The organism is Thermohalobaculum xanthum, from assembly GCF_016623495.1.
In the GTDB taxonomy this organism is placed as follows: Bacteria; Pseudomonadota; Alphaproteobacteria; order Rhodobacterales; family Rhodobacteraceae; genus Thermohalobaculum; species Thermohalobaculum xanthum.
Map to the genome: position 1 here is coordinate 55150 of NZ_JAEHHL010000004.1, position 56776 is coordinate 111925.

The following is a 56776-nucleotide window of genomic DNA, read 5'->3' on the forward strand; positions in this document are numbered from 1 at the left end:
CGACGCGCTGGACAAGGGCGAGGAGTTCTCCCGCACGATCCAGACCGGCTTCGACGAGACGACCGGCGAGCCGGTCTACGAGACCGAGTTCTTCGAGCCCGAGGAGATGCCCTACATCGTGGTCATCGTTGACGAGATGGCCGACCTGATGATGGTGGCGGGCAAGGAGATCGAGGCCTGCATCCAGCGGCTTGCGCAGATGGCGCGCGCCAGTGGCATCCACCTCATCATGGCGACGCAGCGCCCCTCGGTCGATGTCATCACCGGCACGATCAAGGCGAACTTCCCGACCCGCATCTCGTTCCAGGTGACGTCGAAGATCGACAGCCGCACGATCCTTGGAGAGCAGGGGGCCGAGCAGCTCCTGGGCCAGGGCGACATGCTCTACATGGCTGGCGGCGGGCGCATCCGCCGCGTCCACGGACCCTTCGTCTCGGACGAGGAGGTCGAGGAAATCGTGAGCCATCTGAAGGCGCAGGGCCTGCCGGACTATGTCGGGGCGGTGACCGAGGGCGCCGATGACGAGGTGCAGGCGATCGTCGACGAGAAGCTCGGCCTCGCCCAGCCCGGGGATTCGGACGACGAGCTCTACGACCGGGCGGTCGCCATCGTCGCACGCGACCGGAAGTGCTCGACTAGCTACATCCAGCGCAAGCTCGCCATCGGCTACAACAAGGCGGCCCGGCTCGTGGAACAGATGGAGTCGCAGGGCGTCGTGAGCCCGGCGAACGCCGTCGGCAAGCGCGACATCCTGATCGAGGAGCGGTGACGCCGGGCCGCTCGGCCCTTGACTCGGCGCGCCCCGGCACCGACAAGCGGCCATGACGGCGCGATGCGCGCGGCGCGCGCAACGGAAGTCGTGCCCGGGCCGTTGAAGATGCGAACGGGCAGGCAAGAGACAGGTGGCATGAACCGACGCGATTTCATCCTTGGCGCCATGACCGGGGCCGCGGCGCTTGCCGTGGGCGGGCTCGGGGCGGCGGTGGCGCAGGGCATCGACCCGCGCGACCTGGCGCGGATCTCGAACTACCTGAACGGCACCACGACGCTGATGGGCGAGTTCGTGCAGGTCGGGCCGGATGGCGACCTGTCGACCGGCACGTTCTGGATGCGCCGGCCGGGGCGGATGCGCTTCGAATACGATCTGCCGAACCCGGCGCTGATCATCGCGGATGGAACCTGGGTGGGGATCTACGACCGCGCGCTAAACACGCTCGATCGCGTGCCGCTGGGCCAGACGCCGCTCGATATCCTGCTGCGCGACCGCGTCGATCTGCGCCGCGAGGGCGTGGTGACCGAGATGGAGCGCTCGGACGGCCAGATCCGCGTCAAGGCGATCGACCCGGACGCGCCCGATCAGGGCTCGATCACGATGATCTTCAGCGACAATCCGTTGGAGCTGAGACAGTGGGTGGTGGTCGACGCGCAGGGCCTGACCACGACCATCGCGCTCTCCGAGCTACGCTCGAACGTGAGCATCGACGGCGACAAGTTCTTCATCGCCGAACCCAAGCGCAACTGACTTCGCTTCGACAGACGGGGCGGATCGAATTGTTTGGTGGCGCGTTCCGGGGCGGCCTGGAACAGCCGCCCCAACGGTCTTTTGTCCGGGGCTCAGAACGACCGGATCAAATTGGCGAGGTCGGTGGCCGCGTTGAACAATGCAGGCTGCAGGTAGACGAACACGCCGAGTGCCAGCAGCATCGCGCCCGCCGAGATGGCGACCCAGTCCAAAGTTGCGATTCCCGACTCGTCGCGCATGAACTTTGAAATATAACTCATTGTACTCTCTACTGTTTCGCGGTGGTTCGGTTGTCGTTGGCGAAGTCACTTCGAGGAGTTGACCCTGAAAGCTTTAATACAATCATAACGCGAAATGAACCAGCTTCACTGTCTCATATCGGGAATCGGTGGTCCCGAATCTGGATCGGTCCCTTCTGCCCGCCACGCATCCGCGTCGGGGCGTACCGCCACCTTGGCGAATGATCAGTTAAAAGCCGGCCTGCAACCTCAAATTGAGAAACTCTTATTAAGCACCCTTTAAAGATGATAATTTTTGAGGCATGATGGATCTACCTTCTGTGTTTGGAGGAAGTCATGCGTCCGTATCCAGTTCTCCCGCTCATGTTCCCGGGCGATCTTGAAACTCTCGATGGCCCATCGGGCACGCTGCCCCCACAAGACATCGTCGCTACCATAGGCTCGCAGTTCGGTTTGAAACTGCGGGCGCTCAGAGCGCCCGATGACCTTGACTTGCAAGAGGATCAGTTCGTCTTCACGGCGCCCGACGCCGTGCCAGAGTTTTCCGGCAAGCCTGCGCCGGGAAGCGTCCCGCCGGACGAGCCGCCCGGACCACGGGACGTTGCCTCGCACCCGGAATCAGGCGCCAGAGCTCCGGCGTCCGTGCCAGACGGCCCGCCAGAATTCGCCGGAAAGCCGGCGCCTGGCAGCGTCCCGCCAGACGGGCCTCTCGGGCCGCGAGGTCTTGGCGGCGATCGCGAGGCCAGCCGGGTGGCTCCGGGCTCCGAGCACGACGGGCCGCCGATCTTTGCCGGCAAGCCGGCACCCGGCAGCGTCCCGCCCGACGGCCCGCCAGGGCCGCCGGACTTCGGCGGAACTTCCGAGCCGGAAGGTGCGTGGCTCGATCTTCTGGCGCTCTGAGAATGCCGCGCCGCTCTGGCTTGAGGCCCGGGCGGCGCAAGGCGCGCGTCAGATGTCGAAGCTCGCCATGACCGGCACGTGGTCCGAAGGTTTCTCGGCGCCCCGCCAGTCGCGAAGGATGCGACTTGAGCCCGGCACCGCCGGCACGTCGCCGCGCGACCAGATGTGATCGAGCCGGCGGCCACGGTCGGCCGCCTCCCAGTCCCGCGCACGGTAGGACCACCAGGAATAAAGCTTCTCGGGCGCGGGGATATGGGCACGCGTGACGTCGGTCCAGCCGCCTTCGCCCTGAGCGCGTGCCAGGCGCTCCACCTCGATCGGGGTGTGGCTCACGACCTTGAGAAGCTGCTTGTGCGACCAGACGTCGTCTTCGAGCGGGGCGATGTTGAGATCGCCCACCAGGATCGCGGGATCGCGCAGCCCCTCGCCCCATCGTGCGAGTTCGTCCAGAAAGTCGAGCTTGTGGGCGAACTTCGGGTTCACCGCGGGGTCGGCCTCGTCGCCGCCCGCCGGGATGTAGAGGTTGTGCAGCAGCACCCCGCCCGGCAGCCGGGCGGCGACGTGCCGAGCATCGCCCTTGCCACACCAGTCGATCGATCCCGCGTCCTCGATGGGCAGGCGCGAGAACACGGCCACGCCGTTATACCCCTTCTGCCCGCGCGCGACCGCATGCGTGTAGCCAAGCTCGGCGAAGATCTCGAAAGGGATCTTGTCGACCGGCGACTTGGTTTCCTGCAGGCACAGAACGTCCGGGCTTTCCTCGGCGAGAAAACGCGCGACGAGCTCGGCCCGCAGGCGCACCGAGTTGATGTTCCAGGTCGCGATGGTGATCGGCATGATGGCTCCTCGGATGTCGACGCCTCGGGTGCGGAGGGGGCGGTGCGGCTTGAGGTGGCAGGGCGGCGGAGATGCGCCAGCGACGGCGCGGGATTTCATAGCGAGGATCGCGCGTCAGGGCAAACCGATCCGGACCGCACTGTCGTGCCGGAAAAGAAAGCGCCCGATGCGGGGGGAGCATCGGGCGCCGCCCTTATGGGGCATGCGGGCGGGTTGAGGGGGGATCCGCCCGCCGGCAGCAGGTACGTTGGGGGGGAGCCGCTGCCTTGACCGTGAGATGGTCGTCGCGCCCGTTTCCTTCAAGTCCCCCGGGATCACATTCCCAGCCGGTAGCCGCCGCTTTCCGTGATCAGGATGCGCGCGTTCTGGGGGTCGGGCTCGATCTTCTGCCGTAGCCGGTAGACATGCGTCTCGAGCGTGTGTGTCGTCACCCCGGCATTGTAGCCCCAGACCTCGCGCAGCAGCGTGTCGCGGTCCACCGCCCGGCCGCCGGCGCGGTAGAGGAACTTGAGGATGTTGGTCTCCTTCTCGGTCAGGCGGATCTTCTTTTCCGCCTCGTCCACCAGCATCTTCGCGCCCGGTCGGAAGCTGTAGGGACCGATGGGGAAGACCGCGTCCTCGGACTGCTCGTGCTGGCGCAACTGGGCACGGATGCGCGCCAGAAGCACCGGGAACTTGAACGGCTTGGCGACGTAGTCGTTGGCGCCGGCGTCGAGCCCGAGGATCTGATCCGAGTCCGAGCCATGCCCGGTGAGCATAAGGATGGGGCAGCGGATCCCCTCGCGCCGCATGCGGCGGCACACTTCCCGCCCGTCGATGTCGGGCAGGCCGACATCGAGGATCACGAGATCGTGCAGCTCGGATTTCGCCCGGTCCAGCCCCTCTGCGCCGCTTGCGGCCTCGAACACGTCGAACTCGTCGATCATCATCAGCTGCTCGGCCAGGGCCTCGCGCAGGTCGCCGTCGTCGTCGACCAGGAGAATCTTTTTCGACACCGCCATCACATCCTCCCTGCTTCCGGCGCTTTGAACGAACGTTCAATGCCGGAGATGGGTGGCACCCTGCCCGGCGCCTACGGGTTACGTCAAATCCTCACCAATCCGTGTAGTCGCTGCAAGCCGGCGCGAGCTTTGTTACAACGCCGCGCGCGCCCATCTGGGAATCGCGCCGCGGGTGTCCCTATATTGCCCATGAAGGACAGAGGATCGGCGGACATGACGCTCTCGCTCAGCGGGGAGGAACTGGTTTCGCGCGCCCGCGCAGACCTGCGTATCGGGGCGCCCATTGCGCTGGTCGGCGCGGGGGACGGTGCCGCCGGCGCGCTGGTGATGGCCGCCGAGACCGCGTCGGATGCACGCCTCGCCGATTTCCGGGCCTTGGCGCCCGACGCGTTCGATCTTGCCATCACGCATCACAGGGCGACGACGCTCAAGGCCCGTGCATATGACGGCACGCTGGCGCGCATCGCGCTGCCCGCCGACGCTGACGCTGCCTGGGTGATGGCGACAGCCGATCCGAGCCTCGACCTCGCGACACCGCTGAAGGGCCCCTATGCGACGCGGCGCGAGGGCGGCGCGGAGCTACATGCCCTCGCGCTGGTGCTGACCAAGCAGGCACGGCTCCTGCCCGCCGCGGTCGTCGCCGCCTGGGCAGACGCCGAGACGGTGCGCCGACTCGCCGCCGGGGCGGGGCTCACGCTCCTCAGCGCCGACATCGTCGAGGACGCGGCCGCCGCGACGATCCGGCTGCGCGAGATCTCGGGCGCGCGCGTGCCCACCCGTTTCTCCGAGGCGGGCCGCGTCCATGTCTTCCGCCCCGACGACGGGGCCGAGGAGCATTACGCCATCGAGATCGGCCAGCCTGCGCGCGACGAGCCGGTGCTCGCCCGCCTCCACTCGGCCTGCTTCACCGGCGATGTAATCGGCTCGCTCAAATGCGACTGCGGCCCGCAGCTCGCCGCGGCGATGGACGAGATCGCGACGGCGGGCGCAGGCGTGCTGCTCTACATGAACCAGGAGGGCCGGGGGATCGGGCTTGCCAACAAGATGCGCGCCTACTCGCTGCAGGACCAGGGCTATGACACGGTCGAGGCCAACCACCGCCTCGGCTTCGAGGATGACGAGCGCGACTTCCGCCTCGGGGCCGCGATCCTCAAGGAGATGGGCTTCACCGCGGTGCGGCTGATGACCAACAATCCCGGCAAGATCGCGATGATGGAAGCCTCGGGCGTGCATGTCGCCGAGCGCGTGCCGCTCAGGGTCGGCCGCAACCGCCACAACGCCGACTATCTCGCGACCAAGGCGGCGAAGAGCGGGCACCTGCTGTGATCCCTGTGCGGCGCGGCGATCTGGTCGTCGGCCCCTGGGGCGCGCGGTTCATGGGGCGGCGCGTTCCCTGCTCGGTCGGGCGCGGCGGTATCCTGCCTGCGGCCTGGAAGCGCGAGGGGGATCTCACGTCGCCCGAAGGCGCCTGGCGCATCACCGGGCTCTATTGGCGCGCCGACCGGATGGTCTGCCCGCGCACCATGCTCGCCGCATTTCCGCTCGGCCCCCGGCAGGGCTGGGCCGAGGACCCGCGCGACCCGGCCTACAACCGCCCGATCCGGCACCCGCATGGCTTTCCCGCCGACCGCATGGCGCGGGGCGACCCGCTCTACGACATCTGCGCGATCACCGACCACAACAGCGCGCCGGTGGTGCCCGGGGCGGGCTCGGCGATCTTCGTTCATCTGTGGCGCAAGCCGCGCCATCCAACGGCCGGGTGCATCGCGTTCCGACGCGCCGATCTGGAATGGATCCTGCGCCGCTGGGGACCCGGTTCGCGCCTCGTCATCCGCCCGCGCGGCGGGCTCTGACAGCGGCCGTTCGTCAGAACCCGTTCCGGGCCATCAGCGCCGCGAGATCGGTCTCGGGCCGCGCGCCGTAGTGGCTGATGATCTCGGCCGCGGCGATGCAGCCCATATGCGCGGACTTGCGGTCGTCGTGACCGCGGATCAGCCCGGGGCCATGAAGCCTGCGGCGAAGAGGTCGCCGGCGCCGGTGCTGTCAACCACGTCGACCGCCTGGGCCGGCACTTCGGTCCGCGTCTTGCCGCGCAGGATCACCGCGCCGTCGCCTGACAGGGTGACCGCCGCGATCGCCACCTCGCGCGACAGCATGCCAAGCGCGATCTCGAGGCTGTCGGTCTCGATCAGCGACAGTGCCTCGTCGCGGTTCGCGAACAGGAGGTCCACCTCGTCGGCGATCAGTCGGCGGAAATCGGCGCGGTGGCGGTCGATGCAGAAGGGGTCCGAGCAGGTGAGGGCGACCTTGCCCCCGCCGCGGCGGACGGCGGCGATGGCACGGGCATAGGCTTCCTTCGCCTCGGGCGTGTCGAAGAGGTAACCCTCGAGATAGAGCCAGTCGGCGCGTTCGAGCAGCGCCTCGTCGATGTCGCCGGCATGCAGTGCCGTCGAGATGCCAAGATAGGTGTTCATCGACCGCTCGCCGTCGGGGCTCACGAGGATCAGTGAGCGCGCGGTCTCCTCGTCGGCGTCCTCGGGCGCGAAGGGGCCCGCATAGGTGACCCCGCCCGCGCGGATGTCATGGGCGAAGATCCGGCCCAGCTGGTCGTCGCGCACCTTGCCGATGAAGCCGGTGCGGCAGTTCAGAGCCGCCGCCCCGGCGATGGTGTTCGCGCCCGAGCCGCCCGAGATCTCGCGCGCCGCCGGCATCGCGGCGTAAAGCTCGGTCGCGCGAGCGCGGTCGATCAAGGTCATCACGCCCTTGGCGACGCCGTTCTCGGCCAGGAAGCCGTCGTTCACCGGCGCGATCACGTCGACGATCGCGTTGCCGATGCCGACAATGTCGAGACGTTCGGTCATGTGGTCTTGTCCTCGTAGCGGCACAGATCGCGGATGACGCAGGTGCCGCAGGCGGGCTTGCGCGCCATGCAGGTGTAGCGTCCGTGCAGGATCAGCCAGTGGTGCGCGTGCAGCGCGAAATCGGCGGGGATGTTGTCCTCGAGCGCGCGCTCAACCGCCAGCACGTCACGTCCCGGTGCGATCCCGGTGCGGTTGGCGACGCGGAACACATGCGTGTCGACCGCCATCGCCGGCTGGCGCCACCACATGTTCAGCACGACGTTCGCAGTCTTGCGTCCGACCCCGGGCAGCGACGACAGAGCCGCGCGCGAGGAGGGCACCTCGCCGCCATAGTCGTCGACCAGGATGCGGCTCAGCTTGATGACGTTCCTGGCCTTGTTGCGGTAGAGCCCGATCGTGCGGATGTGCTCGACCAGACCGTCCTCGCCCAGCGCCAGCATCTTCTGTGGCGAGTCGGCGATGCTGAACAGTTCGCGCGTCGCCTTGTTGACGCCCTTGTCGGTTGCCTGCGCGCTCAGCGCCACGGCAACCAGCAGCGTATAGGCGTTGACATGCTCGAGCTCGCCCTTCGGCTCGGGGCGCTCGGCCCGGAACCGCTCGAAACATGTCCGGATGGCGTGGTAGTCGAGTTGCGCGCTCATGGCGCGACTGGGTTGCACAGAACAGTAATTTACACAAGGTTTTCGGTTACGTCGTTCTCGTTGTGCTAGGCTTCGAGGATTGAAGCAAAAACGGGGAGAGCGCATTGCATCTTGGATCGCTTGTCGCCGCAGTGGCGATCGCGCTGACGCCCTTCGCCGCCGCCGCGCAAACGGTGCCCGAGCAGGCGTCTGACGCCGGCCGCATCGATCAGGGCGCGGTCGAGCTTGCACGCGCGTCGGCCGAGTTCCTCGCCCGCCAGCCCGCGATGTCCTTCGACTGGTTCGTCAGCTACGACGAGGTGATCGACGGGCGCGAGAAGGTGACGTTCACGCGTGCCGGGACGAACCTGCTCGTGCGCGATCTGGGCTTTCTTTCGCGGACCGATCGTGGCGACGCGCTGCGCGACTACTACTATGACGGCGAGGTATTCACCATCGCCGCCCCCGATCAGAACTTCTACGCCTCGACGGGCTTCGCCGAAGGGTTCGAGCAGCTGGTGCAGGACGTGTCCGAGAAGCTCGAGACGCCCATCCCGTTATGGGTGCTGATGACGGCTTCGCTGCCCGACGACATCCTCGAAGGTGTGGACGGAGCCGCGCATCTCGGGGTTACCCGCGTCGGCGGGCGCGAGGCGCACCACCTGGCCTTCTCGGACTACGACGAGGACTGGCAGGTCTGGATATCGACGGATCCCGACCGGCCGCTGCCGCTGATGATCGTGCGCACCGATCCCTACCAGCAGGGCTGGCCGCAATACCGGGCCTACCTCATGAACTGGAATCTCCAACCGTCGTACGAGCCGGGCGATTTCTCCTACGAGCCGCCGGAGGACAGCGTGCGGATCAGCTTCCCGAGCCTGCTGGAACGGGCGCGGGACGACGGTGCAGCGGGCACGACCGCCGCCCCGTCGGGCAATTGAGGAGGGGAAGATGAAGCGCGTGTTTCTGACCCTTCTGATCGCGGCGGTGGCCATCGGAACCTCGCCCGAGAGCATCGTTCGCTTCGATCCCGCGGTCGACGAGGCCGAAGCCGGCTTCCGCGGCGGTGGCGGTCGCGGCGGTGGCGGCCGTGGCGGCGGCGGTTTCCGCGGTGGCGGTGGCGGGCGCAGCTTTGGAGGCGGTGGCGGCGGCGGCTTTGGCGCGCGTCCCTACCAGCCACCGCGAGGTGCGAAGATCGGCTCGCCCCGGCCGTCAAGGCCCGCTGCGGGAACGCGGCCATCGCGCCCGGAGGTCGGGACACTTCCCACGCAGCCGTCCGGAAGACCCGATCGTCCAGGGATCAACCCGCCCGGCGGTGTCTCCACGCTTCCGGCAAGACCGGGTACCGGCGACAGGCCGGTGCGCCCGAGCCATCCGATCGCCCGACCGCCCGGCGGACGCCCGCCGGGCGGTCGGCCGCCGGGGTGGAAACCGCCCGGCTCGCGGCCGCCCGGCTGGCGACCGCCGCCCTACGATCCGCCATATTACCGTCCGCCGCATTGGCACTGGGGTGACTACTACTGGTGGCCGGCCTGGGGCTGGTACTTCACGGGTGCCATCGCGGGCGCGACGCTCGTCTATGTCGCCAGCCTTCCATCCGAATGCGAGAAGGTGCTCTACGAAGGCGAGACCCTCTATCTGTGCGATGGCGTGCTCTACCGGGCGACCTATTACAAGGACGAGATGGTCTACGAGATCGTGTCGGACGAGACGGTTCAGGCGGTCGCGGCGCCGGCAGGTGGCGGCGGCACCGGGGGCCTCGCTCTCACCTCGCCGATGATGGTGGGCGAGGCAGTCCGAGCGCTGCAACGCGCGCTTACCGATGCCGGCTATGACGTGGGCGCGATCGACGGCACCTTCGGTCCCGGCACCGACCGCGCCGTGCGGGCCTTCCAGTCGGACCAGGGCCTGCCGGTCACCGGCGTGGTCGACGCAGCAACCGCGGCGGCGCTGGGGCTCTGAGCCCCGGGAAGACAAAGGGCCGGCCCCGTGGGGCCGGCCCTTGCTACCTGGACGGCGCGTGCCCGTGCCGGCGGATCGCGTCAGATGCAGACCACGTCCAGCGGCGGGAAGCCGTTGAACCCGACGCTGGAATAGCTCGACGTGTAGGCGCCGCAGCACAGGATGCGGATCCGGTCGCCCGCCTTCAGTGCCAGCGGAAGCTGCACGGGGCGCTTCTCGTAGAGCACGTCGGCCGAGTCACAGCTCGGGCCTGCAAGGACGCAGGGACCGGTCTCGGCGCCATCCGCCGTGGTCTCGAACTGGTAGCGGATCGCCTCGTCCATCGTTTCGGCGAGGCCCGAGAATTTGCCGATGTCGAGATACACCCAGCGGGCAATGTCCGAGGGGCGCTTCTTCGAGACCAGCAGGACCTCGGCCGCGATCACGCCCGCCTCGGCCACCATGCCGCGGCCGGGCTCGGCCATCACGTAGCCGGGCATCTGCGGAAAGCGCGCGCGGATCTCGTCGATCACGCCGCGGGCATAGGCCTCGGGACCCTCGACAGGGTCGCCGTAGAAGGCAGGAAAGCCGCCGCCGATGTTGAGCACGTCGAGCGTGAAGCCCGCCTCGGACGCCTCGGCCCAGATCTCGGCCACCATGTCGAGCGTCGGGCCCCACATCGTCGCGGCGCGGGTCTGGCTGCCGACGTGGAACGACAGGCCCGCCGGCCGCAGCCCGGCCTCGCGCGCCACGCCCATCAGGCGCACGGCCTCCTCGGGCGCGCAGCCGAACTTGCGGCTCAGCGGCCAGTCTGCCTGCGAATGCTCGACGAGGAGGCGGATGAACACCCGCGCGCCGGGGGCGAGGGCGGCGATCTTCGCCAGTTCCTCGTCCGAGTCGGCGGCGAAGAGATCGACGCCCACGGCATGCGCCCAGGCGATGTCGCCGGGCTTCTTCACCGTGTTGCCGAAGCTGACGTGATGCGCCGGCGCACCGGCTTCCAGGCACAGCGCGATCTCGGCCCGGCTGGCCGCGTCAAAGCGGCAGCCCAGCGACGCGAGCCGCGCCAGCACTGCCGGGTGCGGGTTCGCCTTGACCGCGTAATGGATATGCGCGTCACCAAGACCGGCCGAGAGCGCGCGGAACTGCGCCTCGACCCGGTCGAGGTCGATCACCAGTGTCGGGCGGTCGAACTCGGCCGCGTCGAGCAGGGCTTCGACCTTGTCGCCATAGGGCGCCGGGACATCGGAGTCGGAGAGTCGTCGGAGGAACGCCCCACGGGCGCCCCCCTGAGAGAGTGCAAGCATGATCGTTCCCCATGCAGTCCCGGATTTTCGCCCGGACGGACCATACAGAGACGCGACCGTCGCTGCTTAAACTCATGCTGAAAGGGGCATGGCCAGAGGCGCGTGCGTTGGCGTCGCCGCGACATATGCGGCCGGCGGACTCAAACCGCAAGGGGTAATATGTTGAGTGTTCGTGCAAATTTCGGATCCGTGCGGAGTGTTGCATTGCCGCATGATCCGGGTGGCGCGAGCCGGGCGACCGGGGCATGATCGCGGCGTCTCTCAGACCAAGCCGGGATGACCCAGATGACCGAGACCCACCCCCGCGAGCCCTACCAGCTGATGGCAGACGCCATCGCCTATATCGAGGCCAACCGCCTCGATCAGCCCTCGCTCGAGCAGGTGGCCGCGGCGGTCGGTCTCTCGCCCCAGCACTTCCAGCGCGAGTTCTCGAAATGGGTCGGCGTCAGCCCCAAGCGCTATCTGCAATACCTCACGCTCGACCATGCGCGCCGCCTGCTGGCCGAGCGGTTCAGCGTGCTCGACGCCGCCCTTGAGACCGGGCTTTCGGGCCCCTCGCGGCTGCATGACCTGTTCCTGCGCTGGGAGGCGATGACCCCGGGCGACTATGCCCAGAAGGGCGCGGGCCAGGTGATCCGCTGGACGTGGTTCGACAGCCCCTTCGGCGAGGCGCTGGTAATGGCGACCGATCGCGGCATTTGCGGGCTCGCCTTCGCCGCCGAGCAGGGCCGCGCGGCGGTGATGGCCGACATGCGTGCACGCTGGCCCGAGGCGTCGTTCCGCGAGGACACCGCCGGCCTCGAGCCCTTGGTTCGCGCGCTGTCGGGAGGCAAGGGCGAGGTGCCGCTCGCGCTGTTCGGCGCGCCCTTCCAGATCAAGGTCTGGGAGGCGCTGCTGTCGATCCCCTCGGGCCATGTCACGACCTATTCCGAGATCGCCAAGGCGATCGGCCATCCCCGTGCGGTGCGTGCGGTCGGCACCGCGGTCGGGCGCAACCCGATCAGCTGGCTCATCCCCTGCCACCGCGCGCTGCGGCGCGACGGCGCGCTGGGCGGTTACCATTGGGGCCTGCCGGTCAAGCGCGCGCTGCTGGCCTGGGAGGCGGCGCGGGCCGACGCGCGCGAGGGCGAGGCGGCCTGAGCCCGTGTCTTGACGGCTCCGTTGCACGGCACCACGCTTCCCGCAGCTTCATTCGTTGCGGTGATTGCCAGTGAACCCTTTCGACCTCGAGCGATGCTCTCCCCTCAGGCTCGCCACTGCCCTGTTCCGCGCGCATTACGGGCTCTGCGCCACGGCGGTCCTGCTGCTGACCGGCCTCGACACGCTTGTCGAAGCCGGCGTCCTGCGCCGGGCCGCAGGGCCCGGTGAGATGATCGTCGAGATCGCCGCCCTGGTGGCCGCTCACCGGACGCTGCTCACCCGGAACGGCTTCGCGGGGGGCGGTCACGGGGAGGACCAGCCCGATTTTCGGATCGTCTGGCGGATCCTCTGGCGACTTCTGGCGGTTGCCATCGGCATCGGGCTGCTGGCTTTGCTGGTCGTGATGCCGGTCCTGCCGGGCGGGATGCCGGACGCTGCCAAGGCGGTCGCGGCAATCGCGATTGGGCTCCTGGGCTATGGGGCATTTCTCGCGTTCTTCGGCACATTCGTGCCCGACCTCGTGCTTGGCGGCACCGGGAGTTTTGCCGCGGCTCTCGCGCGCGGGCGGCAGCAGGCGCGCCGCACCTTCCGCGCACTCCTCGTCTATTCGTTCGGCGTGACCGTGCTCGTGCAGGTCGCCGCGAACCTCCCGCAGTTCGCCGGCATCCCATTAAGCCCCTATGACGCGGCGAGCCGGAGCGTGCACTGGTTGGGAATCATTCCCGCGATGCTGAGGTCCGCCTCCATCATCCTTGCGGTATTGATGACCGCCGCGATCCTGTCGCGCGCCTATGCGCAGGCCGAGGTGCAAGCGCGCATGTCCTGACGCGGAGGGAGGGAACTCGTCAGACCTAGTTGCTGGCTGCCGAAGGCGTCTTCCATCGCTTTATGAACCGGCGCGCGGCCGCAGATGCCGGCCCGCGAGGCCAAAGGGGCGTCAAGAGTGCGTCGCTGCCCGAATAGTCATCTGCCGCGATGATTGCCTCATCGCAGGTTAAGGTGGTCGTCGCGAGGCCCGGACCTCCCAGGTCAGGAGTCGTCGTCCGAGGTGTCGGGTCGCGTGGCAGCCTTGTCGGAATCGCGGTCTTTCGATGCCGGCGCCTCGCCAGGTTTGGCGCGGCGTGCGGACGAGGATCTGAACAGATGCGGTCGTTTCCTGCGCTTCTCGGGAGGCGGTTCGAAAGTTTGCGGCGGAGGCGGCCAGAACGACCGCCTTCGGCGCTTCTTCGGCTTCGTGCCGGATGGGTCGTCCGGCTCGTCTTCGGCCTGATCGCGTGCGATCGCGCGAACCGCGCGCAGCCCCGCGTAAATGACCATCAGCAGGACAAGGGCGCTGATCACGTGGACCAGCATGGTCGCGGGTTCGGGCAGGAAGTCCGGCCATTCGGGCACGACGACCCCTACGGCGGATCCGTCGTCCCGTTCCGTCGGGGCCTTCTTGAAATCGGCCATGCCCCGTACTCCTCTCGAATACGCGCGCACCAAAGGGCGCCCCGGCGACGAGAGGGACATGCGGACATGGGCGCCACGCTTAACCCATCAAAGAATATCCATTTCTTTCAGTTTGACGAACCTTCTTTCGAACAGTCCGTCCGGGTCGGACGGGCGCCGAGGCGCCCTCAGTCCAGCAGCTTCGCGACATAGCCGGGCAAGGCGAATGCCGCCTTGTGGACCGCGGGAGTGTAATAGCGGGTCTCGATCCCGGCAGCGGCATAGCGGCGCTCGAGCTCGTCGAGCGCGACGTGGCGGCCCTCGCCCATCGCGCCCCAGCCAAAGGCCATCGGCCCCCCCGCATAGGTCGGCACGGTGGCGAGATAGCAGGTCGCGTCCCGGAACAGCGCCTTGAAGGCCCGCATCGTGCCCCGCAGCTCCTCGGGCTGCATGAAGGGCACCCCGTTCTGGGTGGCGAAGATGCCGTGCCCGGTCAGAAGGCCGCGAACATGGCCGTAGAAGGTGTCGGTGAACAGCACCTCGCCCGGTCCGATCGGGTCGGTTGAGTCCGAGATGATCACGTCGAAACGGCGATCGGTCTGGCGCACGAAATCGGCGCCGTCGGCGATCACAAGGTCGAGGCGCGGGTCGTCGAAGGCCCCGTCCGAGATCGCGGGCAGGTATTTCTTCGAGAACTCGACCACGCCCGCGTCGATCTCGACCATCGTGACATGCTCGACCGAGCGGTGACGCAGCACCTCGCGCGCCATGCCGCCATCGCCGCCGCCGATGATCAGCACGCGTTTGGCCTCGCCATGGGCAAGGATGGGCACGTGAGCCATCATCTCGTGGTAGATGAACTCGTCACCTTCGGTGACCTGCACCACGCCGTCAAGCGTCAGCACGCGGCCGAAGCGGGGATTCTCGATCACCCTGAGCCGCTGATGCTCGGTGGCGCTGTCATAGAGCACCCGGTCCTCGCGCAGCGACTGGCGGTAGTCGTCGTGCAGGGTCTCGACGCTCCAGCCCGGCATGATGGCGTCCGACATGGCATCCTCCCTCAGGGTCGCGTGGCGGGGCCTGCATGGGTCAGCGGGCTCGCGATGTCCAGCCCCGAATTCCGGGTGGTTGCCATTGCGCCGCCATCGCCGCAGGATCGGCCTCCCGTGCCGCCGGACACCGAGGATTCCCGATGACCGAGATCATGACACTCATCACCATGCCCGAGGTTTGGGTCGCGTTGGCCACCCTGATCGTGATGGAGGTGGTGCTCGGCATCGACAACCTGATCTTCATCTCGATCCTGACCAACAAGCTCCCAGAAGCGCAACGTCCCCGGGCGCGGCGCATCGGGATCGGGCTTGCGCTGATCCTGCGTCTTGGCCTGCTCGGGGCGGTTGCCTGGATCGTGCGGCTGACCGATCCGGTCTTCACGTTCCTCGGCGAAGGGTTCTCATGGAAGGACCTGATCCTCCTGGCAGGTGGCCTTTTCCTCGTCTGGAAGGCAACGAAGGAAATCGGGCACAAGGTCGACCCGGATCCGGAAGGCGACATGTTCACCGGCAAGGCGGTGGAGGCGTCCTTCAGCGCGACCGTCGCGCAGATCCTGCTGCTCGATCTCGTCTTCTCGGTGGACAGCATCATCACCGCGGTCGGGATGACACCGCATGTGCCGGTGATGGTCGTCGCGATCGTCGTCGCGGTGACCGTGATGCTGATCGCGGCCGACCCGCTGGCCGAGTTCATCGAGGCTCACCCGACCATTGTCATGCTGGCGCTGAGCTTCCTGTTGATGATCGGGATGACCCTGATTGCCGAGGGTCTCGGCTTCCACGTGCCGAGGGGTTACGTCTACGCGGCGATGGCGTTCTCGGCGGCGGTGGAGACGCTGAACCTGCTGGCGCGCCGCGCACGCGAGAGGCGCAGGGGACGCGCCCGCGGCGAGGGCTGACGGCGCCTGCACCAATTGAAAACGCCGCCCGGGGGCCGGGCGGCGCTTGCCTCGAGACGGGTCTTGCCGTGCGTCAGAGGCGGTCGGCGACCACTTCCTCGCCGCGCAGCAGTTCCTTCACGCGGATGTCGCCCGCGTCGAAGGCCGCACGCAGGACGTCGACTGCCTTCCACGGCTGCGCGTCGCCGCACATGAACACGTCGAAGGCGCCATAGCCGATCTCGGGCCATGTGTGCACGGAGATATGGCTCTCCGCCAGCACTGCCACGCCGCTCACGCCCTGCGGCGAGAACTTGTGCGTGTGAATGTGCAGAAGCGTCGCGCCGCACTGGTCGACGCAGTCGCGGAACGCCTGCTCGATCCGGTGCTGGTCGTCCAGCCCGGTGCCGTCCACCACCTCGATGATGAGGTGTGTGCCGGCAAAGACCTTGCCGTCACGACGGATGAAGTGGTCGTCGCGGGATTCGTCGAAGATATCCCGATCGGCAACGACGGTCAGATGACCGCGGTTCCCCGTGGTGTCTTCCGCATGGGTGGTGCCTGTCTCCAGGTCCATCCCCAGTTGGAAGAGGTGTGCCTGGCTCATGGCATCGCCTCCCCTACCAGCAGATGAAGTCCCAGAGGCCCCTTAGCGCCCCCCCGCGGACGGGGTTGGGATCGGTGACCCTGTGAGCGGCGGAGATACTGCTTCGCGTCTGCGAATTCAATCGCGGAAATATGGCAATTAGATAAAAAATCTCTATTGGTCGCCGGAGAAAGCGTGCGGTTTGATTAAGGGTGCGTTAACCTTTCGCTCAATACCGTGAGCTATCAAGCGGCACACCTTGCAGAGCCTTTACGCCACGAGGGTTCTGAAGAGCAATTTGGATGGCAGCCAGGCGGGATGTGTTGTTGTCCTGTCGAGCGACCGTCACACGATTTGCAGCACAAGCGTCCCGCTTGCGCGGCGACCCGCATGCAAGGCATGCGGGTTTTTCTTTTCCGGGATCGAGGGGCCGTGCGTCGGGCGCGCCCGACACGGCCTCAGTGACGGAAGTGCCTGCGCCCGGTGAAGACCATGGCAAGACCGCGCGCGTCCGCGGCGGCGATCACCTCGGCGTCGCGCATCGATCCGCCGGGCTGGATGATCGCGGTGGCGCCCGCCTCGGCCGCGGCGATCAGTCCGTCGGCGAAGGGAAAGAACGCGTCCGATGCCACGACCGAACCGCGCACGGTGGGCTCGGCGAGGCCCAGCGCCTCCGCCATGTCAGCGGACTTGCGCGCGGCGATGCGGGTCGAGTCGACGCGGCTCATCTGGCCCGCCCCGATCCCGACGGTGGCGCCGCCCTTGGCATAGACGATGGCGTTCGACTTGACGTGCTTGGCAACCGACCAGGCGAAGACCAGGTCGTCAAGCTCGGCGGGCGACGGCTGGCGGCGAGTGACGACCTTCAGCGAGGCGGGATCGAGCCGGCCCGTGTCCTGGTCCTGCACGAGCAGACCGCCCGAAACCTGGCGCAGCGCGAGCCGCGCGGCTTCGGGGTCCGGCAGGGTATCGGTCAGCAACAACCGCAGGTTCGGCTTGGCCGCGAAGACCGCGCGCGCGGCCTCGTCGGCGCCGGGGGCGATCACGACCTCGGTAAAGATCCGGGTGATCGCCTCGGCGGTTTCGCGGTCGAGCGCCCGGTTGAGCGCGACGATGCCGCCGAAGGCCGAGACACGGTCGCAGTCATAGGCCCGGGCATAGGCATCGGCCAGCGACGGCCCGCGCGCGACGCCGCAGGGGTTGGCGTGCTTGATGATGGCACAGGCGGCAGCGGCCGCGGGGTCGAACTCGGCAACCAGTTCGTAGGCGGCGTCCGTGTCGTTGATGTTGTTGTGGCTCAGTTCCTTGCCCTGGATCTGCACGGCAGTCGCAACCCCGGGCCGCGCCGAGTGGTCGAGGTAGAAGGCGGCGCTCTGGTGGGGGTTCTCGCCATAGCGCAGGGTCTGCGACAGGTAGCCTGCGAAGGTGCGCCTGCGCGGCGTCCGGTCCCCGACGGCGTCCGCCATCCAGCCTGACACCGCGGCGTCATAGGCGGCGGTTCGGCCATAGGCGATGGCGGCCAGGCGCTTGCGCGTCTCGAGCCTGGTTCCGCCGGTCTCTTCGATCTCGGCGGCCACGGCGTCGTAATCCTGGGTGTCGACCACGACGGTCACGTCCGCATGGTTCTTGGCGGCGGCGCGGATCATGGCGGGACCGCCGATGTCGATGTTCTCGATGCACTCGTCGTAGGAGGCGCCGCGCCCGACGGTGGCCTCGAAGGGATAGAGGTTGACCACAAGGAGGTCGATGGGCGCGATACCGTGCTCGGCCATCGCGGCGGCATGCTCGGGGTTCGCGCGCTGCGCCAGCAGGCCGCCATGGACCATCGGGTGCAGGGTCTTCACCCGCCCGTCCATCATTTCGGGGAAGGCCGTGAGGTCCGAGACGTCTCGCACCCCGAAACCGGCGTCACGCAGCCGCTTGGCCGTCCCTCCGGTCGAGATCAGCTCGACCCCCGCGTCGGTGAGACGGCGCGCGAGCGCCTCGAGCCCGGTCTTGTCCGAGACCGAGAGGAGTGCGCGGCGGATGGGGGTGATGGCTTCGGTCATTGCGGTCTCCGTGCCCCGGCTGCTGTGCGGCTGCGGCAGCGTCTATGCCATGAATGCGCGCAGCGCCACAGACCCGAATGTCGCGCCCAGGTCCATTTTCGCTTCCGGACCGGTGCCTCAGGCGGCGCGGGCGAAGGTGGCGGCGAAGAAGCCGTCAAGGCCGCCAAGGCCGGGGAGCATTGAGGGACGGGTCCGAAGCTCGCCTTCTGCAGTGACGAATCCCGACGGCAGACTGCCTTCATCCAGCGGAACCCGGCGCGCGCCGGGCGTTCGGGCGAGGAAGGCCTCGGCCTGTGCCTCGCCTTCTTCCTTGAGCAGCGAGCAGGTCGCGACGACCAGCGTGCCGCCCGGGCGCAGCCAGCCGAAGGCGCGGTCCATGAGGCGGGCCTGCAGGTCCACCAGAGGCGCGATGTCGCCGGCACCCTTGCGCCAGGGCAGGTCTGGGTGCCGGCGTATGGTGCCGGTCGCCGAGCAGGGCGCGTCGAGGAGGATGGCGTCGAACGATTCCGCGGGGTCCCATTCGAGGGCGTCGGCGGTGATCAGGTCGGCGACCAGCCCGGTGCGGGCGAGGTTCTCGGCGAGGCGCGCGAGCCGGGGCGCCGAGATGTCGAGCGCGGTGACCGCGGCGCCGGCGGCGGCAAGTTGCATCGTCTTGCCTCCGGGGGCCGCACAGAGGTCGAGCACGCGTTTCCCCGCGGTCGGGCCAAGCAGGCGCGCGGGCAGGCTGGCCGCAAGGTCCTGAACCCACCACTGTCCCTCGGCATGGCCGGGCAGTGCGCTGATCTGCGGCCGCCCCGCAAGTCGAAGGACCCCGGCGGCGATCTCCTCGCCCCCGAGCGTGGGAGCCATGGCGGAGGCCTCGCCGGGATCGCGGAAGACAAGGTCGTGGGGCGCGGGCACGAGGTGGGCTGCGGCGATCGCATCGGCCTCGGCTTCGCCCCAGTCTTTGGCGAGACGCTTCCACAGCCAGGCGGGCAGGTTCTTGCGCAAGGCGGCGGGGTCGTTCCCGGGCGGTGGACCCGCCGCGATCCGCCGGCCGACGGCGTTCACGAGCCCCGAGAGTCGGCCTGCGCCTGGCGTTGCGCGTGCGAGCCTGACGGCCGAATCGACGGCGGCATGGGCCGGGACGCCGGCAAAGGCCAGCTCGCACGCCATCAGGCGCAGGATATGCGCGCCGGCGCCTGCCGGCATGCGGTCGACGAGGTCAGCCAGGATCGCATCGATCTGGCCGAGCCGGCGCAGGGTCAGGTCTGCGAGCCCGCGCGCCTCGGCCCGGGCTGCGGGCGCGAGCTTGTCGAGCCCGGCCTCGCTCAGCATCTCGCCGCGGTCGAGCACGTTGCCGAGAAGCTGGAGCGCACCCCGCCGGGCCGCGATCCCCGGCGCGTCGCGGACGGGATGCGCGGTCGGTCGCCGTCTGCGCTTCGAGGGTGCGCCGCTGCGCGCGTCCCGGCTCACCTCCAGGGGCCCTGTGCGCGCGTCGAGGGCATGCCGAAGCTGCGCCCCGGCGAACCCGAGCGGGGGGGCAGGGCATCGGCGCCCGGCCGGATGCCCATCTCGGCCGCCTGGGCCTTGAGCGCCGCGATCCGCTTGGCGGGGTTGGGATGCGTCGAGAACAGATCATCCACCCCGCGATGGGTCAGTGGGTTGACGATGAACATGTGCGCCGTCGCGGGGTTGCGCTCGGCCGTGCGCATCTCGGCGCGGTGGCCACCCGAAATGCGCGCGAGCGCCGAGGCAAGCCACAAGGGATTGCCGCAGATATCGCCCCCGGCGCGGTCGGCGGAATACTCGCGCGTCCGGCTGATCAGCATCTGGATCATCATGGCCGCGAAGGGTGCGAGGATGACGGCGAGCAACACGCCGACGATGCCCAGCGGGTTACGCTCGCGGTCGCCGCCGCCGCCGAAGAAGAGGCCGAACTGCGCGAGCATCGAGATCGCGCCCGCGACCGTCGCCGCGATCGTCATGATCAGCGTGTCTCGATTGCGGATATGGGCAAGTTCGTGCGCCATGACGCCCGCCAGCTCCTCGCGGCTGAGCGTCTGCAGGATCCCGGTTGTCGCGGCGACGGCCGCGTTCTGCGGGTTGCGGCCGGTCGCGAAGGCGTTGGGCTGCGGGTCGTCGATCACATAGATCGCAGGCATCGGAAGCCCGGCACGTGCCGAAAGCTCCTCGATCATCGACCAAAGCTCGGGCGCCGTCTGCCGGCTGACGGGCCGCGCCTTGTGCATGCGCAGCACCATCTTGTCCGAGTTCCAGTAAGCGAAGGCATTCGTGCCAAGCGCGAAGACGAAGGCGAGCATCGCGCCGCCGGTGCCGCCGATCATGTAGCCAACACCGAGGAACAGCGCGGTCATCGCAGCCAGCAATAGCGCGGTTTTCGCGTAGTTCATGACGTCGATCTCCTGTTGTCGCGGCTCCCCGCATGCGCCATATCGAGGCGGAGCCGCGGATGAGAGGCATATATGGACGACGCGAAAGACAGGGAAGCCCGCATCCAGGCTGCCGCCGAACGTGCGCTGGCCGAGGCCGAGGCACGCCGAAAGGCCGCTGCCGGACGCAGCCTGCCGAAGGAACTGGGTGGACGCAATGGCCCCGAGCCGACGCGCTTTGGCGACTGGGAGAAGGACGGGATCATCTCGGACTTCTGAGCCCCCGTCAGGCGAGATCGGGATAGCCCGCGCGCCGGGCGGACGCCTCCATCGCGGGAATCTCGTCGTAAGCATCGTCGGCGAGCATCTCGACCCCTTCGATCAGGAGCGCGTCTCTCGCCGGGGCGAGAGCCGGATCAGCGATCGCCTCGCTCAGGGCGGTGGCGAGCGCCGATACCGTCGCGTCGCTTTGGTTGGCGGCGGTGACGAAGGGCAGGGCGGGGGCTGATGGTGTCAGCCCCAGCACCCTGAGCCGGGCCGTCAGTTCGGGCCGCAGGGCCGCGAGATGCGCCCAGGTCACGCAATCGAGCGCGGCGATATCGGCGCGTCCCGAGGCAACTGCATCGGCCGATGCGGCGTGGCTTCCCGTCTCGATTGCCGTGCCGAGGAAGCGGCCTTGGCGGGCAAGGGGGGCGAGGGCCGCGCGCATCGTGTTCATGCCCGATTGCGAGTCGCGCGCGTTGTAGGCCGCGCACCGTCCCCTGAAGCCCTCGAGCGTTTCCGCCGCGTCGTCGGCGCGCACCACGAGGACCGAGGTGTAACGCGGCCCGTCGCAACCCATGGCGCGGTAGACAGGGGTTGCAACCAGCCTCACCCGTCCGCGCAGTTGCATCGAGTAGGGATAGCCGCAGGTCTGGCTCAGGACGAGGCCGGGGTCGGTCCAGACCTCCGAATATGCCTCGCGCCTGTCGAGTGTTTCAGGCGCGTCGATGCCGGTGTCGCGCAGCTGCGCGCGGATCCCGTCCCATAAGGCGTCGGTTGCCGGGCGCAGTTCCGGGAAGTCGTACATCGGCAAAGAGGCGAGCGGTCGGGTCATGCAGCGCTCTCCGGGGCATGATGCTGTGAAGCCTGAATATCGGCTGGTGGGCCGAGGCGCCAGAGTTGGCCAGAGTGTCGGGGCGCCGTATGTCGCGCTGGTTCAGTGCTTGATCGCCTGAGGCGGCGGCGTGGTCATCAGGCGTGCGGCCACGGCCTCGCGATGCGAGATATAGGTTACCGAGGCCACGACGATGCCGCCGCCGAGCAGCACGAAGGGATCGAGCGCTTCCCCGAACAGGATGATTCCCAGAAACGCCGCCCAGACCAGTTGCAGGAACCCGATCGGCTGGGTCACGGTCAGCGGCGCGGCGCGGAAGGCGCGCGTCAGCGTGTAGTGGCCGGCGGTCGCGATCGCGGCGGTGAGTGCAAGCCATGCCACCTCGTCGAAGGTCGGAGCGCGCCAAACCAGGATTGCGCCTGGCAGAAGCGTGAGCGTGCATCCCAGCGACAGCACCCCCACGATCTCGCCCGGGCCACGCTGGCTGGTCAGCCCCTTGGCGATCAGGAACGAGCAGGCGAAAAGCGGCGCCGCGGAAAGCTGGGCAAGATGGCCCTGGGTGATCTCGGCCACGCCCGGCCGCAGGATGACGATCGTGCCGAGAAAGCCGATCAGCACCGCCGCGACGCGTCTCAGGTGGAGCCTCTCGCCGAAGAAGAGCGCCGCGCCAAGTGTCACGTAGATCGGCGCGGTGTATCCGATCGCGGTCACCTCGGCGATCGGGACGCGCGCCATGGCGTAGAACCACAGCATCACCGCGCAGCCGTGCACCAGCCCACGCGCACCATAAAGGCCCAGAACGCGAGGGCTTGGGGGGTTGCTTGCGAGGGTCCGCAGCAAGGGCAACACCATCGCCAACCCGATGGCGTAGCGGATGAAGGCCGCCTGAATGGCCGGGATATCCGAGCCGAGATGACGCACGATCACCGTCACGCCGACGAAGAGAACGGTGGTGAGCACCATCCAGCCGATGCCGGCGAGGGTGCCGTCGGCGGCGCGGTCTGCGGCGATGTCGGTGGTCGCGCTCAACGCATCGCCCCGCGCAGCGCGGTGCCTGGGGCGCATGTCTGGCTGGGCGGATGCGTCACCGGGGTCTCCGAAGCAGGTGGGGCGCGCGAAGGCGCGCACGGAATGGCGCAGGGGCGTGAATAACCCAGCCTATGTCTGAATCGTGGTGCCGCGCCATGGCTGGCGCGGCCAAACCAGCTTTGCGCCCCATGCAAACCCGGATTGCTGGATGCATGGCAGAGCATCGTTTGTCTGATGGCCGTCCTTTGCTACGCAGGCGAACCGGCGCAAACCAAGAGGATGACATGCGCGAAAGCCTCAGCCGCGCGAGCGAGCGGCTCAACGCAGCCCCCGCACTGCTGCTGACGCTCACGGCGCTCTTCTGGGGGGGGAACGCCATTGCGGGGCAGCTTGCCGTGGGCGAGGTCGGTCCCTTTACCTTGACGTTCCTGCGCTGGGCCCTGGTCAGCGCCGTGCTCTGGACGCTCTATGGCGCCGAGGTGCGGGCGGTGTGGCCCGAGGTCCGCCCGCGCATGCCGCGCATCGTGCTGATGGCGAGCCTGGGCTTCACGGCTTTCAACGCCCTCTTTTACGTCGCCTCACACCAGACCTCGGCGGTGAACATCGGCATTCTCCAGGGGTCGATCCCGATCTTCGTGCTGATCGGCGCCTTTTTCGCGTATGGCAGCCGCGTCGGCGCGCTTCAGGCCGTCGGCGTCCTTGCGACCATCCTGGGCGTCGTGCTTGTCGCGACGCGCGGGGCACCCGACCAGATCCTTTCGCTGGGCGTGAACCCCGGCGACGCGCTGATGCTTCTGGCCTGTGCGCTCTATGCAAGCTACACGGTGATGCTGCGATCGCGCCCCGCCATCTCCGGGCGGGCCTTCTTCACGCTGATGGCCCCGATCGCGGCGGTGACGGCACTGCCCCTGATGCTGTTCGAGGCGGGCTCGCCCGGGTATCGCGCCCCGACCATGACCGGCTGGCTCGTGACACTCTTCGTCGCGGTGTTCCCGTCGTGCCTCTCGCAGCTTTTCTTTATGCGTGGCGTCGACCTGATCGGGCCGGGACGCGCGGGTGTTTTCGTAAACCTCGTGCCGGTCTTTGCCGCTTTGCTTGCGGTGGCGCTTCTTGGTCAGGCTTTCGCGTGGTTCCATGCCGTCGCGCTTGCTCTGGTGCTGGGCGGCATCTGGCTCGCCCAGCGTGGCGCGGCCCCCGAGGCCGTTCCCGCCATTCGCCGCAGCAGTTGAGCGGAGCCGTCGCGCGTGTAAAAAGAAAATGTGACGAACCTCTTATTAAATTGACGATAAAAGGATTTTCTGAAAACAATTCTCGTCAATTGCTGCCAGCCCCGGGCTGTGAATTGAAGGGCGAGGCATGGTACGGAGCATCATCGGCGCCCGGATCCGCGAGCGTCGCCGCGCGATCGGAATCACGCAGACCGAGCTGGCACGCCGGATTGGTATCTCTCCCTCCTATCTGAACCTGATCGAGAGCAACAAGCGCGGCGTCGGCGAGAGGCTGCTTGGCTCGATCGCCCGCGAGCTTTCGGTCCCGCTCGAGGATCTCGACGGCGCCGCCGAGCGTCGGCTCCTCGACCAGCTGCGCGAGGTCGCCGCCGATCCGCGGCTCGGCGGCCTTGGAATCGACGGGAACGAGGCGGGCGAACTGCTGGGCCGGTATCCCGCCTGGGCGCGCGCGATCGAAACGCTGGCACGATCAGAGCGGGAACTGGCGGCGATGGTCCGCGCCATGTCCGATCGCCTGACCCACGATCCTTTCCTGGGAGAGGCGGTCCACCGGATGCTTACCCACACCGCGGCGTTGCGGTCGGCTTCCGAGATCCTGACCGAGGTGCCTGACCTCGAACCGCCCCAGCGCGAGCGCTTCGAGGCGATCCTGGCGACCGAGAGCAGGCGGCTCTCCGACGTCGGCGGGGCGCTGGCGGCATATTTCGATCGCAGCCACACGACGCGCAGCGCGATCACGCCGATGGACGAGGTCGACGCGCTGTTCGAGGCGTACGGGAACCGTTTCGATGCGATCGAGACGGCGGTGTCGGGGGTGCGGATCGCGGACGATGCCGACGAGCCCGCGCTTGCCGCGGCTGCCCGGAATGCCGCGGCTGCGGCGATCGGCGCGTTGATCGAGGATGCCGAAGAGATCGAGAGCGAAGCCGCCCGTTCGCGGGCCCGGGTGATGCTGCTGCGCTATGCCGCCGATGCGGTCGCGCTGAAGGACGATGCGTTCGCCGCCGATGCGCATGCGGTCGGATATGACCTCGACCTGCTGGCTCAGCGGTGTGGCCAGCCACATGACCGCGTCTGCCGCCGGCTGACGAGCCTTGAGCCGGCGGCGGGGCGGCCGCGCTTAGGTTACATCGCCCGCAATGCCGCGGGCGTGCTGATCGATTGCATCAGCATTCCGGGTTTCGCACCGGCACGGCATGGCGAGGCCTGTCCGCTTTGGGTCGATTGCCGCGCGGGTGGTTTCCCGGGGCGCACCTTGCGCCAGCGGGCGGTCTTCCCGACAGGGCTTGGCTTCGTTTTCGTCGCGCGCGCGCGTCACGTCGGGCAAGCCGGATTCGGCCAGCCGGTGCTGCATGTGACGGACCTCCTGGCGATGGACGAGCATGACGCGACGCTGACCGTCTATGGACCCGGACGGAACAACGAGCTTACCGCCGAGGCCGTCGGCACGAGCTGCCGCATCTGCCCCCGCGAGGATTGCGCGCATCGCGTTGGCGAGGCGAGTGATGATCACTGAGCGCCTCTCCGCGCCCGCCCCGCCCCTTGTCAGGGGCGAGACTTGCGCCGCGCGATCCGCTACGCTGCCGAGTCAAACCCCGGAAAACGCGGGGAACAGGGGGAAGCGTGCCGATGACAAGGAGTGTCCTGCTCGCGGAGGATGAGCCGCATATCGTTGAGGCCCTCGCATTCTTGCTCGGACGGGCAGGCTTCGCGGTCACGGTGGTCTCGGACGGCGAGGCGGCGGTGACCAAGGCGATGACCGAAACGCCCGACGTGCTGGTCCTCGATGTCATGCTGCCCGGAATCACCGGGTTCGAGGTCTTGCGGCGCCTGCGGGCCGAGGCAGTTACGGCACGCCTTCCCGTGGTCATGCTCACGGCCAAGGGCCAGCGGGAGGACCGCGAGACCGCGCGTCGCTGGGGAGCGGACATGTTCATCGCCAAGCCCTTCTCCAATGCCGAACTCGTCGAAGCGGTGACCCGGCTCGCCGGCAGTACGGCCAGATGACCGGCCGTCGCCGCCCGTTCCAGCGGGAAGGGCGTCCAGCCGATCCCGGACTCGGCGTCCGAAAGGCGCGAGACGCCGCACTGGCATTGCCGCTGATCGGCATGATCCTGACGATGCCGCCCGTGGCGCAGATCTTCGCGATCGACGCCGAGATTGGCGGTGTCCCGGTCGTGCTCGGCTATGTCTTCGGTGTCTGGCTCCTGCTGGTGATCGGCGCGCGCGCGACCGGCAAACGCATCCTCGACACCGAAACGCTGCCCGAGCCGCGCGCCCAGGCCGGTAAAGACGCGGGATCGGACGCGGAGGCGTGATGCTGTCGAGCGACCTGCTGCTGGCCGTGGCGCTCGGATACGTGATCATCCTGTTCACGGTGGCATTCGTCGGGGACCGCCGGGCGCGTCGCGGCGGCAGCCGGTGGTTGCGATCGCCGCTGGTCTACACGCTTTCGATCTCGGTCTACTGCACCTCATGGACGTTCTACGGCGCCGTGGGATCGGCGGCGCGCTCCGGGCTCGAGTTCGTGACGATCTATCTGGGGCCCACTCTGGTGTTCGTCGGCTGGTGGTGGTGCCTGCGCAAGCTGGTGCGGATCGGCCGGGTCCACCGGATCACCTCGATCGCGGACCTGATCTCGTCGCGCTACGGCAAGAGCCCCAGCCTCGCGGTCGTGGTCACGCTGATCGCGATCGCCGCGACGACCCCGTATATCGCGCTTCAGCTCCAGTCGGTGACGTTGAGCTTCGCCGCGATCACCGGTGCCACCGAGGAGTACCGATCGGCCTTCTGGGTCGCGGCCGGCATGGCCGCCTTCACGATCCTGTTCGGCACGCGCTCGATCGACGCGAACGAGCGGCACCACGGCGTGGTCGCGGCCATCGCGGTGGAGGCGGTAGTAAAGCTCGTGGCGCTTCTGGCGATCGGTGTCTTCGCGGTCTGGGGCCTGGGCGGCGGCGTGACGGCGATCTTCGCCGAGATGCCCGGCGACATGATCGAGGTCGAGAAGATCTTCGGGCCGCGCTGGGTCACGCTGACGTTTCTCTCGGCGGTCGCGGTGCTCTGCCTTCCGCGCCAGTTCCAGGTCACCGTCGTCGAGAACGCCGATGAGCGCCACCTCGTCACCGCCTCGTGGATGTTCCCGCTCTACCTGTTCCTGATGTCGCTCTTCGTGATCCCGATCGCGATCGCCGGCATGGCCTTCCTGCCGCCCGGATCGAACCCCGACCTCTTCGTCCTGAACCTGCCTCTGGCGCACGGGCAGGATGCGCTGGCGCTCCTTGCCTTCATCGGCGGGTTCTCGTCGGCGACCTCGATGGTGATCGTGGCGGCGATCGCCTTGTCGACGATGGTCTCGAACCACATGGTGGCGCCGTTCGCGATCAAGATCCTGATGAAGGGGAACGCCGCGTCGGGCGATGTGCGCGAGCTTCTTCTTGCCAGCCGGCGCGTCTCGATCGGCATCATTCTGGGGCTGGGCTACGTCTATTACGAGCTGAGCGGCGGCACCGGGGCGCTGGCCGCGACCGGGCTCATCGCCTTTGTCGGCGTTGCGCAGATCCTGCCGTCGATGCTGGGGGGCATCTTCTGGCGCGGCGCGACGCGGGCGGGGGCGCTTGCCGGACTGTGCGGCGGCGGCACGCTGTGGCTCTACACGCTGTTCCTGCCAAGCCTCGGGCCGGACGGCCTGCTGCCGACGATGTGGCTGATCGACGGACCCTTCGGGATCGCGCTGCTCAGGCCGCAGGCGCTTCTCGGGCTCGCGGGGGCGGACCCCATCGTTCACGCGACGGTCTGGAGCCTGGGCGTCAACGCCGTGCTGTTCATCGGCGTCTCGGCTATGTCGCGGATCGAGCCGCTCGACCGGCTCCAGGGTGCGCTGTTCATCGACGTGTTCCGCTCGCCCGAGGGCGAGAGCCATCGGTTCATCCGGCGCGAGGCAGCATCGGAGGATCTCTATGTTCTGGCGCAGCGGATCCTCGGCGCAGGTCCCGCCCGTGCACTCTTCAAAGAGCTCGCTCAGGCTCAAGGGGTCGTGCGCGGGTTGCCCAACCCGACCGACGCGCTGATCGCCAGGCTGGAGCGCGAGCTTTCCGGTTCGATCGGCGCGGCGTCCGCGCATGCGATGGTGACGCGCGCAGCCGGCGGCGAGGTGATATCGCTGACCGACCTCATGGACATCGCCGACGAGACCCAGCGCCTGATCGAGACCTCGGCGCGGCTGGCGGACAAGACGCGCGAGCTCGAACGCACGGCCGCCGAGCTTCGCAAGGTCAACGAGCGGTTGCGGCGGCTCGACCGGCAGAAGGATGACTTCCTGAGCCAGGTCAGCCACGAGCTGCGCACGCCGATGACGTCGATCCGCTCGTTCGCCGAGATCCTCCGGTCTGACGCGAGCCTCGCGCCCGGCGAGATGCGGCGCTTTACCAGCATCATCCATGACGAGGCGCTGCGCCTGACGCGCCTGCTCGACGAGATCCTGGATATCAGCCGCCTCGAAGCCGGGCATGCGGCGATCCCCTTGCGGCCGGTGGTGCTGGCGGATGCGCTTAGCGGCTCGATCGACACGGTCTCGGCGCTGGCGCGCGAGGCGGGCGTCACTATCACGGCGGATCCGCCGCCGCGGGAGCTGTGGGTCAGCGCCGATTCCGATCGGCTCCGGCAGGTGCTGATCAACCTGCTGTCGAACGCGATCCGCTACAACACGGCCGCCGAGCCGCGGATCGAGCTGCGCTGGCGCGCCGACGGGGCGCGCGTCGAGGTCGATGTCGCCGACAATGGCGGTGGGGTGAGCCGCGCCGAGGCCGAGGACATCTTCGCCAAGTTCTGGCGGGGCAGTCGCGCGGTCGAGGGGCAGGGCGCCGGGCTTGGCCTTCCGATCAGCCGCGCGATCATGCGGCGGATGGGCGGGGATTTGTCGGTCGTGTTCGAGGATGACGGAACGAGCTTCTTCCGCATCAGCCTCGCCAACAGCGACCGGCACCCGCAGCGACGCACCGCTGCGGCCGAGTGAGGCGATGAAGTCGGTTGCTGCGGCCGGCTGATCCGCTTGCTGCCCCGGCCGGCGTTAGGCCCTAGTTGCAGAACTCCTGCCAGGCCTCGTTGTCGTTGGTCCGGGTCCAGAGACAGGTCCGGTAGCGCGTGCAGCTGTAGAAAGTATAGCCGAATTGCACGATGTAGGTGTCGTACTGGACCTTGCCCGGGTTGCTCGGACCCGACTGGCAAACGACATCGCCACCGACCCCCGGCGCCCGGCGATCGATCAGCGGCACGCCGCGGGACTCGCATGTTTCGGAGAGCGGAAGCTGACTGCATGTTTGTGCGCTGGCTGTTGCCGGGATCAGCGCTGAACCCAGCGCAATGACGCAAAGAATCCGTGTGCAGTTCATCTCGACCGTCCCCCCGTTCGACAAACAACAACAATACCTTCAGAAGCGCAGTCTCAACCGCGCCAACGCTGCAAAGTCGCGCGCGAAACGCGGGGCCGCAAGGGGGTTCGAGCTGCTTTCGACCGTTCGGTCCTCGAATCCGAAATCGGCGTCGACCACGTTTAGGAAATCGATGCTGGCGATGCCACGCCGGTCGGGCAGACGGTAGCCGAGCGAGAGCTCGGTGATCGGGAAGGTGTCGGAGCCGCTCTGCCGCACCGTGTTCTTGGTGTTCACGAAATCGGTCCATCCGACGCCGGCCCGGCCGCTGACGAAGAAGCCGCTCGGGTGGAACCAGCCAAGCCCTGCCGTCACCTCCGTCGCCTCGAAGCTGTTGAGGTCGTTCGCAAGCGCCGAGCCAGACGATTCCGCATCGAGATGCCGGAAATCGAGCCGTGCCGCGAAGCGATCGAGGAACGAGGCATTTACATAGGCGCGGATTTCCAGCTCGTCGGTATCGCCCGGGACCGTGAGCGGGTTGATGTCCACCCAGCGCCGCATGCCCTCGGCGCCGATGTCGAGCCAGTCGGTCACTGCGGCGTCGAAGCCGAGGCCCGCCTGGTTGACGATCGATCCGCTGAACTGATCGACATACTGGACGAAGCCGGCGACCGTGACCGGCTCGAGGCGCTCGTCGACGGGCTGGGCGTATTGCACGGTCCGCATATAGGCGCCGCGAAGCGTGACGCCGTCGATCACGTCGAGGCGGGCGCCGAACTTGGGATTCACGCGTGTCAGGTCGTCGGGGGCGGGGCGGTCGGTGTCGATGACGTCGAGGCTGAGCCCGCCCGTCAGTTCCAGCGCGGCAAAGGGGCCCGGGTTCTCGATGAGCCAGGTGCCATAGGCATAGGCCGAGAAGCGCTGCTGATCGAGAAAAAACGGCGGCAGCAGGAAGCCGAAAGCGCCGAAGTCGAGCTCGGCGATACTGGTCCCCTCGAAATCGTCGTAGGAGAGCCCCGAGACGGTCGAGACGTTACCGAAGCGCCCGACATGCTGCGCCTGGACGCTGTAGCTCTCGGAATCGCCCGAGGTGGTGAGCAGCGGCCGGCTGAACGTGGCGTCGCCCGCGCGGCGCCCCTCGTTGGTGCGCACATAGGTGCCGACGAGGGCGACGTCGTGGTTCGCGCCGATCCGCGCATGCCCGCCGGCGCGCACGAGGTTTCGTTCGTCCTGGATATCGATGCTGTCGTCGCCGTCGCGGAGGTCGAACTCGAGAGTGCGGTCTCCCGCGACCGTGTTGCGGTAGCGATACTCGCCGAAGAGGTCGAGCGATGGCGCGACCTGGCCCTTGAGCCGGACGCTGACGACATCGTGCCGGACGTCGTCGTTCGATCTGAACCCGCCCGTCTGATAGTGAAACTGGCCGACGCCGACGGCAACACCCCGGTGCAGCGCGGTGAAGGACGCCTCGTCGCCGAAGGTCGACTGCGTGCCGCCGAACCCCTCGACGTCGGCGCGCACGCCGTCGGTGTCGAAGAAGGGGAACAGCTCGGCAAAGGCGGGGCGGGTCGCGCCGGGTCCGTTGAGGAGCGCAAGGTCCGACTCGCTGAGCGACGGCTGTATCGGCGCCTTTGACGGCTGCTCGTAGACCTGGGCCCGGAATGCCGAGCTTGCCCGCGCGGTGTCGGTGTTCGCACGCGAGCGCAGGACGTCCGCCAGCACGCGGTGCGCGGCGGCGTTGGCGGGATCCTGCTCGGCCCCATGCGCGCCTTCACGGATTGCCTGCTCCGAGAAGCCGAGCGTGTCGTAGACGCGGGCAACCGCCGCACCGCGGATCGCCTGGTCCTCGGCGAGCCCGCGCTCCGATCGCAGGACCGAGCGCGCCCCGGAACGCTGTTCCGCGGCCTTCAGATCGGCCAGCGCCTCGACCGGCCGGTTCTCGGCGAACAGCACCTCTGCCCGCGACAGCCATGGCGCGGGGTCGTTCGGATCGAGCTCGATGGCGAGGCCGTATTGCGAGAGCGCCTTCTCGAACAGGCCCTCCTGGTCATACGCCCGGCCAAGGAGATCACGCGTCGGACCGCGCCTCGGGTCGAGGCTGGCCGCGAGTTCGAGCGCGCGCCGCCCGGCGACGACATCGCCGCGCCGGATCGACAGGAGCCCCTCGCCGATGCGCGGCATGGGATCCTCGCTGTCGAGGGCGACGCCAGCGGCAAAGGCTTCGGCGGCGCCTTCATAATCGTTCGCCTGAAGCCGCGCGAAGCCGATGATGGCCTGGGCAAGCGAGGTCGGCGCGAGATCGGCAGCCTCGGCCGCGGTTCGCCCCGCCCGGACGGCATCCCCCGCGATTAACTGCAGTTCTGCGAGTCGCGCGCGCGCAAACCCGTCGTCAGGCGCCACGGCGACCGCGCGACGGGCGGCCTTGAGGGCGTCGTCGATATGGCCCTGGGCCTGAAAGGCGTAGCTTTGCGCGACATGCGCCGCACCGAGGCCCGGATCGGTTTCGACGGCACGCAGGGCAAGTTCGGCGCCCTCGGCGGTCTGGTTGCGGAAAACCGCCACGACCGCGCCGAGCGCGAGCGCCGGGGCATCGGTCCGTCCCTCCAGAAGCGCCTCGGCGGCATCCGCCTCGCCGGCATCAAGCAAGCGTGCGGCTTGCTCAACCACGGGCGGGCCGCCGGCCGCGAGGAGGATCGGCGGATAGTAGATGGCCCAATCCGAGGCCGCTTCGGGCCTGACGACCAGGGCGCGGAACTCGGGAGGCAGCGCCTGGCCCTCGGCGGGAAGGGCCGCCTGCCCCGGCGCGGCGAACCCCGCCGCGCCCGCCGGCAGCGACAGTGGCGCACCGGTCGGCGCGCGCATCGTCACGTCGCCCTCCGCAACGACGACCAGCGCGCCCGCGGGGCTTACGGCAACGACTGCCTCGGTCCCGTCGATCCCGGCATTGGCGTATCGCGTATCGATCGAGAAGAAGTCGCGGACCGAGCTGATGAAGCGCATCAGCCCCGATCGAAGCTCGACATTAGCCTCCCGCTCGCCGGGCAGGGGGATGCGCACCTCGGTGTTGCGGGCAAGGCCGATGGTCGTCTCGTCCGCGGCAAATCGCAGCTCGACCCGGCCATCGTCGCCGGCGCGGACCGAGTCGCCGGGGCAAAGGCGATCCCCAAGCAATGCGGCGCGTGGCGGCAGATTGCCCGTGGTCAGGATCGCTGTGCCGTCGAGAGCGACGATCTCCACAACGTCGTCCGGCGAGCAGTGGCTGCTCGCTTCAGCGTCGTGTGGCAGGGGTCCGGAAATTGCGATCGCGAGGAGAGTGACGGAAACAGCCTTCTCAAAACTCATATGTCCACCCCGGGATGCTCGACCTGCGAGCAATAAACAAAACAACCCTGCCGCGGCGCCGTTGCGCCTCGGCCCGACCAGGTCAGTGCCCCCTATGACGCAGGAGATTAGCTTGCGATTCGAGGACTTGTCGACTGGTCAAGCAGCCGAAAAATCTGCATCGCGTCGCGCTTTCCGCGGAGCGCGAATTCCCCCAGGCACTCGACAACCTGATCGGGAAGATTGCTGCTGACGCGCGCCGGGTCGGACAGCAGGATCACGTCGCGCACGCCGTCGTCGAAGGCCTTGCCGAGTTGCTCGAGGCGCGCCGCGGTGTTCACCGTGTCGCCAAGCACCTTGAAGTTGAAGCGGTGCGCCGCTCCCATGCCGCCGGTCGATGCGATGCCGGTGTGGATGCCCATGCGCAATCTTTGCGGGCCGCCCGGTGGTGCATCCGAGCCCTCGGCGCTCTCGCGCATCACCTGGCTCAGCCGGCGCGCGGCAGCGCAGCCCGCCGCCGCATGTGCGCGACCGGTGAAGCTTTCGGTGAACACGGCAAGGATGCCGTCGCCCATGAACTCGACGATCATCCCGCCTTCGGCTTCCACCGCCTCGGTCGCGCGCTGGTAGTAGTGATTGATGACATCGCTGTAGGCCTCGGGGCTGAGCCGGTCGCCCAGTTCCGTGGAGCCGACCAGGTCGGTGTAGAGCACGGTCGCCGCCTCGGTCCTGAGCGCGCGGCTCGCGGCCTCGGTCCGATCGAGCAACTGCGCCGCCATCTGGCGGGGCGCCAGGCGTGTGACCATGCGGCGGGCAAAGGCATAGCGCGCCAGCAGCGCCCAGGTGACGAGGAGCGGCAGACCCGCGAACAGCGGCGTCGCAAAGGGCGGCCAGATGCGAGCGCCAAGGAAGAGCGCGAAGGCTCCGGCGCCATAGAGCGTGCCAAGGCCGAGCACGACGCCGAGGCCTTTCCACCCTCCCACGAACTGCGCAGCCAGTGCGCCCGTCAGGAGCGTGGCAAAGACGATCGCGGCCGCGACCGACCTGTCCGGGCGCCGCATCACGTCGCCATGCAGGATGTTCAGGAAGGCGGTGGCGCCAAGTTCGACACCGCCGATGTCATTGGCGCGCTGATCCGAGATTGGGATCTTGAAGTGGTCCTTCGAGCCAAGGAAATCGGGATCCGAGACGCCAATGAAAACCGCCGTCCGGCTCAGGTCATCGGGCAGCGGGCGGGGGCTCGATCGGTCGAAGATGTCGCGGAGGCTCCAGGTCGGGATCGTGCGTGGCGGGCCATAAAGCCATATCGGGCGGATGGCGGGGCCCGTTCCATCCGGCGCCGTCGCCGTGGCGCCCCGATAGAGCGCGGCCGCCGTTTCGGGGAGCGCCGCAAGCTCCGGGAAATTCAGGTGGTGGCGGACATAGCCCTCGACGAAGTTTCCGCTGGGCGCGCTCACCAGGAACGACGAGGTTGCGGCAGCCGCCTGCGCGAAGATCGGGCGCGGGCGGACGCGCTGCGGCGGGACGATCGTGCCGCGCCCGACACCCTGCTCGACCGCGTCGCGGATCCGCTCGAACAGGACGACCGGGGGGGCGGAACGGATTGCGGCCGCCAGTGCCTCGTCGTCCGGGGTCTCGATGCTGAAGAGGATGTCGAAGACCACGAGGCGCGCCCCGCGCCTGCCAAGTTCATCGAGCAGGCAGGCATGAATGCCACGCGGCATGTCGCTGACGTTGCGCAGCCGCTCGAGCGCGCTGCGGGTTGTCTCGGGCAGGCAGCGCGGCAGGCTGTCCGAGACGTGCGCGAAGTTCCCCGAGTGGAAGGCGAGCCAGTCCGTGGACTTCTGGTCGAGGGCGATCACGATCGCCTCGGGTGGCACCGACACGTTCCCGCGCAGGGCGTAGAGCGCCCAGAGCCCAGCGTTGCGCTCGAACCTCTGGCCGGGTTCGCTGAGGAAGAGTCCCGCGAGCGCCAACGCAAAAAGCACTGCCGCGGCGACGCGAAGCAGGGCGCCACTCATGCTTCGGGACATGCGCGCGCCGAGGCCGCGGGCTCAGAGTGCGCGCTCATATATGGCGAGCGCGGCTTCTAGCGTCATCTCGCGCGGGTTGTTGACGAGCAGCCTCGTCTGTTTCATCGCGTCCTCGGCGAGCATCGGGAGATGATTGTGGCTCACCCCCACGTCCCGAAGCTGCGTGCGCATCCCAAGGTCGGGCCCGAGGGCGGCGAGATTGCCGATGAGCCCGGAGACGCGCATCTCGGGATCGTGCGCGGCAAGCTCGGGGAAGATCAGGGGCGCAAGTTCCGCGTACATCGCCTCGGTGGCGCCCGTCGGCTCACCGCGGTTGAAGTCGAGAACATGCGGCAGGACCATCGCGTTCGAGAGCCCGTGCGGCACCTTGAAATGCCCGCCCAGCGGATAGGCGAGGGCATGCACCGCTGCCACGGGCGCATTCGCGAAGGCCATTCCCGCGAGCATCGAGCCCAGCAGCATCGCGCCCCGCGTGTCCAGGTCCTCGGGCTCCGAGACCGCCCGGCGGATGTTGGCGCCCAGAAGCCTCAGCGCCTCGCGCGCCAGGCAATCCGAGACCGGGTTCTTCTTGTGCTTCGAGGTGAACGCCTCGATCGCGTGGACCATGGCGTCGATGCCGGTCGCGACCGTGACCTCGGCCGGAAGGCCCGTGGTGAGCGCCGCGTCGAGGATTGCGGCATCGGGCAGAAGCTGAGGGGCGACGACACCTTTCTTCTCGGCCTCGCCGGTCGTGACGATCGCGATGGGCGTCACCTCCGAGCCGGTGCCTGCGGTCGTCGGCGCCAGAACCAGGGGCACGCGCTTGCCCCGCACGTTGCCGATGCCATACATCGCGTCGATGGGCTGGCTCTCGCCCAGCAAGACCGCGACCAGCTTCGCGGTATCCATCGGCGAGCCGCCGCCGATCGACAGCACCCCGTCGACGCCCGCGGCACGGCAGGCCTCGACCGCGGCCAGGACCTTCGGCTCGGGCGGGTCGGCGACGACGTCCGACCAGATGAAGATCTCCAGGCCATGCTCGGCGAGGCCCGCCCGGGCGAGGTCGGTGAGGCCCGCTCCGATCACGCCGGGGTCGCTGACGAGCGCGACGGTCTTGCATCCCAGCGTCGCCAGGATCTCGCCGGCCTGGGCGATGGACCCGGGTCCCGAAACGATGCGGGGGGTGGTCTGGAAGGTGAAGGGCGTCATTGCGGCCTGTCTCCGGCGCGGCTCTCAGACGCCTCAGATGAAACGATGCGCGGCTCTCATGCAACCCCGCTCAGCGCTCGGAAACGGGCAGAGGGGTCGCGGGGGCATCTCCCCGAGCGGCACGCGTCTGCGGCAGCTTCAGGCCGAGTTCGGCACTCGCCACCTGCGTGCGCAGCACCTGCGCGGTGCCGCCGCCGATGGTGAACATGCGGGCGTCGCGGACCATCCGCTCGAGCGGGCGCGCCCGCGAATAACCCGCGGCGCCGTGGAGCTGCAGGGCGTCGTTGGTGACTTTCACGGCGGTCTCGGCCGCCAGGATCTTGGCCTGTGCGGCATAGGTCATGTCGGGGAAGCCGCCCGCGGGCGCCGAGCGTGCGGCGCGCCAGACCAGCGCCTCGGCGGCCGCAAGGGCGACGGACATGTCGGCGAGGATCCACTGCAATCCCTGGAACTCGGCCAGCGGGCGGCCGAACTGCTCACGCTCGCGCAGGTAGTCGCGGGCGAGGCCGAACGCGCCCTGGGCGATCCCGAGCGCAACCGCCGCCGCGCCGACGCGCTGGGCGTTGTAGGCTGTCATCAGCTTGGCGAAGCCGCGGGCGGGGTCGCCTTCGGGGATCAGCACCATGTCGTCAGCCACGAAGAGGCCGTCGAGCAGGATCTCGGTCTCGGGGATGCCCCGGAGGCCCATCGTCGGCTCGCGTCGCCCGATGCCAAGCCCCTCGGCGCCCCTGAGGGCGATGAAGGCGCCGATGCCCCGGTCGCGACCGCCCTCGATGACGCGGGCAAAGATGAGGTGCAGGCGCGACACGCCGCCGCCCGTGATCCAGTGTTTGGCGCCGTCGAGAACGTAGCCACCCGCCACGCGCCGCGCGGTCGTTGCCATCTGTGTCGCCGCCGATCCGGCACCGGGTTCGGTGATGCAGATCGCGGGCTTGTCGCCTGCCAGCACTAGGTCAGCCGCGAGCCGTTTCTGTGCGTCCGTGCCGTAGGCGAGAATGGCACCCAGGGCGCCCATGTTGGTCTCGACGACGATCCTGGCGGAGACCGCGCAGTGCCTCGCGATTTCAGTCACGGCCGCGACAGCCGCCAGCAGCGAGGCGCCCCGGCCGCCAAGGGCGATCGGTATCGTCATTCCAGTCAGCCCCGCGTCGCGCAGCGCCTCGACGTTCTCCCAGGGGTAGCGCTCCTCGCGATCGATTTCGGCGGCGCGTCCTGCGAAGACCGTTTCGGCAAGATGCCGGGCGGTCCGCCGGATCGCATCTTCGCTTTGGGTGAGATCGACCATTGTGCTGCCCTGCCACGATCAAGCTGTTCACGGGTTCGTGATGATGGTAGGTTCTTTCCCTGCCTAAACGGAAACGAGATATTCTGACGATCTATGTTTAAATTTTTAACTTTACGCCGGATTTGCCAATGAACCTCCGCCAACTTCGCACCTTGGTCGCCATCGCCGAGCAGGGCAGCTTCACCGCGGCAGGCGAGGCCGTGGGACTGAGCCATTCCGCGGTCAGCTTGCAGGTCAAGGCTTTGGAGGACGAGCTTGGCGTGACGCTTGCAGACCGGACCTTGCGGCCGCCGCGGCTCACGGATCGCGGTCTGGCTCTGGTCGAACAGGCCCGCCGCGTCGGCCATATCATCGAGGAGATCCGCGCGCTGGGTGTCGAGGGCACGTTTGCTGGCGCGCTGATGCTCGGCGTCGTGCCGACCGCGCTCGTCTATCTCCTGCCGCCGGCCCTCGCGCGGCTGCAGGCCGCGCATCCACAGCTATCGATCCGGGTCCGGTCCGGCCTGTCGGGCGATCTGGCGCAAGCCGTTCGCGCGGGCGAGCTCGACACGGCGCTGGTGACCGAGCCGGTGATCATGCCCGAAGGCCTTACCGCACGCCGCGTGAGCGCGGATCCGCTCGAGCTGATCGCGTCGAACGAGTTCGAGGGTAGCGAACTCGCAGAGTTGATCCGGCACCATCCCTTCATCTGGTTCAGCCGCAAGACCTGGGCCGGGCAGCAGATCGAACGGGTGCTTGCCGCGCGCAACCTGCGGCCGCGCGAAGCGATGGAGGTCGATGCCCTCGATGCCGTGGAAGCCCTGGTCCGGGCGGGGCTGGGGATCTCGGTCGTGCCTGCGCGGCATGGCCCGCCGCAGTCGGGGCCGGCGCTGCGCCGGATCCCGATCGATGGCGAGGATGCCATCCGGAAACTGTGCCTGATCGAGCGCGAGGCGCATCCGCGCGCCCATGTCGTGGGCGCACTGCATGCCGAACTCGTCGGCGCGACGACTGCGGTCAGTGCATGAGATCCGGTCGCGCGGCCAACGGGCGGGGGCAGACCCCGAGCGCGCAGGCCATCACGACGGGCCGCGTGTCTACCGGGCCCGGGCGCCGCGCGGCGTCTCGAGCGATGCAAGCAAGTCTGTGAACCGCTCGCCCTGCACCACGATATGCGCTCGCATCGCTTCGGCGGCCGCTTCGGCGTCGTGCGCGAGGATTGCGCGGACAACCGCCTCGTGCTCGTCGAACGAGTTCTGCACCCGCCCCCGGGCGCGGAGTTGCAGCCGTCGATACGGCTTCAGGCGGCGGCGCAGCGCGCGGGTCTGGTCGGACAGGAATTCCTGGTGCGCCGCGGCGTCGATCGCTTCGTGGAACGCCTCGTTCTCGTAGTAGTAGGCATCCTCGTCGGAGGCCGCGGCGGCGGCGGCGCAGGCCTGATGGTGGGCGCAGATCTGCGCCTCGTCGCTCTCGGTCGCGCGCCGCGCCGCCAGCCGCGCGCAGATCGCCTCGAGTTCGGCCATGACTTCGAACATCTCGACCATGCGTTTCGGGCCGATCTCGGCGACGATCGCGCCCCGCCTCGGCCGCAGGTCGATCAGACCGCTCGCCGCAAGCTGCATCAGCGCCTCGCGGATCGGCGTGCGCGACACGCCGAAACGCGTCGCCAGCGAAACCTCGTCGAGCCGCTCGCCCGGCACGAGTTCCCCGGTCAGAATCAGATCCTCGATCTTGTCGTGAAGCAGGTCTGCGCGGCGCCCGGTCATCGGAAATCTCTGACGGTTTCGGCTCTTTTCCGATCCTCATAGCGCAACTGCATGCTAAATACAAATTCTTGTATACAACTTTATTGACTCCCGCATTGTGGCCTCATATCCCTTCGGCAGCGGCGGGCCATCCGCCCCCGCCAGACGCGAAAAGGGCGAATCGAACCGCCTGTCCAAGGGAGGACGCAATGACCATCAATTTCCGCGTGACCGCCGCAGCCGTCGTCACAGCTGCCTTGACCGCCAGCGCCGCGCATTCGGCGGAGCTGCGCCTCAGCCATCAGTGGTCGACGAGCGACGTGCGTCACAAGGTTGCCGAGATCGTCGCGAACCATGTCGCCGAGGCGGATGTCGATCTCACGATCCAAATCTTTCCGTCGGGCTCGCTGTTCAAGGCGCGCGAGCAGTACAAGCCGCTCAGCCGCGGGCAGCTCGACATGACCGTGTTTCCCCTGGCCTATGCCGGCGGGATCCGGAATCCCTACAACCTGACCCTGATGCCGGGGCTGGTGAAGAACCACGATCATGCCGCGCGGCTCAACGAATCCGAGTTCATGCAGGAGATCGAGAGCATCATGGCCGAGGACGACGTGATGGTCGTCGTGCACGGCTATCTCGCAGGCGGCTTCGCGGGCACCGACAAGTGCATCACCAAGCCCGATGACGTCGCCGGGCTTCAGACGCGCGCCGCGGGCAAGGCCTTCGAGCAGATGCTTGCCGGGGCCGGCGCATCGATCGCGTCGATGGCCTCGTCCGAGATCTACAACGCGATGCAGACCGGCGTTCTTCAGGCTGCGAACACCTCGTCGTCGAGCTTCGTGAGCTACCGCATCTACGAGCAGGTGAAGTGCTTCACGCCGGTCGGCGATTACGCGCTTTGGTTCATGTATCAGCCGCTGCTGATGAACAAGTCGACCTTCGACGGGCTGACCGATGCGCAGAAGGCGGCGCTGATGGAAGGGGCCGCCAAGGCCGAGGCCTTCTATCTCGAGGAAGCCAAGAAGGAGGACGCCGAGGCGCGCCGCGTGTTCGAAGAGGCCGGGGTCGAGATCGCCGACATGACCGGGGACGACTTCAAGGCATGGCAGGCGATCGCCAAGGACACGTCCTACAAGGCCTTCCTCGAGGGCTCGCCCGAGGGGCAGCGCCTGCTCGACCTCGCGCTTTCAGTCGAGTGATCCCGACTTGCGCGTCAGCCCGGGCCGTCCGGCCCGGGCCTTCGGGCCCTTGGGGCCCATCGGCGAGCGCTGGTCCGGCACGCCGGCTGTAGCGCGAGACCGCAGCGGCGCCGCCCGCAATGGGCGCGCCGACCTCACGGAGAGGAAAGATGTCCGGCACGTCGACTGCAATCCCTGCCGCGAAACATGGCGGCAACCCGTTCCTGCGCGCTGTCGGCATTGTCTCGCAGTGTTGCGGCGTCATCTCGGCGATGATGATCCTGGCGGCCGTGATCATCACCTGCCAGATGATTTTCGTGCGCTTCGTGCTCAATGCCAGCACGATCTGGCAGACCGAGACGGTGATCTACCTGATGATCGCCGCGACGATGCTGGGACTTCCCTACGTGCAGTATTTGCGCGGTCACGTGAATGTCGACCTGCTGCCGCTCGCGCTTTCGCGCGGGCCGCGCAAGCTTCTCGCGGTCGCGACCCTCGGGCTCGCGCTGCTCGTGATCGGCGCGATGCTGTGGCACGGGCTCCATTTCTGGCACGAGGCCTGGGATTGGGGCGAGCGGTCGGGCAGCGTCTGGGATCCCAAGCTCTGGGTTCCCTATCTCGCCCTGCCGGTCGGCTTCGGCCTCTATTTCCTCCAGCTGGTGGCCGACCTCATCGCCATGCTCATGGGCATCGACAAGCCTTTCGGACTGAGTGACGACGTCAGCTTCGTCGAAGCCCGCAGCGCGGGGGAGACCGAATAATGGATCCGCTGTTCCTCGGCGCCATTGTCGCCATCGCCACGATCGTCGTGCTGTTCTCAGGCGTTTCGGTGGCCACCGGGCTTCTGATCGTCTCGGCAGGCTTCCTGATCGTGTTCGACGGGATGAGCTCGCTCAGCCTCCTGCCCGAGATCTTCTTCGGCAAGCTCGACAACTTCGCGCTCCTGTCGATCCCGATGTTCATCATCATGGGGGCGGCGATCGCGTCGACCCGCGCGGGCGCCGATCTCTACGAAGCCCTCGACCGCTGGCTCACGCGCGTCCCCGGAGGCCTCGTGGTCTCCAATCTCGGGGCCTGCGCGCTCTTCGCGGCGATGTCGGGGTCTAGTCCCGCCACCTGCGCGGCCATCGGCAAGATGGGCATCCCCGAGATGCGCAAGCGTGGATATCCCGACGGCGTCGCCGCCGGCTCGATCGCCGCCGGGGGGACGCTGGGCATTCTCATCCCGCCATCGGTGACGATGATCGTCTACGGCATCGCGACCGAGACATCGATCGGCCGGCTGTTCCTCGCTGGGGTCATCCCGGGGCTGCTGCTCGTGGCGTTGTTCATGGCCTGGTCGGTCTACTCGACCTGGCGCAAGCGCGGCCTCGAGGTCCTCGCCGGTCGCAGCTTCACCTGGCGCGAGCGCTTCGAAATCATGCCGCGCGTCCTGCCATTCCTGCTCATCATCCTGGGCGTGCTCTACGCGATGTATGGCGGCGTGGCGACGCCGTCCGAGACGGCCGCCGTCGGCGCGCTGCTCTGCCTTCTGATAGCGATGATCATCTACCGGCTGTGGTCGTTCAGCTCGCTCTGGGTCGTGCTGCGCGACTCGACGCGCGAGAGCGTGATGATCCTCTTCATCATCGGCGCCGCGGGCGTGTTCAGCTACATGCTCTCGTCGCTCTTCATCACGCAGTCGATCGCCGAATGGATCGGCACGCTCGACGTGAACCGCTGGGTTCTGATGCTGGCCATCAACGTCTTCCTGCTGATCGCGGGCTTCTTCCTGCCCCCGGTCGCGGTGATCCTGATGGCCGCGCCGATCCTGCTGCCGATCGTGACCACGGCGGGCTTCGATCCCTACTGGTTCGCGGTCGTGCTGACCATCAACATGGAGATCGGCCTGATCTCGCCGCCGGTCGGTCTCAATCTCTACGTCATCAACGGCATCGCGCCCGACATCAAGCTGAAGACGATCCTGTGGGGATCGATGCCCTTCGTACTGTGCATGGTGTTGGCGATCATCCTTCTGTGCCTGATGCCCGGCCTGGCGACGTGGTTGCCGAACGCCGTCATGGGGCCCGCAGTCTGATGGCGGCGGGGGGACTCAGGCTGGCCGACATGCTCGCGCGCATCGCCGAGACCGGCCGGTCGCTCATCGGTGCCGAGGAGCCGCAGTCGCTGATCGAGCGGGCCCGCGTGATCCTTGGCGGCGAGGGAGAGGTGTCGGGGACCGCACGCGCACGCGGCTTTCTCGACGCCTATCGTGCGCTCGACCACGAGGCGCGCCTCGATTTCCTCAGGCAGGCGTCGACGGGGCTTGGTGCGGATCCCGCAGCGCTGAAGGCGGCGATCGAGCGCTACGAGGCGTCGGGCGAGGATATCGACGCACGGGCCCTGCATCTCGCGGCCGAGCCGCGCAGCCAGGAGCTCATCCGCCGGCTCAACCGCGCTCCCGGCGCCATGCCCGACCTGCTGGCGATGCGCGAGGACCTGCTGCGGCACCTGCGCGAGGACCCCGCGCTTGCCGCGCTCGACGAGGATTTTCGCCACCTGTTCAGCTCGTGGTTCAACCGTGGTTTCCTCGAGCTGCGCCGCATCGACTGGAACACGCCGGCCGCGATCCTCGAGAAGATCATCCGCTACGAGGCCGTGCACGAGATCCGCGACTGGTCCGACCTGCGCCGGCGCGTGGCGGCGCCGGATCGACAGCTCTACGCGTTTTTCCATCCCGCCCTGCCGGGCGAGCCGCTGATCTTCGTCGAGGTCGCCCTGACCGCCGATATTCCGGCGGCCATCGAGCCGATCCTCGCCGCCGGACGCGAAACGCTCGATCCGGCGAAGGCGCGGACCGCCGTCTTCTACTCGATCTCGAACTGTCAGAACGGGTTGCGCGGTGTGAGCTTCGGCAACTTCCTCATCAAGCAGGTCGTCGAGGAACTGAGCGCCGAGTTTCCCTCGGTCGAGACCTTCGTCACGCTCTCGCCCGTGCCGGGCTTGCGTGGCTGGTCGGTGCGCGAAGGGATCGAGGAGCCGTCGGGGGATGCCCTCGGGCCGCTCGCCGCGCGCTACCTGGTCGAGGCCAAGCGACCCGGTGGGGCGCCCGTTGACGCCGTTGCCCGCTTCCATCTCGGCAATGGCGCGCGGCTGGAACGCATCAATCTCGACGCGGACCGTTCTGAGCGCGGCCAGTCGCAGGGCTGGGGTGTAATGGTGAACTACCTCTACGACCTGCGCGACATCGAGAAGAACCACGAGGCCTTCGCCGAGAGCGGCGTGGTGGCGCATTCCGCTGCCGTGCGCCGTCTGGTGAAGCAGGCGGCCCAGGCGGGGCAGGCAGGAGGAGTGCGCGCATGACCGGAGCAAACCACCTTATCGATGGGCTGTGGGCCGGTTTCGCGGGCCGCGAGCCGGCGGTCTTTGCCGAGCTGGGCGACGGGCGGCACTACACCTACGCCGATCTCAACGCGGTTTCTGCGCGCTTCGCCGCCGGGCTAATCGAGCTGGGTGTCAGGCCTGGCGACCGTGTCGCGGCCCAGGTCGAGAAGTCGATCGAGGCGCTGATGCTCTACCTCGGCACGGTTCGCGCGGGCGGGGTTTTCCTGCCGCTGAACACGGCCTACACGCCTGCCGAGATCGGCTATTTCGTGGGCGACGCCGAACCGAGGCTGCTGGTCTGCGACCCGGCGCGCGCAGAAGCGCTTCGACCGATCGCCGAGGGCGTCGGCGCAAGGGTCGAGACGCTGGGCGGCTCGAAAGGCGGCTCGGTGCCCGAGGGGAGCCTGCTCGGTCTCATCCCCGATGAAGCCGAGGGGTTCAGCAATGTCCCTCGCGGCCCCGATGATCTCGCGGCGATCCTTTACACGTCCGGCACGACCGGCCGCTCGAAAGGCGCGATGCTGAGCCACGATAACCTTCTGTCGAACGCGAAGGTGCTGGCCAAGACGTGGCGCTTCACCGGCGACGATGTCCTGATCCACGCGCTTCCGATCTTTCACACCCATGGCCTCTTCGTCGCCTCGAACACCGTGATCGCGACGGCCGGCCGGCTGATATGGATGGAGAAGTTCGACGTCGATGCCGTGGTCGCGGCGCTGCCGCGCGCGACGGCGATGATGGGGGTGCCGACCTTCTACACGCGGCTTCTGGCCGATCCCAGGCTCGACCGGGGACTGACCCGGGACATGCGGCTCTTCATCTCGGGATCGGCGCCACTGCTGGCCGAGACCCATCGCCAGTGGCAGGAGCGCACGGGCCACGCCATCCTCGAGCGCTATGGCATGACCGAGTGCTCGATGAACACCTCGAACCCCTATGACGGCGAGCGCCGGGCCGGCACGGTCGGCTTCCCGCTCGAGGGCGTCGAGCTTCGGATCACCGAACCCGAGACGGGCCGTGCCCTCCAGCAGGGCGAGATCGGCATGATCGAGGTGCGCGGCCCGAACATCTTCAAGGGCTACTGGCGCATGCCCGAGAAAACCGCCGAGGAACTCAGGGCCGACGGCTGGTTCATCACCGGGGACCTCGGGATGATCGACGACAGGGGCTATGTCGTCATCGTCGGGCGTGGGAAAGACCTCATCATCACCGGCGGGTTCAACGTCTATCCGAAGGAGGTCGAGGGCGAGATCGACCGTATCCCCGGAGTGGTCGAATCGGCCGTGATCGGTGTGCCGCATCCCGATTTCGGCGAGGGCGTGGTGGCCGTCGTGGTTCCCGAAACGGGTGCCGGGCTGAGCGAGAAGGACATTCTCGGCCCGCTGGCCGAGCGGCTGGCGAAGTTCAAGCAGCCCAAACGCGTGATCTTCGCCGAGGCCCTGCCGCGCAACACCATGGGCAAGGTGCAGAAAAAGGAACTCCGCGACCAGCACGCCGGCACCTTCGGCTGAGGCCCTTGGTCAAGTTGCCTGCAAGCTCGCGCCGCCACAGCGGCGTGACTTGGCATTCGGCCCCGGTCTAGACTGGCCGAAACTCAGGCCAGCCGGGCGCGCGGCGCCCCTGCGGCCGAACGCGGAGGTTCCGACATGTCCCATGTGTTCCCACGCCACACCAAGGCGGTGTTGCCGACCGTTGCTGCCGGAGATGGCTGCTACCTGACCGACACGGCCGGCAAGCGGTATCTCGACGCCTGCGGGGGGGCCGCGGTCTCGTGCCTGGGGCATACGCCGCGGCCGGTGATCGACGCCGTGAAGTCTCAGCTTGATCGCGTCGCCTACGCGCATACCAGCTTCTTCACCTCGGAGCCCGCGGAGGAACTGGCCGATCACCTGATCGCCCGCGCACCCGAGGGGATCGGCCGCGTCTATTTCGTGTCGGGCGGATCCGAGGCCACGGAATCGGCCATCAAGCTTGCCCGGCAGTTTTTCACCGAGCAGGGCGAGGGTGCACGCCGCCATGTCATCGCCCGCTGGCAGAGCTATCACGGCAACACGCTGGGTGCGCTCGCGGCCGGCGGCAACAGGTGGCGCCGGGCACAGTTCCAGCCGCTGCTGACGGGCGCGATGCACCACATTGCGCCATGCCACTACTGGCGCTGGGGCGAGCCCGGCGAGAGCCCCGAGGCCTATGGCCTGCGCGTTGCCGACGAGCTCGAGGCGAAGATCCTCGAGCTTGGCCCCGAGACGGTCGCCGCCTTCATCGCCGAGCCCGTCGTCGGTGCGACGATGGGCGCCGTCCCTGCCGTTCCCGGATATTTCAAGCGGATCCGCGAGATCTGCGACCGGTACGGTGTGCTGCTGATCCTCGACGAGGTGATGTGCGGCATGGGCCGGACGGGGTATCTCTTCGCCTGCGAGGCGGACGGCATCTCGCCCGACATCGTGTGCATCGCCAAGGGCCTGGGCGCGGGCGTCCAGCCGATCGGCGCGATGCTGTGCTCGGACGAGATCTACCGCAGGATCGAGGAGGGTTCGGGCTTCTTCCAGCATGGCCACACTTATCTGGGGCATCCCGCCGCTTGCGCCGGCTCGCTGGCGGTGATGCGCGAGATCGAGCAGAACGACCTGCTCGCGCGCGTTCGCCAGACCGGCGACAAGCTGCAGGCTGCCCTCGAGGCCGCGTTCGGCCAGCACTGGGCGGTCGGTGACATCCGGGGACGCGGGCTTTTCCGAGGGATCGAGCTGGTCGCCGACAAGGAGACGAAGGCGCCCTTCGACTCGGGGCTGGGGATTGCCGCGAAGATCAAGAAGGCGGCCTTTGCCAATGGCCTGATGGTCTATCCGATGGGTGGCACGGTCGACGGGCAGAATGGCGACCACATTCTCATCGCGCCGCCATTCATCCTCGAGGAGGCCCAGATCGCGGAGATTATCGACAAGCTCGGCCCGGCGATGGAGAGCGCGCTCGCCTCGGCGCGCGCCGCCTGACCTAAGGCGCGCGCCGGGCGCGGCGCGATCCGGCCCGCATGGTCAGACCGCCAGGCTGTGACGCGCCGGTCGGTTCTGGAAGTAGGCGTCGAACTCGGCCGCGATCAGGCGCGTGTGCGAGCGCCACCCGTCGGCGATGACGAAGCCACGGCCTTTCGGGATCAGGGCGCCTTCGGGCGCCGCGGCCAGAAGGGCCTCGGCAATCTCGCAGACCGGCAGTGCCGCGATGCCGTGCCGGGTTGTCACCGCGTCGGGATCGAGGGCGAAGCGGCACAGGATCTGCTCGATCGCATCGCGCCGCGCCCGGTCGTCGGCGGTGAACGCCTTGCCGCGCGTGGTGGCAAGCTTCCCGGCCTCGATCGCCTTCTGGTACCCGGCGGTCGACGGGTCGTTCTGCACGTAACCCTGCGGCATTGAGCCGATCGCCGAGGCACCCATGCCGATCAGCGCCACCGCGGGGTCGACCGTGTAGCCCTGGAAATTTCGCCGCAATGATCCGTCCGCCGCGGCGAGCGCCATGGCGTCGGCGGGCTTCGCGAAATGGTCGATGCCGATCGGCGCATAGCCGGCCTCGCGCAGCATCTGCGCCGCAAGCGTCGCCTGCCGCCGCCGCATGGTCGTGCCCGGCAGGATCGACTCGTCGATCATCTTCTGCCGGCGCGCCATCCACGGAACATGTGCGTAGCCGAACAGCGCGAGGCGGTCGGGCCCGAGGCCGATAACCTTCTCGATGGTGCTCATCAGCGTCTCGGCGGTCTGGCCCGGCAGGCCATAGAGCAGGTCGATATTGATCCCGGTGACGCCGCGCGCGCGCAGCCCGTCGATCACCTTCTTGGTGATGTCATAACCCTGGCGGCGTCCGATCGCCGCCTGCACGCGTGGCTCGAAGTCCTGGACGCCGATCGAGGCGCGGCTGAGGCCGGCGGCGGCAAGGGCATCGAGGCGTGGCTCGGTCATGTCACGCGGGTCGATCTCCACCGCGAACTCGGCATTCTGGCTCAGGGGGAACCGCTCGTGAATGACGGTCGACAGGCGATACATGTCGTCGGGCGAGAGGATCGTCGGCGACCCGCCGCCCCAGTGCACCTGGCTGATGGGATGGTCGGGTCCCAGGAGGCCCGCGACCTGGTCGATCTCGGCGATCAGCAGGTCGAGGTACCGCGAGACCGGCCGGTAATTGCGTGAGCCCTGCGTGCGGCATGCGCAGAACCAGCACAGTTCGTCGCAGAACGGAATGTGCAGGTAGAGCGAGATCTTCGCATCCGGCGCAAGCTCGCCCAGCCAGCGACGATATGTTGCGCTGCAAACGCCGTCGGTGAAGTGCGGTGCCGTCGGATAGCTGGTATAACGCGGCACGCTGCGTTCCAGTGCATCGGGCTCGAAGGCTGTGATCTGGCTCATCATGCCGTGCACAAAGACATGCTGGACGCCGGTTCTCATTGACGCAAATCAAGTGGGAACACACACTGCGAAAAGTTTCGAAGAGGGATCAATGTCCGGCACCGAGCGCATGATGACCCCCAGCCTGCGCAAGCAGCACGAGCGATGCGCGGACTGCGGCATCCGCAACCGCGCCGTGTGCTCGTATTGCGGGCCGCAGGAGCTAGGCCTGCTCGACACGATCAAGTTCTACCGCAGCTACGACCCCGGGCAGGAGATCGTCGCCGCAGGCGAGCAGACCGATTTTCTCGGCTCGGTTGTCGAGGGCGTCGTCTCGCTGTCCAAGACGATGCCTGACGGCCGCCGGCAGATGGTCGGCCTGATGTTCGCGTCGGATTTCGTGGGTCGCCCGATGCGGCCGATCGCGCCTTATGACGCGGTCGCGGTCACGCCGGTCCGGCTTTGCCTCTTCAACCGCGGGCGCTTCGAGCGCCTGCTGAAGGACACCCCCGTGCTCGAGAAGCGTCTTCTGGAAATGACGCTCGACGAGCTTGACGCCGCCCGGGACTGGATGCTGCTTCTGGGGCGCAAGTCGGCCCGTGAGAAGATCGCAAGCTTCCTTGCGATCCTCGCCCGGCGCGCGGCAAGTGCGGACAACGTCGACGCCGATGACGGGTTCTTCTTCGACCTCCCGCTGACCCGCGAGCAGATGGCCGATTATCTCGGCCTGACGATCGAGACAGTGAGCCGCCAGATCACCGCGCTCAAGAAGGACGGGGTCGTCGAGTTTCCCGATGCCCGGCGCTGCAGGGTGCCTGATTTCGTCGCCCTGCTCGACGCTGCGGGTGAAGATTCCGACGGTGGCATGATCGACTGAGCTGCTGGCGGCGGCGGCAAGCGGTTGTCCGCCGCACACGATTCGCGAGCAGGCGCGTCTGGCCGGCGATCCGGCCCGGATCGCTTGCCATGCTGCCCAAGTCGTCTCGATGTTCGCTCAAGGTTCCAGAAATGCACCCGGGCGCGCGTTCGCGCCGCACTTCTCGTTGATGCAGATCAAGGTTGATCTCGTTCGCATCCACGAGAAACCTTGAAGGCGCGGCGGTCAACTCTGGCCGCCGTGACTGTTGTCACACGGGGAAAGCGATATGGGCACTGTCATCAAGCTTGCCGCCCTGGGGATGATAGCGGTGTTCGCGGCCTACGCCGCGAACATGGCGCATGACCTGGCTTATATGGTCAATGCGCTGATCGTTTTCATCGTCGCGGTCGGGCTCTTCATCTGGACGATCAATCGATCCAACATCCCGAACCGGATGCCGAACGGTCACGGCGCGCCGGCCGAGGGCTACATGGATGACGTGATCCGCTACGGCGTGATCGCGACCGCTCTGTGGGGCGTGGTCGGCTTCCTCGCCGGGGTCTATATCGCGTTCCAGCTTGCTTTCCCCGAACTCAACCTCGGCTACAGCTTCACCAGCTTCGGGCGCCTGCGGCCGCTCCATACCTCGGCGGTGATCTTCGCCTTCGGCGGCAACGCGCTCATCGCGACCTCGTTCTATGTCGTGCAGCGCACCTCGGCGGCGCGGCTCTGGGGCGGCAACCTGGCCTGGTTCGTCTTCTGGGGCTACCAGCTCACCATCGTGCTCGCGGCGACCGCCTACCTGTTCGGCGGCAGCCAGAGCAAGGAATATGCCGAGCTGCCCTGGCACGTCGATCTGTGGCTGACCGTCGTCTGGGTTGCCTATCTCGCGGTGTTCCTGGGCACGATCATCAAGCGCAAAGAGCCGCACATCTACGTCGCCAACTGGTTCTACCTCAGCTTCATCGTGACCGTCGCGATGCTGCATGTGGTCAACAACCTGGCGCTGCCGGTCTCGGTTTTCGGATCGGCCAGCTACTCGGCCTTCTCGGGCGTCCAGGACGCCATGACCCAATGGTGGTATGGCCACAACGCGGTCGGCTTTTTCCTGACGGCCGGGTTCCTCGGCATGATGTACTACTTCGTGCCGAAGCAGGCCGAGCGCCCGGTCTACTCCTACAAGCTTTCCATCGTGCACTTCTGGGCGCTGATCTTCCTGTATATCTGGGCCGGTCCGCACCACCTGCACTACACGGCGCTGCCGGAATGGGCCTCGACGCTGGGCATGGTGTTCTCGATCATCCTGTGGATGCCCTCGTGGGGCGGCATGATCAACGGGCTGATGACCCTGTCGGGCGCCTGGGACAAGCTGCGCACCGATCCCATCATCCGAATGATGGTGGTCTCGATCGGCTTCTACGGCATGTCGACCTTCGAGGGGCCGATGATGTCGATCAAGGCCGTGAACTCGCTCAGCCACTACACCGACTGGACGATCGGCCATGTGCATTCCGGCGCGCTCGGCTGGAACGGCATGATCACCTTCGGCGCGCTCTACTTCCTGGTGCCGCGCTTGTGGAACCGCGAGCGGCTCTACTCGCTCAGCCTGGTGAACTGGCACTTCTGGCTCGCCACCATCGGCATCGTGCTCTACGCCGCCTCGATGTGGGTGACGGGCATCATGGAAGGCCTGATGTGGCGCGAATACGACGCGCAGGGCTTCCTCCTGAACTCGTTCGCGGACACCGTCGGCGCCAAGTTCCCGATGTATCTGGTGCGCGGTCTGGGCGGGGTCCTCTTCCTCGTGGGTGCCGTCATCATGTGCTTCAACCTCTACCAGACGATCCGCGGCAAGGTGCGTGACGAGCGCGCGCCGGCCGGCGCGACCGTCGCGGCCGAATGAGGAGGGCCGAGCCATGAGCATCATGGAAAAGCACAAGATCATCGAGAAGAACGCCACGCTCCTGCTGGCTCTCTCGTTCGTCGTGGTCACGGTTGGCGGCATCGTCGAGATCGCGCCCCTGTTCTGGCTTCAGAACACGATCGAGAAGGTCGAGGGGGTGCGGCCCTACTCGCCGCTCGAGCTGGCCGGCCGGCAGGTCTACATCCGCGAGGGCTGCTACGTCTGCCACAGCCAGATGATCCGTCCGATGCGCGACGAGGTCGAGCGCTATGGCCACTACAGCCTGGCAGCCGAGTCGATGTACGACCGGCCCTTCCAGTGGGGGTCGAAGCGGACGGGGCCCGACCTCGCCCGCGTCGGCGGCCGCTACTCGGATGCCTGGCATGTCGATCACATGTACGACCCGCAGGCGCTGGTGCCCGAGTCGGTGATGCCGAAATATCCCTGGCTGGCCGAGACCGAGCTCGACTTCGACCACATCGGGGATCATCTGCGCACCAATGCCGCGCTGGGCGTGCCCTACACCGACGAGCAGATCGCGAATGCCAAGGTGCACGTGGTCGCACAGGTGAACCCGGATCACGAGGCGGTCGACGACCTGCTCGCCAACTATCCCAAGGCACAGGTCCGCAACTTCGACGGCCAGCCACAGATCACCGAGCTCGACGCGCTGATCGCCTATCTGCAGATGCTGGGTACGCTGGTCGACTTCTCGACCTACGAGGCCTCGGCCGAAGCAAACCTGCGCTGAGGGGAGGGGATGATGGACACCTATTCCCTGCTCAGGCAGATCGCCGACAGCTGGGTGCTGCTCGTGATGTTTCTCTTCTTCCTGGGCGTGATTGTCTGGGTGCTGCGGCCCGGCTCGTCCAAGCTGCACGAGGACATCGCGAACATCCCCCTGCGCAACGACAGTCCGAGGGAGTGATCGATGGCTGACCATGACAAGAACGAGGTCGACGAGGTCAGCGGGACCGAGACGACCGGCCATGAATGGGACGGGATCAAGGAGCTCAACACGCCTCTCCCGCGGTGGTGGCTCTGGACCTTCTACGGCACGATTGTGTGGGGCGTGATCTACACGATCCTCTATCCGGCCTGGCCGCTTGTGAACGATGCGACCGCGGGCGTTCTGGGCTACTCCAGCCGCACGGCCGTCCACGAGGCGATCGAGCAGGCGGCGGCGGAACAGAGCGTCTTCACCGACAAGATTTCTGCGCTCGACATCGAGGAGGTGGCGTCGGATGCCGAGCTGGTGCAGTTCGCCACTTCGGGCGGTGCGGCGGTGTTCCGCAACTACTGCTCGCAGTGCCACGGCGCGGGCGCGGCGGGGGTGCAGGCGTCGGGCTACCCGAACCTGCTCGACGACGACTGGATCTGGGGCGGCACGCTCGCGGATATCGAGACCACGATCCGCCACGGCATCCGCTATGATGCCGATGACGACACGCGGATCTCCGAGATGCCCGCATTCGGCGACATGGAGATCCTGTCGAAGGAGGAGATCGCCGCGGTCGCCGATCACGTCCTGTCCTTCACCGGCGCGGCCTCCTCGACCGAGGAGGGCGCAACCCTCTACGCCGACAACTGCGCCGCCTGCCACGGCGAGGAGGGTAAGGGCATGCACGAGCTCGGCGCCCCCAACCTGACGGATGCGATCTGGCTCTATGGCGGCTCGCGCGATCGGGTGATCGAGACGATCACCCATTCGCGTGCCGGCGCCATGCCCGCCTGGAACAAGGAGGTGCGCGGCGCGAGCGGCCTGACCGACGCCCAGATCAAGCAGGTTGCGATCTACGTCCACAGCCTCGGCGGCGGGCAGTGATTCCTATCCCGCCCGGACTGCGGTCCGGGCGGGCCTCTCGTACAGATCCCATGACTTTTTGCCCGGCCGCCTCGGCCGGGCTTTTTCATTGAAATGCCCTGTGCGCCCGCGAGAGGGTCAGCCGCGCGCGAAGGGCGTGACCGGCTCGACCGGTGGCATCTGCGCCTCGATGACCGCGCCGGCATCGAGGAGCAGCTCCTCGCGACACCGCCCGGCGACCAGCTGCACTCCCATCGGCATGCCGGGCGTGCCGGCCGCGACCGTGAGCCCGGGGATCCCGAGCGCCGGCAAGCCCACCTGGGTGAGCTGGGCCTCGTAGACCTGCGCGAACTCCGCCTCGCCGGCCACGTCGAGCAGGTCGGGAAACGGCGGCTCCGCCGACACCGGGCAGATCAGAACGGGCCATTCCTCGAGAAAGAGCTGCCATTCGCGCAGCAGGGTCGCCCGCGCGATCAGTTCCGCTTGGGGATCCTGGCCTTTCGCTGCGACCGCCCGAAGGGCGGCCGCGACGATGCGCGCATCCGGGTCGCCCTCGGGCTCGAGCTTCGGGAGGCCGGCAACACGGAACTCCTCCATCCAGAGGCTCATGTTGATCCGCGCCGCGGTCCGGAACGAGGGCGGCTCGCACTCGTCGACATCCCATCCGGCTGCGGCCAGGGCCGCCGCGGCCCGGCGGAGCGCATCGGCGACGGCGGGTTCGGTCGGCATCCCCTCGGGCGCGATGCACAGCGCTGCCCGCCGCGCGACGGGTGGCATCGATGCGGGTCCCGGCATCCACCACGGATCGCGCGGATCCGCTGCCGACATGGCCCGGAAAGCCAGCCGCAGGTCGCCGATGCGGCGCGCAAGCGGGCCCGACACGGCGGTGAGTTGGGCGCCGATGGTGCGATCGGGCCCGGTGAAGTTGTGGGCCGGCACCCGCCCCAAGCCGGGCCTGAGCCCATGCACGCCGCAGGCATAGGCGGGATAGCGGATCGAGCCCGCGATATCCGTCCCGTGGGCTACCGCGCCGATCCCCGCCGCAACCGCCGAGGCGGCGCCCCCCGACGATCCGCCCGGGGTAAGGTCGCGGTCATGCGGGTTGAGCGTCGCGCCATGGAGGCTGTTGCGCGTGAACCATCTCAGCGAGAAGGCCGGCGTGTTGGTCCGGCCCACGATCACCGCCCCGGCGCGTCGCAGGTTGGCGACGACCGGGCTGTCGGTTTCGGCCACCAGGTCGCGCTGCAGGCGCAACCCGTTCGTCGTTGCGTGACCGGCCATGTCGACATTGACCTTGACCGTGACGGGAACCCCGGCGAGCGGCCCGGTCTCTTCGCCGCGGGCCAGTGCCGCGTCGATGCGGGCAGCCTCGGCGAGCGCGGCGGACGGCAACTCGTCGACGACGGCATTGAGCGCCGGATTGACCGCCGCGAGCCGATCGAGCGCGCTTCGCGTCACCTCGACCGCGCTCACATCGCGCGAGCGCACCAGCGCCGCGAGCGTCTCCGCCGAGTGCTTCCACAGTTCGCTCATGCCGGTGTCCCTCCCATCTGCCGCTGCGGGATCCTCACCGCCCGGGCGGGCGGCGTCAATCGCGGCCGGCCGATCATGCAGCCGGTGACGCGCGGCGCGGTTCAGCACAAGGCGGCCGCCGTGCGGCGGACCTCGCGCATGGGACCGCCCGGCACGACAGCCCCGGCCGCAGGACCGCGACGGCAAGAGCCTTCACGCCGATCAAATCCTCTGCAACGATGCGGGCGCGCCATCCGGCATCAGGCGAAGCGCCTGGGCCTCGCGGCGCGATTGCGTGGGATGCAGGCATGCACGATCAGATCTTCTCGCTCGATGCGCTCAGGTCAGCCTATGCGGCGGGCCGCCGCCCGGACGAGGTCGTGGCCGAGGTGTTCCGGCGGATCCGTGCCGCCGGTGACCCCGGGATCTTCCTGCATCTGAACGACGAGGCCGCGGTCGCCGCCGAGGCACGCGCCCTTGGCCCCTACGACGCGGACCGTCCGCTCTGGGGCATCCCGTTCGCCGTCAAGGACAACATCGACGTGGCTGGGCTTCCCACCACCGCGGCCTGTCCTGCCTATGCATATCATCCGGCCCGGGATGCATTCACCGTCGCGCGGTTGCGCGAGGCCGGCGCGCTCGTGATCGGGAAGACGAACCTCGATCAGTTCGCGACGGGTCTCGTGGGGGTGCGCACGCCCTATCCGGTGCCCAGGAACGCGCTCGATCCCGAGATCGTGCCGGGCGGCTCCTCGTCCGGCTCGGCCGTAGCGGTGGCGCGCGGGATCGTGTGCTTCGCGCTTGGCACGGACACCGCAGGATCGGGGCGGGTGCCGGCGGCGCTGAACAACATCGTGGGCCTGAAGCCCACGCTCGGCGCGTTTTCCGCGACCGGGGTAGTCCCTGCCTGCCGGACCCTCGACACCGTCTCGATCTTCGCGCTGACCGTGGCTGATGCCTTCGAGGCATTTTGCGTCGCCGCCGCTTTCGATCCCGACGACGCATACGGGCGCAAAGTCCGGGTGAGCCCGCTCGCCGCGCCGCCGCCCTCGATCCGCGTCGGCGTGCCCGATGCCGCAAGCCTGCGCTTCTTCGGCGACAAGGTGCAGGAGGCATCGTTCCGCGCGGGCCTCGCTCGCCTCGAAGGCTGCGGCGCCACGGTTGTCGAGATCGACTTCCAGCCGTTCCACGCCGTCGCCGAGATGCTCTACGAGGGCGCCTGGGTCGCCGAGCGCCACACCGTGATAGGAGATCTGATCGCCCGGTCGCCCGACGCGGTGCACCCGGTGACGCGCGCCATCGTGGGCAAGGCCGAGAGCCTCAGTGCAGCCGACGCGTTCCGCGGCTTCTACCGCCTCGCTGATCTCAGGCGCGAGACCGAGCCCGTTCTCGACGCCATCGACATGCTGTGCGTGCCGACGATCCCGACCTTCTATTCGCTTGCCGATCTCGAGGCAGATCCGATCGGGCCGAACAGCCGGCTCGGCACCTATACGAACTTCGTCAACCTGCTGGATCTGTGCGGCATCTCGGTTCCGACCATGCCGCGAGACGATGGCCGGCCGGGCAGTCTCACCCTGCTTGCGCGCGCTGGACAGGACGGCTTGATCGCTTCGGTCGCCACATGGCTCGAACAGTTCGGCCCGCGAACGCTTGGCGCGACGCAATGGCCGGTGCCGGCGGCGCCAGACCTGCGTGCCGTTGCTCAGGCCGACGAGGTGGAGATCGCGGTCTGCGGCGCTCACATGTCGGGCATGGCCCTGAACACCGAGCTCGCATCGCTTGGCGCGCGTTTCCTGCGGTGCGCGGAAACGGCACCCGAATACCGGCTCTACCGGCTAAGCGGGGCGCCGCCGCGTCCGGGCCTTGTGCGCGTGAAGCCGGATGCCGGTGCGACCGTCGCGCTGGAGGTCTGGGCCCTGCCGACCGAGGCTGTCGGCCGCTTCCTCGCCGGTATCCCATCGCCGCTCGGCCTTGGGACCGTGCGGCTCGCGGACGGGACGGCGCCGAAGGGCTTCCTGTGCGAAGCGGCCGCGGTGGACGGCGCCGAGGACGTGACCGCCCTCGGCGGCTGGCGCGCGGTGGTGGCGCGAGACCAGGCTGCGCGCGAGCCCGCGCGCGCGGCAGGCGAGAGCAGCTGATGCGCCACCGGGATGGCGAGAGGCATGAGGCGACGGCTGCGGTGGACGCACCATTGCGGGCCGAGGGGAGCGCGAGCACATGTCGCACAAGACCGTAAGGGCAGGGGCGCTCGACATCGCCTATCTCGAGCGTGGCCCGGCCGATGGCTGGCCCTGCATCATGGGCCACGGATTTCCCTATGACGTCCATACCTATGCGCGCAGCGCCGAGATCCTGGTCGGGGCGGGCGCCCGGGTGATCGTCCCCTATCTTCGCGGATACGGCCCCACGCGCTTCGTCGAGGCCGGAACGCCGCGCTCGGGCGAGCAGGCGGCGCTGGGGGCGGACCTGCTGGCGCTGATGGACGCGCTCGGTATCGCGCGCGCCGTGGTCGGCGGCTACGACTGGGGCGGCCGCGCCGCCTGCATCGTCTCTGCGCTCTGGCCCGGGCGCGTCATCGCGCTGGTTTCGGGCAATTCCTACAACATCCAAAACATCCCGCGGTCGTGGGAGCCCCGCGTGCCGGCCGAGGAGGCGGCGCTCTGGTACCAGTATTACTTCCACTCCGAGCGGGGTCGCCGCGGGCTCGAGCGGGACCGGCGCGCGGTGGCGTGGCAGCTCTGGCAGATGTGGTCGCCGACATGGGCGTTCGACGAGCCT

At 68.1% G+C, this 56776-nt stretch carries 51 protein-coding genes and 1 pseudogene (2 of these 52 running past the window's edge); 30 read left to right on the forward strand and 22 right to left on the reverse strand.

Annotated features, from left to right (window positions below):
- Together H0I76_RS07930 and H0I76_RS07935 are read left to right on the forward strand one after the other, a co-directional pair.
- On the forward strand, positions 1-769 hold the final stretch of the coding sequence (locus H0I76_RS07930) for a DNA translocase FtsK (RefSeq protein WP_234455199.1). It extends 2057 nt beyond the left edge of the window; the window shows 769 of its 2826 coding nt (coding positions 2058-2826); its start codon lies off the left edge, out of view; its stop codon occupies positions 767-769.
- A 138-nt stretch (positions 770-907) separates the two neighbouring features.
- Positions 908-1522 (forward strand): LolA family protein, encoded by a 615-nt coding sequence (locus H0I76_RS07935; RefSeq protein WP_200609063.1) that lies wholly within the window; start codon positions 908-910, stop codon positions 1520-1522.
- 92 nt (positions 1523-1614) lie between these two features.
- On the opposite strand, the gene H0I76_RS07940 is transcribed toward H0I76_RS07935, so the two are convergent.
- Complete coding sequence (locus H0I76_RS07940) at positions 1615-1782, reverse strand: hypothetical protein (protein ID WP_200609065.1); 168 nt, start codon at positions 1780-1782, stop codon at positions 1615-1617.
- Between the two features lie 729 nt (positions 1783-2511).
- Between H0I76_RS07940 and H0I76_RS07945 the strand changes: the two genes are divergently transcribed.
- On the forward strand, positions 2512-2661 hold the full coding sequence (locus H0I76_RS07945) for a hypothetical protein (protein WP_200609067.1): 150 nt from the start codon (positions 2512-2514) through the stop codon (positions 2659-2661).
- Positions 2662-2709: 48 nt separating this feature from the next.
- Here H0I76_RS07945 and H0I76_RS07950 read toward each other — a convergent pair whose 3' ends face one another.
- Together H0I76_RS07950 and H0I76_RS07955 are read right to left on the reverse strand one after the other, a co-directional pair.
- The gene (locus tag H0I76_RS07950; protein WP_200609069.1) at positions 2710-3498 is read right to left on the reverse strand and encodes an exodeoxyribonuclease III; all 789 of its coding nucleotides are present in this window, start codon (positions 3496-3498) and stop codon (positions 2710-2712) included.
- 314 nt (positions 3499-3812) lie between these two features.
- Positions 3813-4499 (reverse strand): response regulator transcription factor, encoded by a 687-nt coding sequence (locus H0I76_RS07955; protein WP_200609071.1) that lies wholly within the window; start codon positions 4497-4499, stop codon positions 3813-3815.
- A 213-nt stretch (positions 4500-4712) separates the two neighbouring features.
- On the opposite strand from H0I76_RS07955, the gene ribA reads away from it, so the two are divergent.
- Entirely contained in the window at positions 4713-5825 is a 1113-nt protein-coding gene (gene ribA, locus H0I76_RS07960; RefSeq protein ID WP_200609073.1) for a GTP cyclohydrolase II, read from the forward strand.
- The gene (locus H0I76_RS07965; RefSeq protein ID WP_325166421.1) at positions 5822-6352 is read left to right on the forward strand and encodes a L,D-transpeptidase family protein; all 531 of its coding nucleotides are present in this window, start codon (positions 5822-5824) and stop codon (positions 6350-6352) included. Before ribA ends, H0I76_RS07965 begins: the two co-directional genes overlap by 4 nt.
- 13 nt (positions 6353-6365) lie before the next feature.
- Here H0I76_RS07965 and H0I76_RS07970 read toward each other — a convergent pair.
- Both H0I76_RS07970 and nth read right to left on the reverse strand, forming a co-directional pair.
- Positions 6366-7360 (reverse strand): annotated as a pseudogene (locus H0I76_RS07970) (adenosine kinase).
- Positions 7357-8001 (reverse strand): endonuclease III, encoded by a 645-nt coding sequence (nth, locus tag H0I76_RS07975; RefSeq protein ID WP_200609075.1) that lies wholly within the window; start codon positions 7999-8001, stop codon positions 7357-7359. The pseudogene H0I76_RS07970 and the gene nth overlap by 4 nt, the downstream one beginning before the upstream one ends.
- 104 nt (positions 8002-8105) lie before the next feature.
- Between nth and H0I76_RS07980 the strand changes: the two genes are divergently transcribed.
- Both H0I76_RS07980 and H0I76_RS07985 read left to right on the forward strand, forming a co-directional pair.
- Positions 8106-8921: a DUF2092 domain-containing protein gene (locus H0I76_RS07980; RefSeq protein ID WP_200609077.1), complete on the forward strand. Its 816-nt coding sequence runs from the start codon at positions 8106-8108 to the stop codon at positions 8919-8921.
- Between the two features lie 10 nt (positions 8922-8931).
- Positions 8932-9942 (forward strand): peptidoglycan-binding domain-containing protein, encoded by a 1011-nt coding sequence (locus tag H0I76_RS07985; protein WP_200609079.1) that lies wholly within the window; start codon positions 8932-8934, stop codon positions 9940-9942.
- Between the two features lie 80 nt (positions 9943-10022).
- Here H0I76_RS07985 and H0I76_RS07990 read toward each other — a convergent pair whose 3' ends face one another.
- The gene (locus tag H0I76_RS07990) at positions 10023-11228 is read right to left on the reverse strand and encodes a type III PLP-dependent enzyme (protein ID WP_200609081.1); all 1206 of its coding nucleotides are present in this window, start codon (positions 11226-11228) and stop codon (positions 10023-10025) included.
- A gap of 285 nt (positions 11229-11513) precedes the next feature.
- Here H0I76_RS07990 and H0I76_RS07995 point away from each other — a divergent pair, with 285 nt between their 5' ends.
- On the forward strand, positions 11514-12368 hold the full coding sequence (locus H0I76_RS07995) for a methylated-DNA--[protein]-cysteine S-methyltransferase (RefSeq protein ID WP_234455200.1): 855 nt from the start codon (positions 11514-11516) through the stop codon (positions 12366-12368).
- 70 nt (positions 12369-12438) lie between these two features.
- On the forward strand, positions 12439-13194 hold the full coding sequence (locus tag H0I76_RS08000) for a hypothetical protein (protein ID WP_200609083.1): 756 nt from the start codon (positions 12439-12441) through the stop codon (positions 13192-13194).
- A gap of 203 nt (positions 13195-13397) precedes the next feature.
- Here H0I76_RS08000 and H0I76_RS08005 read toward each other — a convergent pair whose 3' ends face one another.
- Complete coding sequence (locus H0I76_RS08005) at positions 13398-13820, reverse strand: hypothetical protein (protein WP_200609085.1); 423 nt, start codon at positions 13818-13820, stop codon at positions 13398-13400.
- 167 nt (positions 13821-13987) lie between these two features.
- On the reverse strand, positions 13988-14848 hold the full coding sequence (speE, locus tag H0I76_RS08010) for a polyamine aminopropyltransferase (RefSeq protein WP_200609086.1): 861 nt from the start codon (positions 14846-14848) through the stop codon (positions 13988-13990).
- Positions 14849-14991: 143 nt separating this feature from the next.
- Between speE and H0I76_RS08015 the strand changes: the two genes are divergently transcribed.
- Entirely contained in the window at positions 14992-15750 is a 759-nt protein-coding gene (locus tag H0I76_RS08015; protein WP_234455201.1) for a TerC family protein, read from the forward strand.
- A gap of 73 nt (positions 15751-15823) precedes the next feature.
- Here the strand turns inward: H0I76_RS08015 and speD are convergent, their stop codons facing one another.
- The 4 genes from speD to htpX all read right to left on the reverse strand — a co-directional run bounded on the left by speD (position 15824) and on the right by htpX (position 20756).
- Positions 15824-16336 (reverse strand): adenosylmethionine decarboxylase, encoded by a 513-nt coding sequence (gene speD, locus H0I76_RS08020; RefSeq protein WP_200609088.1) that lies wholly within the window; start codon positions 16334-16336, stop codon positions 15824-15826.
- A 437-nt stretch (positions 16337-16773) separates the two neighbouring features.
- Positions 16774-18363 (reverse strand): bifunctional phosphoribosylaminoimidazolecarboxamide formyltransferase/IMP cyclohydrolase, encoded by a 1590-nt coding sequence (gene purH / locus H0I76_RS08025; protein ID WP_200609090.1) that lies wholly within the window; start codon positions 18361-18363, stop codon positions 16774-16776.
- Positions 18364-18480: 117 nt separating this feature from the next.
- Complete coding sequence (locus H0I76_RS08030; RefSeq protein ID WP_200609092.1) at positions 18481-19818, reverse strand: RsmB/NOP family class I SAM-dependent RNA methyltransferase; 1338 nt, start codon at positions 19816-19818, stop codon at positions 18481-18483.
- Positions 19815-20756: a zinc metalloprotease HtpX gene (gene htpX / locus H0I76_RS08035; protein ID WP_200609109.1), complete on the reverse strand. Its 942-nt coding sequence runs from the start codon at positions 20754-20756 to the stop codon at positions 19815-19817. The genes H0I76_RS08030 and htpX overlap by 4 nt, the downstream gene beginning before the upstream one ends.
- Positions 20757-20828: 72 nt before the next feature.
- Here htpX and H0I76_RS08040 point away from each other — a divergent pair, with 72 nt between their 5' ends.
- Complete coding sequence (locus H0I76_RS08040) at positions 20829-21014, forward strand: DUF1674 domain-containing protein (protein ID WP_200609111.1); 186 nt, start codon at positions 20829-20831, stop codon at positions 21012-21014.
- Positions 21015-21021: 7 nt separating this feature from the next.
- On the opposite strand, the gene H0I76_RS08045 is transcribed toward H0I76_RS08040, so the two are convergent.
- Both H0I76_RS08045 and H0I76_RS08050 read right to left on the reverse strand, forming a co-directional pair.
- Positions 21022-21831 carry a phosphate/phosphite/phosphonate ABC transporter substrate-binding protein gene (locus tag H0I76_RS08045; RefSeq protein ID WP_200609113.1) on the reverse strand — a complete coding sequence of 270 codons (810 nt, stop codon included), beginning with the start codon at positions 21829-21831 and terminating at the stop codon, positions 21022-21024.
- Positions 21832-21933: 102 nt separating this feature from the next.
- Positions 21934-22860: a DMT family transporter gene (locus tag H0I76_RS08050; RefSeq protein WP_234455202.1), complete on the reverse strand. Its 927-nt coding sequence runs from the start codon at positions 22858-22860 to the stop codon at positions 21934-21936.
- Between the two features lie 284 nt (positions 22861-23144).
- On the opposite strand from H0I76_RS08050, the gene H0I76_RS08055 reads away from it, so the two are divergent.
- The 5 genes from H0I76_RS08055 to H0I76_RS08075 all read left to right on the forward strand — a co-directional run bounded on the left by H0I76_RS08055 (position 23145) and on the right by H0I76_RS08075 (position 29103).
- Entirely contained in the window at positions 23145-24089 is a 945-nt protein-coding gene (locus tag H0I76_RS08055; RefSeq protein ID WP_200609118.1) for a DMT family transporter, read from the forward strand.
- A gap of 127 nt (positions 24090-24216) precedes the next feature.
- Entirely contained in the window at positions 24217-25605 is a 1389-nt protein-coding gene (locus tag H0I76_RS08060) for an XRE family transcriptional regulator (protein ID WP_200609120.1), read from the forward strand.
- Positions 25606-25718: 113 nt separating this feature from the next.
- Positions 25719-26096, forward strand: a complete 378-nt coding sequence (locus H0I76_RS08065; protein ID WP_200609122.1) for a response regulator transcription factor — start codon at positions 25719-25721, stop codon at positions 26094-26096.
- Entirely contained in the window at positions 26093-26407 is a 315-nt protein-coding gene (locus tag H0I76_RS08070) for a hypothetical protein (RefSeq protein ID WP_200609124.1), read from the forward strand. Before H0I76_RS08065 ends, H0I76_RS08070 begins: the two co-directional genes overlap by 4 nt.
- Complete coding sequence (locus H0I76_RS08075) at positions 26407-29103, forward strand: sensor histidine kinase (RefSeq protein ID WP_200609126.1); 2697 nt, start codon at positions 26407-26409, stop codon at positions 29101-29103. Before H0I76_RS08070 ends, H0I76_RS08075 begins: the two co-directional genes overlap by 1 nt.
- Before the next feature lie 61 nt (positions 29104-29164).
- Here H0I76_RS08075 and H0I76_RS08080 read toward each other — a convergent pair whose 3' ends face one another.
- From H0I76_RS08080 to acdA, 5 genes are all read right to left on the reverse strand, one after another.
- On the reverse strand, positions 29165-29362 hold the full coding sequence (locus H0I76_RS08080; protein WP_200609128.1) for a hypothetical protein: 198 nt from the start codon (positions 29360-29362) through the stop codon (positions 29165-29167).
- Positions 29363-29518: 156 nt separating this feature from the next.
- Positions 29519-32695, reverse strand: coding sequence for a FecR domain-containing protein (locus H0I76_RS08085; RefSeq protein WP_200609130.1), 3177 nt, complete (start codon positions 32693-32695; stop codon positions 29519-29521).
- Positions 32696-32907: 212 nt separating this feature from the next.
- On the reverse strand, positions 32908-34800 hold the full coding sequence (locus H0I76_RS08090; protein ID WP_200609131.1) for a CHASE2 domain-containing protein: 1893 nt from the start codon (positions 34798-34800) through the stop codon (positions 32908-32910).
- 33 nt (positions 34801-34833) lie between these two features.
- Complete coding sequence (locus tag H0I76_RS08095; protein ID WP_200609133.1) at positions 34834-36000, reverse strand: iron-containing alcohol dehydrogenase; 1167 nt, start codon at positions 35998-36000, stop codon at positions 34834-34836.
- Between the two features lie 70 nt (positions 36001-36070).
- Positions 36071-37285, reverse strand: a complete 1215-nt coding sequence (gene acdA / locus H0I76_RS08100; RefSeq protein ID WP_200609135.1) for a 3-sulfinopropanoyl-CoA desulfinase — start codon at positions 37283-37285, stop codon at positions 36071-36073.
- Positions 37286-37413: 128 nt separating this feature from the next.
- Here acdA and H0I76_RS08105 point away from each other — a divergent pair, with 128 nt between their 5' ends.
- Positions 37414-38292: a LysR substrate-binding domain-containing protein gene (locus H0I76_RS08105; protein WP_200609137.1), complete on the forward strand. Its 879-nt coding sequence runs from the start codon at positions 37414-37416 to the stop codon at positions 38290-38292.
- Between the two features lie 69 nt (positions 38293-38361).
- Here the strand turns inward: H0I76_RS08105 and H0I76_RS08110 are convergent, their stop codons facing one another.
- Positions 38362-39030 carry a GntR family transcriptional regulator gene (locus H0I76_RS08110; protein ID WP_200609139.1) on the reverse strand — a complete coding sequence of 223 codons (669 nt, stop codon included), beginning with the start codon at positions 39028-39030 and terminating at the stop codon, positions 38362-38364.
- Positions 39031-39218: 188 nt separating this feature from the next.
- Here H0I76_RS08110 and dctP point away from each other — a divergent pair, with 188 nt between their 5' ends.
- From dctP to H0I76_RS08140, 6 genes are all read left to right on the forward strand, one after another.
- Complete coding sequence (gene dctP, locus H0I76_RS08115) at positions 39219-40208, forward strand: TRAP transporter substrate-binding protein DctP (RefSeq protein WP_200609140.1); 990 nt, start codon at positions 39219-39221, stop codon at positions 40206-40208.
- Positions 40209-40357: 149 nt separating this feature from the next.
- On the forward strand, positions 40358-40948 hold the full coding sequence (locus H0I76_RS08120) for a TRAP transporter small permease subunit (protein ID WP_200609142.1): 591 nt from the start codon (positions 40358-40360) through the stop codon (positions 40946-40948).
- Positions 40948-42264, forward strand: coding sequence for a TRAP transporter large permease (locus H0I76_RS08125; RefSeq protein WP_200609144.1), 1317 nt, complete (start codon positions 40948-40950; stop codon positions 42262-42264). Before H0I76_RS08120 ends, H0I76_RS08125 begins: the two co-directional genes overlap by 1 nt.
- Positions 42264-43529, forward strand: a complete 1266-nt coding sequence (locus tag H0I76_RS08130) for a malonyl-CoA decarboxylase (RefSeq protein ID WP_200609146.1) — start codon at positions 42264-42266, stop codon at positions 43527-43529. The genes H0I76_RS08125 and H0I76_RS08130 overlap by 1 nt, the downstream gene beginning before the upstream one ends.
- Complete coding sequence (locus tag H0I76_RS08135) at positions 43526-45061, forward strand: malonate--CoA ligase (RefSeq protein ID WP_200609148.1); 1536 nt, start codon at positions 43526-43528, stop codon at positions 45059-45061. The genes H0I76_RS08130 and H0I76_RS08135 overlap by 4 nt, the downstream gene beginning before the upstream one ends.
- 135 nt (positions 45062-45196) lie before the next feature.
- Complete coding sequence (locus tag H0I76_RS08140) at positions 45197-46537, forward strand: aspartate aminotransferase family protein (protein ID WP_200609150.1); 1341 nt, start codon at positions 45197-45199, stop codon at positions 46535-46537.
- 42 nt (positions 46538-46579) lie between these two features.
- Here H0I76_RS08140 and hemN read toward each other — a convergent pair whose 3' ends face one another.
- Positions 46580-47938 carry an oxygen-independent coproporphyrinogen III oxidase gene (hemN, locus tag H0I76_RS08145; RefSeq protein WP_234455204.1) on the reverse strand — a complete coding sequence of 453 codons (1359 nt, stop codon included), beginning with the start codon at positions 47936-47938 and terminating at the stop codon, positions 46580-46582.
- 109 nt (positions 47939-48047) lie between these two features.
- Between hemN and fnrL the strand changes: the two genes are divergently transcribed.
- The 5 genes from fnrL (at position 48048) to ccoP (ending at position 52504) form a co-directional block, all read left to right on the forward strand.
- Positions 48048-48794, forward strand: coding sequence for a transcriptional regulator FnrL (gene fnrL, locus H0I76_RS08150; protein ID WP_200609477.1), 747 nt, complete (start codon positions 48048-48050; stop codon positions 48792-48794).
- Positions 48795-49062: 268 nt separating this feature from the next.
- Complete coding sequence (gene ccoN, locus H0I76_RS08155) at positions 49063-50679, forward strand: cytochrome-c oxidase, cbb3-type subunit I (protein WP_200609153.1); 1617 nt, start codon at positions 49063-49065, stop codon at positions 50677-50679.
- Between the two features lie 13 nt (positions 50680-50692).
- Positions 50693-51430 carry a cytochrome-c oxidase, cbb3-type subunit II gene (gene ccoO / locus H0I76_RS08160; protein ID WP_200609155.1) on the forward strand — a complete coding sequence of 246 codons (738 nt, stop codon included), beginning with the start codon at positions 50693-50695 and terminating at the stop codon, positions 51428-51430.
- 12 nt (positions 51431-51442) lie between these two features.
- Positions 51443-51607 carry a cbb3-type cytochrome c oxidase subunit 3 gene (locus tag H0I76_RS08165; protein WP_200609156.1) on the forward strand — a complete coding sequence of 55 codons (165 nt, stop codon included), beginning with the start codon at positions 51443-51445 and terminating at the stop codon, positions 51605-51607.
- Positions 51608-51610: 3 nt separating this feature from the next.
- Positions 51611-52504 (forward strand): cytochrome-c oxidase, cbb3-type subunit III, encoded by an 894-nt coding sequence (gene ccoP / locus H0I76_RS08170; RefSeq protein WP_200609158.1) that lies wholly within the window; start codon positions 51611-51613, stop codon positions 52502-52504.
- A 117-nt stretch (positions 52505-52621) separates the two neighbouring features.
- Here ccoP and H0I76_RS08175 read toward each other — a convergent pair whose 3' ends face one another.
- Positions 52622-54016 (reverse strand): amidase family protein, encoded by a 1395-nt coding sequence (locus tag H0I76_RS08175; RefSeq protein WP_200609160.1) that lies wholly within the window; start codon positions 54014-54016, stop codon positions 52622-52624.
- A gap of 287 nt (positions 54017-54303) precedes the next feature.
- Between H0I76_RS08175 and atzF the strand changes: the two genes are divergently transcribed.
- Positions 54304-56136, forward strand: a complete 1833-nt coding sequence (gene atzF / locus H0I76_RS08180) for an allophanate hydrolase (protein WP_200609162.1) — start codon at positions 54304-54306, stop codon at positions 56134-56136.
- Between the two features lie 79 nt (positions 56137-56215).
- Positions 56216-56776: the 5' portion of an alpha/beta fold hydrolase gene (locus tag H0I76_RS08185; RefSeq protein WP_200609164.1), read on the forward strand. It continues 357 nt past the right edge of the window; only the first 561 of its 918 coding nucleotides appear in the window; it begins with the start codon at positions 56216-56218; its stop codon lies beyond the right edge, outside the window.

Excerpts from the sequence above, each read along its gene's own strand:
- H0I76_RS08125 (WP_200609144.1), top strand. The coding sequence starts at position 40,948 with ATGGATCCGCTGTTCCTCGGCGCCATTGTCGCCATCGCCACGATCGTC.
- hemN (WP_234455204.1), bottom strand. The coding sequence starts at position 47,938 with ATGAGCCAGATCACAGCCTTCGAGCCCGATGCACTGGAACGCAGCGTG.
- dctP (WP_200609140.1), top strand. The coding sequence starts at position 39,219 with ATGACCATCAATTTCCGCGTGACCGCCGCAGCCGTCGTCACAGCTGCC.
- H0I76_RS07935 (WP_200609063.1), top strand. The coding sequence starts at position 908 with ATGAACCGACGCGATTTCATCCTTGGCGCCATGACCGGGGCCGCGGCG.
- H0I76_RS08105 (WP_200609137.1), top strand. The coding sequence starts at position 37,414 with ATGAACCTCCGCCAACTTCGCACCTTGGTCGCCATCGCCGAGCAGGGC.
- H0I76_RS08015 (WP_234455201.1), top strand. The coding sequence starts at position 14,992 with ATGACCGAGATCATGACACTCATCACCATGCCCGAGGTTTGGGTCGCG.
- H0I76_RS07940 (WP_200609065.1), bottom strand. The coding sequence starts at position 1,782 with ATGAGTTATATTTCAAAGTTCATGCGCGACGAGTCGGGAATCGCAACT.
- speD (WP_200609088.1), bottom strand. The coding sequence starts at position 16,336 with ATGAGCCAGGCACACCTCTTCCAACTGGGGATGGACCTGGAGACAGGC.
- H0I76_RS08005 (WP_200609085.1), bottom strand. The coding sequence starts at position 13,820 with ATGGCCGATTTCAAGAAGGCCCCGACGGAACGGGACGACGGATCCGCC.
- ccoN (WP_200609153.1), top strand. The coding sequence starts at position 49,063 with ATGGGCACTGTCATCAAGCTTGCCGCCCTGGGGATGATAGCGGTGTTC.
- H0I76_RS08045 (WP_200609113.1), bottom strand. The coding sequence starts at position 21,831 with ATGACCCGACCGCTCGCCTCTTTGCCGATGTACGACTTCCCGGAACTG.
- fnrL (WP_200609477.1), top strand. The coding sequence starts at position 48,048 with ATGATGACCCCCAGCCTGCGCAAGCAGCACGAGCGATGCGCGGACTGC.
- H0I76_RS08175 (WP_200609160.1), bottom strand. The coding sequence starts at position 54,016 with ATGAGCGAACTGTGGAAGCACTCGGCGGAGACGCTCGCGGCGCTGGTG.
- H0I76_RS08140 (WP_200609150.1), top strand. The coding sequence starts at position 45,197 with ATGTCCCATGTGTTCCCACGCCACACCAAGGCGGTGTTGCCGACCGTT.
- acdA (WP_200609135.1), bottom strand. The coding sequence starts at position 37,285 with ATGGTCGATCTCACCCAAAGCGAAGATGCGATCCGGCGGACCGCCCGG.
- ribA (WP_200609073.1), top strand. The coding sequence starts at position 4,713 with ATGACGCTCTCGCTCAGCGGGGAGGAACTGGTTTCGCGCGCCCGCGCA.
- H0I76_RS07955 (WP_200609071.1), bottom strand. The coding sequence starts at position 4,499 with ATGGCGGTGTCGAAAAAGATTCTCCTGGTCGACGACGACGGCGACCTG.
- H0I76_RS07990 (WP_200609081.1), bottom strand. The coding sequence starts at position 11,228 with ATGCTTGCACTCTCTCAGGGGGGCGCCCGTGGGGCGTTCCTCCGACGA.
- H0I76_RS08090 (WP_200609131.1), bottom strand. The coding sequence starts at position 34,800 with ATGAGTGGCGCCCTGCTTCGCGTCGCCGCGGCAGTGCTTTTTGCGTTG.
- H0I76_RS07950 (WP_200609069.1), bottom strand. The coding sequence starts at position 3,498 with ATGCCGATCACCATCGCGACCTGGAACATCAACTCGGTGCGCCTGCGG.
- H0I76_RS08055 (WP_200609118.1), top strand. The coding sequence starts at position 23,145 with ATGCGCGAAAGCCTCAGCCGCGCGAGCGAGCGGCTCAACGCAGCCCCC.
- purH (WP_200609090.1), bottom strand. The coding sequence starts at position 18,363 with ATGACCGAAGCCATCACCCCCATCCGCCGCGCACTCCTCTCGGTCTCG.
- H0I76_RS08135 (WP_200609148.1), top strand. The coding sequence starts at position 43,526 with ATGACCGGAGCAAACCACCTTATCGATGGGCTGTGGGCCGGTTTCGCG.
- H0I76_RS08075 (WP_200609126.1), top strand. The coding sequence starts at position 26,407 with ATGCTGTCGAGCGACCTGCTGCTGGCCGTGGCGCTCGGATACGTGATC.
- nth (WP_200609075.1), bottom strand. The coding sequence starts at position 8,001 with ATGAGCGCGCAACTCGACTACCACGCCATCCGGACATGTTTCGAGCGG.
- H0I76_RS08070 (WP_200609124.1), top strand. The coding sequence starts at position 26,093 with ATGACCGGCCGTCGCCGCCCGTTCCAGCGGGAAGGGCGTCCAGCCGAT.
- htpX (WP_200609109.1), bottom strand. The coding sequence starts at position 20,756 with ATGAACTACGCGAAAACCGCGCTATTGCTGGCTGCGATGACCGCGCTG.
- H0I76_RS07995 (WP_234455200.1), top strand. The coding sequence starts at position 11,514 with ATGACCGAGACCCACCCCCGCGAGCCCTACCAGCTGATGGCAGACGCC.
- H0I76_RS08120 (WP_200609142.1), top strand. The coding sequence starts at position 40,358 with ATGTCCGGCACGTCGACTGCAATCCCTGCCGCGAAACATGGCGGCAAC.
- H0I76_RS08130 (WP_200609146.1), top strand. The coding sequence starts at position 42,264 with ATGGCGGCGGGGGGACTCAGGCTGGCCGACATGCTCGCGCGCATCGCC.
- H0I76_RS08065 (WP_200609122.1), top strand. The coding sequence starts at position 25,719 with ATGACAAGGAGTGTCCTGCTCGCGGAGGATGAGCCGCATATCGTTGAG.
- H0I76_RS08165 (WP_200609156.1), top strand. The coding sequence starts at position 51,443 with ATGGACACCTATTCCCTGCTCAGGCAGATCGCCGACAGCTGGGTGCTG.
- H0I76_RS08060 (WP_200609120.1), top strand. The coding sequence starts at position 24,217 with ATGGTACGGAGCATCATCGGCGCCCGGATCCGCGAGCGTCGCCGCGCG.
- ccoP (WP_200609158.1), top strand. The coding sequence starts at position 51,611 with ATGGCTGACCATGACAAGAACGAGGTCGACGAGGTCAGCGGGACCGAG.
- ccoO (WP_200609155.1), top strand. The coding sequence starts at position 50,693 with ATGAGCATCATGGAAAAGCACAAGATCATCGAGAAGAACGCCACGCTC.
- H0I76_RS07985 (WP_200609079.1), top strand. The coding sequence starts at position 8,932 with ATGAAGCGCGTGTTTCTGACCCTTCTGATCGCGGCGGTGGCCATCGGA.
- H0I76_RS08040 (WP_200609111.1), top strand. The coding sequence starts at position 20,829 with ATGGACGACGCGAAAGACAGGGAAGCCCGCATCCAGGCTGCCGCCGAA.
- speE (WP_200609086.1), bottom strand. The coding sequence starts at position 14,848 with ATGTCGGACGCCATCATGCCGGGCTGGAGCGTCGAGACCCTGCACGAC.
- H0I76_RS08095 (WP_200609133.1), bottom strand. The coding sequence starts at position 36,000 with ATGACGCCCTTCACCTTCCAGACCACCCCCCGCATCGTTTCGGGACCC.
- atzF (WP_200609162.1), top strand. The coding sequence starts at position 54,304 with ATGCACGATCAGATCTTCTCGCTCGATGCGCTCAGGTCAGCCTATGCG.
- H0I76_RS08110 (WP_200609139.1), bottom strand. The coding sequence starts at position 39,030 with ATGACCGGGCGCCGCGCAGACCTGCTTCACGACAAGATCGAGGATCTG.